General features: G+C 71.6%; 51 protein-coding genes and 5 tRNA genes (1 of these 56 only partly in view). 20 read left to right on the top strand and 36 right to left on the bottom strand.

What is annotated here, in order from left to right; all coding sequences use genetic code 11:
- From ffh to ACFYPJ_RS29450, 5 genes are all read right to left on the bottom strand, one after another.
- Positions 1–360, bottom strand: partial view of a signal recognition particle protein gene (gene ffh / locus ACFYPJ_RS29470; RefSeq protein WP_389023526.1) — the start only. 1,191 nt of this gene lie to the left of the window's left edge; only the first 360 of its 1,551 coding nucleotides appear in the window; it begins with the start codon at positions 358–360; its stop codon lies beyond the left edge, outside the window.
- 160 nt (positions 361–520) lie between these two features.
- Positions 521–3,022: a [protein-PII] uridylyltransferase gene (locus tag ACFYPJ_RS29465; RefSeq protein WP_389023523.1), complete on the bottom strand. Its 2,502-nt coding sequence runs from the start codon at positions 3,020–3,022 to the stop codon at positions 521–523.
- 40 nt (positions 3,023–3,062) lie between these two features.
- A complete protein-coding gene (locus ACFYPJ_RS29460; protein ID WP_389023520.1) occupies positions 3,063–3,401 on the bottom strand; it encodes a P-II family nitrogen regulator in 339 nt (112 codons plus the stop codon).
- Positions 3,398–4,735: an ammonium transporter gene (locus tag ACFYPJ_RS29455; RefSeq protein WP_389023518.1), complete on the bottom strand. Its 1,338-nt coding sequence runs from the start codon at positions 4,733–4,735 to the stop codon at positions 3,398–3,400. Before ACFYPJ_RS29455 ends, ACFYPJ_RS29460 begins: the two co-directional genes overlap by 4 nt.
- Before the next feature lie 322 nt (positions 4,736–5,057).
- Positions 5,058–6,530: a hypothetical protein gene (locus ACFYPJ_RS29450; protein ID WP_389023718.1), complete on the bottom strand. Its 1,473-nt coding sequence runs from the start codon at positions 6,528–6,530 to the stop codon at positions 5,058–5,060.
- Between the two features lie 458 nt (positions 6,531–6,988).
- Between ACFYPJ_RS29450 and ACFYPJ_RS29445 the strand changes: the two genes are divergently transcribed.
- On the top strand, positions 6,989–7,645 hold the full coding sequence (locus ACFYPJ_RS29445) for a bifunctional DNA primase/polymerase (protein ID WP_389023515.1): 657 nt from the start codon (positions 6,989–6,991) through the stop codon (positions 7,643–7,645).
- A 384-nt stretch (positions 7,646–8,029) separates the two neighbouring features.
- Here ACFYPJ_RS29445 and ftsY read toward each other — a convergent pair whose 3' ends face one another.
- Positions 8,030–9,241 (bottom strand): signal recognition particle-docking protein FtsY, encoded by a 1,212-nt coding sequence (gene ftsY / locus ACFYPJ_RS29440; protein WP_389023512.1) that lies wholly within the window; start codon positions 9,239–9,241, stop codon positions 8,030–8,032.
- A 108-nt stretch (positions 9,242–9,349) separates the two neighbouring features.
- Here ftsY and ACFYPJ_RS29435 point away from each other — a divergent pair, with 108 nt between their 5' ends.
- Positions 9,350–10,834 (top strand): cytosine permease, encoded by a 1,485-nt coding sequence (locus ACFYPJ_RS29435; protein ID WP_389023510.1) that lies wholly within the window; start codon positions 9,350–9,352, stop codon positions 10,832–10,834.
- A 61-nt stretch (positions 10,835–10,895) separates the two neighbouring features.
- The gene (locus ACFYPJ_RS29430; RefSeq protein ID WP_389023506.1) at positions 10,896–11,867 is read left to right on the top strand and encodes an LLM class flavin-dependent oxidoreductase; all 972 of its coding nucleotides are present in this window, start codon (positions 10,896–10,898) and stop codon (positions 11,865–11,867) included.
- Positions 11,868–11,915: 48 nt separating this feature from the next.
- Here ACFYPJ_RS29430 and smc read toward each other — a convergent pair whose 3' ends face one another.
- From smc to ACFYPJ_RS29415, 3 genes are all read right to left on the bottom strand, one after another.
- Positions 11,916–15,470, bottom strand: a complete 3,555-nt coding sequence (smc, locus tag ACFYPJ_RS29425; RefSeq protein ID WP_389023503.1) for a chromosome segregation protein SMC — start codon at positions 15,468–15,470, stop codon at positions 11,916–11,918.
- Positions 15,471–15,734: 264 nt separating this feature from the next.
- A complete protein-coding gene (locus ACFYPJ_RS29420) occupies positions 15,735–15,938 on the bottom strand; it encodes a hypothetical protein (protein WP_376533258.1) in 204 nt (67 codons plus the stop codon).
- Positions 15,939–16,321: 383 nt separating this feature from the next.
- On the bottom strand, positions 16,322–16,603 hold the full coding sequence (locus tag ACFYPJ_RS29415) for an acylphosphatase (RefSeq protein WP_389023500.1): 282 nt from the start codon (positions 16,601–16,603) through the stop codon (positions 16,322–16,324).
- Between the two features lie 170 nt (positions 16,604–16,773).
- Between ACFYPJ_RS29415 and ACFYPJ_RS29410 the strand changes: the two genes are divergently transcribed.
- Positions 16,774–18,078, top strand: coding sequence for a CAP domain-containing protein (locus ACFYPJ_RS29410; protein WP_389023498.1), 1,305 nt, complete (start codon positions 16,774–16,776; stop codon positions 18,076–18,078).
- Positions 18,079–18,155: 77 nt separating this feature from the next.
- Positions 18,156–18,554 (top strand): winged helix-turn-helix transcriptional regulator, encoded by a 399-nt coding sequence (locus ACFYPJ_RS29405; RefSeq protein ID WP_389023495.1) that lies wholly within the window; start codon positions 18,156–18,158, stop codon positions 18,552–18,554.
- On the opposite strand, the gene mutM is transcribed toward ACFYPJ_RS29405, so the two are convergent.
- The 9 genes from mutM to ACFYPJ_RS29360 all read right to left on the bottom strand — a co-directional run bounded on the left by mutM (position 18,544) and on the right by ACFYPJ_RS29360 (position 27,995).
- Positions 18,544–19,404, bottom strand: a complete 861-nt coding sequence (gene mutM / locus ACFYPJ_RS29400; protein ID WP_389023492.1) for a bifunctional DNA-formamidopyrimidine glycosylase/DNA-(apurinic or apyrimidinic site) lyase — start codon at positions 19,402–19,404, stop codon at positions 18,544–18,546. The two genes, ACFYPJ_RS29405 and mutM, sit on opposite strands and share 11 nt — an antisense overlap.
- Positions 19,405–19,482: 78 nt before the next feature.
- A complete protein-coding gene (rnc, locus tag ACFYPJ_RS29395) occupies positions 19,483–20,337 on the bottom strand; it encodes a ribonuclease III (RefSeq protein WP_389023489.1) in 855 nt (284 codons plus the stop codon).
- 7 nt (positions 20,338–20,344) lie between these two features.
- Complete coding sequence (rpmF, locus tag ACFYPJ_RS29390; protein WP_003951102.1) at positions 20,345–20,518, bottom strand: 50S ribosomal protein L32; 174 nt, start codon at positions 20,516–20,518, stop codon at positions 20,345–20,347.
- A gap of 2 nt (positions 20,519–20,520) precedes the next feature.
- Positions 20,521–21,165: a YceD family protein gene (locus ACFYPJ_RS29385; RefSeq protein ID WP_389023486.1), complete on the bottom strand. Its 645-nt coding sequence runs from the start codon at positions 21,163–21,165 to the stop codon at positions 20,521–20,523.
- Positions 21,166–21,297: 132 nt separating this feature from the next.
- Positions 21,298–22,455: a cell division initiation protein gene (locus ACFYPJ_RS29380; RefSeq protein WP_389023483.1), complete on the bottom strand. Its 1,158-nt coding sequence runs from the start codon at positions 22,453–22,455 to the stop codon at positions 21,298–21,300.
- A gap of 75 nt (positions 22,456–22,530) precedes the next feature.
- The gene (gene coaD / locus ACFYPJ_RS29375; protein ID WP_389023715.1) at positions 22,531–23,010 is read right to left on the bottom strand and encodes a pantetheine-phosphate adenylyltransferase; all 480 of its coding nucleotides are present in this window, start codon (positions 23,008–23,010) and stop codon (positions 22,531–22,533) included.
- A 26-nt stretch (positions 23,011–23,036) separates the two neighbouring features.
- The gene (gene rsmD / locus ACFYPJ_RS29370; protein ID WP_389023480.1) at positions 23,037–23,624 is read right to left on the bottom strand and encodes a 16S rRNA (guanine(966)-N(2))-methyltransferase RsmD; all 588 of its coding nucleotides are present in this window, start codon (positions 23,622–23,624) and stop codon (positions 23,037–23,039) included.
- Positions 23,625–23,684: 60 nt separating this feature from the next.
- Positions 23,685–25,970, bottom strand: coding sequence for an ATP-dependent DNA helicase RecG (gene recG / locus ACFYPJ_RS29365; protein WP_389023477.1), 2,286 nt, complete (start codon positions 25,968–25,970; stop codon positions 23,685–23,687).
- 168 nt (positions 25,971–26,138) lie between these two features.
- Entirely contained in the window at positions 26,139–27,995 is a 1,857-nt protein-coding gene (locus tag ACFYPJ_RS29360) for a DAK2 domain-containing protein (RefSeq protein WP_389023474.1), read from the bottom strand.
- Between the two features lie 257 nt (positions 27,996–28,252).
- On the opposite strand from ACFYPJ_RS29360, the gene rpmB reads away from it, so the two are divergent.
- Entirely contained in the window at positions 28,253–28,438 is a 186-nt protein-coding gene (rpmB, locus tag ACFYPJ_RS29355) for a 50S ribosomal protein L28 (RefSeq protein ID WP_389023471.1), read from the top strand.
- A gap of 220 nt (positions 28,439–28,658) precedes the next feature.
- Here the strand turns inward: rpmB and thiD are convergent, their stop codons facing one another.
- Positions 28,659–29,453, bottom strand: a complete 795-nt coding sequence (thiD, locus tag ACFYPJ_RS29350; RefSeq protein ID WP_389023468.1) for a bifunctional hydroxymethylpyrimidine kinase/phosphomethylpyrimidine kinase — start codon at positions 29,451–29,453, stop codon at positions 28,659–28,661.
- Positions 29,450–30,415, bottom strand: coding sequence for a thiamine-phosphate kinase (locus ACFYPJ_RS29345; protein WP_389023465.1), 966 nt, complete (start codon positions 30,413–30,415; stop codon positions 29,450–29,452). Before ACFYPJ_RS29345 ends, thiD begins: the two co-directional genes overlap by 4 nt.
- A gap of 251 nt (positions 30,416–30,666) precedes the next feature.
- Between ACFYPJ_RS29345 and ACFYPJ_RS29340 the strand changes: the two genes are divergently transcribed.
- Together ACFYPJ_RS29340 and ACFYPJ_RS29335 are read left to right on the top strand one after the other, a co-directional pair.
- Entirely contained in the window at positions 30,667–30,900 is a 234-nt protein-coding gene (locus ACFYPJ_RS29340; RefSeq protein ID WP_376533245.1) for an Lrp/AsnC family transcriptional regulator, read from the top strand.
- A 20-nt stretch (positions 30,901–30,920) separates the two neighbouring features.
- Positions 30,921–31,436 carry a DUF3515 domain-containing protein gene (locus tag ACFYPJ_RS29335; protein ID WP_389023462.1) on the top strand — a complete coding sequence of 172 codons (516 nt, stop codon included), beginning with the start codon at positions 30,921–30,923 and terminating at the stop codon, positions 31,434–31,436.
- 188 nt (positions 31,437–31,624) lie between these two features.
- Here the strand turns inward: ACFYPJ_RS29335 and ACFYPJ_RS29330 are convergent, their stop codons facing one another.
- The 3 genes from ACFYPJ_RS29330 to ACFYPJ_RS29320 form a co-directional block, all read right to left on the bottom strand.
- Positions 31,625–32,782, bottom strand: a complete 1,158-nt coding sequence (locus ACFYPJ_RS29330) for a D-alanine--D-alanine ligase family protein (RefSeq protein ID WP_389023459.1) — start codon at positions 32,780–32,782, stop codon at positions 31,625–31,627.
- Between the two features lie 188 nt (positions 32,783–32,970).
- Complete coding sequence (locus tag ACFYPJ_RS29325; RefSeq protein WP_389023456.1) at positions 32,971–33,981, bottom strand: NAD(P)H-dependent glycerol-3-phosphate dehydrogenase; 1,011 nt, start codon at positions 33,979–33,981, stop codon at positions 32,971–32,973.
- Positions 33,978–34,766, bottom strand: coding sequence for a lysophospholipid acyltransferase family protein (locus ACFYPJ_RS29320; RefSeq protein WP_389023454.1), 789 nt, complete (start codon positions 34,764–34,766; stop codon positions 33,978–33,980). The genes ACFYPJ_RS29325 and ACFYPJ_RS29320 overlap by 4 nt, the downstream gene beginning before the upstream one ends.
- 144 nt (positions 34,767–34,910) lie before the next feature.
- Between ACFYPJ_RS29320 and cofC the strand changes: the two genes are divergently transcribed.
- Both cofC and ACFYPJ_RS29310 read left to right on the top strand, forming a co-directional pair.
- Positions 34,911–35,549: a 2-phospho-L-lactate guanylyltransferase gene (cofC, locus tag ACFYPJ_RS29315; protein ID WP_389023451.1), complete on the top strand. Its 639-nt coding sequence runs from the start codon at positions 34,911–34,913 to the stop codon at positions 35,547–35,549.
- A 9-nt stretch (positions 35,550–35,558) separates the two neighbouring features.
- Complete coding sequence (locus tag ACFYPJ_RS29310; protein WP_389023447.1) at positions 35,559–35,771, top strand: hypothetical protein; 213 nt, start codon at positions 35,559–35,561, stop codon at positions 35,769–35,771.
- A gap of 461 nt (positions 35,772–36,232) precedes the next feature.
- Here ACFYPJ_RS29310 and ACFYPJ_RS29305 read toward each other — a convergent pair whose 3' ends face one another.
- The 4 genes from ACFYPJ_RS29305 to leuC all read right to left on the bottom strand — a co-directional run bounded on the left by ACFYPJ_RS29305 (position 36,233) and on the right by leuC (position 39,548).
- The gene (locus tag ACFYPJ_RS29305) at positions 36,233–36,874 is read right to left on the bottom strand and encodes an HU family DNA-binding protein (RefSeq protein WP_389023444.1); all 642 of its coding nucleotides are present in this window, start codon (positions 36,872–36,874) and stop codon (positions 36,233–36,235) included.
- 137 nt (positions 36,875–37,011) lie between these two features.
- Positions 37,012–37,242, bottom strand: a complete 231-nt coding sequence (locus ACFYPJ_RS29300) for a hypothetical protein (RefSeq protein ID WP_389023441.1) — start codon at positions 37,240–37,242, stop codon at positions 37,012–37,014.
- 266 nt (positions 37,243–37,508) lie between these two features.
- The gene (gene leuD / locus ACFYPJ_RS29295) at positions 37,509–38,102 is read right to left on the bottom strand and encodes a 3-isopropylmalate dehydratase small subunit (protein ID WP_389023438.1); all 594 of its coding nucleotides are present in this window, start codon (positions 38,100–38,102) and stop codon (positions 37,509–37,511) included.
- 15 nt (positions 38,103–38,117) lie between these two features.
- A complete protein-coding gene (gene leuC / locus ACFYPJ_RS29290) occupies positions 38,118–39,548 on the bottom strand; it encodes a 3-isopropylmalate dehydratase large subunit (RefSeq protein ID WP_389023435.1) in 1,431 nt (476 codons plus the stop codon).
- Between the two features lie 190 nt (positions 39,549–39,738).
- Here leuC and ndgR point away from each other — a divergent pair, with 190 nt between their 5' ends.
- Positions 39,739–40,455 (top strand): IclR family transcriptional regulator NdgR, encoded by a 717-nt coding sequence (ndgR, locus tag ACFYPJ_RS29285; RefSeq protein WP_389023432.1) that lies wholly within the window; start codon positions 39,739–39,741, stop codon positions 40,453–40,455.
- 305 nt (positions 40,456–40,760) lie between these two features.
- On the opposite strand, the gene ACFYPJ_RS29280 is transcribed toward ndgR, so the two are convergent.
- From ACFYPJ_RS29280 to ACFYPJ_RS29255, 6 genes are all read right to left on the bottom strand, one after another.
- Positions 40,761–40,833: transfer RNA gene (locus ACFYPJ_RS29280), tRNA-Glu, on the bottom strand.
- Positions 40,834–40,861: 28 nt separating this feature from the next.
- Positions 40,862–40,933: transfer RNA gene (locus ACFYPJ_RS29275), tRNA-Gln, on the bottom strand.
- Between the two features lie 21 nt (positions 40,934–40,954).
- Positions 40,955–41,027 (bottom strand) — tRNA-Glu (locus tag ACFYPJ_RS29270).
- Positions 41,028–41,054: 27 nt separating this feature from the next.
- A tRNA-Glu gene (locus tag ACFYPJ_RS29265) sits at positions 41,055–41,127 on the bottom strand.
- 40 nt (positions 41,128–41,167) lie between these two features.
- Positions 41,168–41,239 (bottom strand) — tRNA-Gln (locus ACFYPJ_RS29260).
- 90 nt (positions 41,240–41,329) lie between these two features.
- The gene (locus ACFYPJ_RS29255) at positions 41,330–42,061 is read right to left on the bottom strand and encodes an HAD family hydrolase (RefSeq protein WP_389023429.1); all 732 of its coding nucleotides are present in this window, start codon (positions 42,059–42,061) and stop codon (positions 41,330–41,332) included.
- 109 nt (positions 42,062–42,170) lie between these two features.
- Between ACFYPJ_RS29255 and ACFYPJ_RS29250 the strand changes: the two genes are divergently transcribed.
- Complete coding sequence (locus ACFYPJ_RS29250) at positions 42,171–42,455, top strand: type II toxin-antitoxin system RelE/ParE family toxin (protein ID WP_389023426.1); 285 nt, start codon at positions 42,171–42,173, stop codon at positions 42,453–42,455.
- A 59-nt stretch (positions 42,456–42,514) separates the two neighbouring features.
- Here the strand turns inward: ACFYPJ_RS29250 and gltX are convergent, their stop codons facing one another.
- From gltX to ACFYPJ_RS29235, 3 genes are all read right to left on the bottom strand, one after another.
- On the bottom strand, positions 42,515–44,002 hold the full coding sequence (gltX, locus tag ACFYPJ_RS29245) for a glutamate--tRNA ligase (RefSeq protein WP_389023423.1): 1,488 nt from the start codon (positions 44,000–44,002) through the stop codon (positions 42,515–42,517).
- Positions 43,995–44,780, bottom strand: a complete 786-nt coding sequence (locus ACFYPJ_RS29240; protein ID WP_389023421.1) for a fumarylacetoacetate hydrolase family protein — start codon at positions 44,778–44,780, stop codon at positions 43,995–43,997. The genes gltX and ACFYPJ_RS29240 overlap by 8 nt, the downstream gene beginning before the upstream one ends.
- A 357-nt stretch (positions 44,781–45,137) precedes the next feature.
- Positions 45,138–45,326: a hypothetical protein gene (locus ACFYPJ_RS29235; protein ID WP_389023418.1), complete on the bottom strand. Its 189-nt coding sequence runs from the start codon at positions 45,324–45,326 to the stop codon at positions 45,138–45,140.
- Between the two features lie 567 nt (positions 45,327–45,893).
- Here ACFYPJ_RS29235 and ACFYPJ_RS29230 point away from each other — a divergent pair.
- From ACFYPJ_RS29230 to ACFYPJ_RS29195, 8 genes are all read left to right on the top strand, one after another.
- Positions 45,894–49,847, top strand: coding sequence for a nitrate- and nitrite sensing domain-containing protein (locus tag ACFYPJ_RS29230; RefSeq protein ID WP_389023415.1), 3,954 nt, complete (start codon positions 45,894–45,896; stop codon positions 49,845–49,847).
- A 9-nt stretch (positions 49,848–49,856) separates the two neighbouring features.
- Positions 49,857–50,270 (top strand): roadblock/LC7 domain-containing protein, encoded by a 414-nt coding sequence (locus ACFYPJ_RS29225; RefSeq protein ID WP_037654657.1) that lies wholly within the window; start codon positions 49,857–49,859, stop codon positions 50,268–50,270.
- Between the two features lie 111 nt (positions 50,271–50,381).
- Complete coding sequence (locus ACFYPJ_RS29220; RefSeq protein ID WP_121890765.1) at positions 50,382–50,780, top strand: DUF742 domain-containing protein; 399 nt, start codon at positions 50,382–50,384, stop codon at positions 50,778–50,780.
- Positions 50,761–51,336, top strand: coding sequence for an ATP/GTP-binding protein (locus ACFYPJ_RS29215; protein ID WP_389023413.1), 576 nt, complete (start codon positions 50,761–50,763; stop codon positions 51,334–51,336). Before ACFYPJ_RS29220 ends, ACFYPJ_RS29215 begins: the two co-directional genes overlap by 20 nt.
- 431 nt (positions 51,337–51,767) lie before the next feature.
- Positions 51,768–55,013, top strand: a complete 3,246-nt coding sequence (locus ACFYPJ_RS29210) for a nitrate- and nitrite sensing domain-containing protein (protein ID WP_389023410.1) — start codon at positions 51,768–51,770, stop codon at positions 55,011–55,013.
- A 10-nt stretch (positions 55,014–55,023) separates the two neighbouring features.
- Entirely contained in the window at positions 55,024–55,437 is a 414-nt protein-coding gene (locus tag ACFYPJ_RS29205) for a roadblock/LC7 domain-containing protein (RefSeq protein WP_376533226.1), read from the top strand.
- Between the two features lie 93 nt (positions 55,438–55,530).
- Positions 55,531–56,100, top strand: a complete 570-nt coding sequence (locus tag ACFYPJ_RS29200) for a DUF742 domain-containing protein (protein WP_389023408.1) — start codon at positions 55,531–55,533, stop codon at positions 56,098–56,100.
- Entirely contained in the window at positions 56,081–56,662 is a 582-nt protein-coding gene (locus tag ACFYPJ_RS29195) for an ATP/GTP-binding protein (RefSeq protein WP_200262884.1), read from the top strand. Before ACFYPJ_RS29200 ends, ACFYPJ_RS29195 begins: the two co-directional genes overlap by 20 nt.
- Positions 56,663–56,898 lie beyond the last annotated feature (236 nt).

The raw sequence follows: 56,898 nt of genomic DNA, 5'->3' as shown, positions 1-56,898 counted from the left end.
GAGCTTGCCCGCGAGGGTGGTCTTACCGGCACCCTGAAGACCCGCCAGCATGATCACCGTGGGCGGCTGCTTGGCGAAGCGCAGGCGCCTGGTCTCGCCGCCGAGGATGGTGACGAGTTCGTCGTTGACGACCTTCAGGACCTGCTGGGCCGGGTTCAGCGCTTTGGAGACCTCGGCACCGAGGGCCCGCTCCTTGACGTTCTTGATGAACGTGCGGACGACAGGAAGGGCGACGTCCGCTTCGAGCAGCGCGATGCGGATCTCGCGCGCCGTGGCGTCGATGTCCGCTTCGCTCAGCCGGCCTTTTCCACGGAGGTTTTTGAAAGTGGCACTGAGGCGGTCGGAGAGAGTATCGAACACGGCGGCGTCGGTCCTCGGGGTTGGGGGCAGTACAGAGCGTCTTCCAGGGTATCCGGCCCCGCAAGCAGATCGTCCACGACCGCCGCATTCGGTGGGCGGGGCGGGGCCCCGCGGGCGCGGCGGTCAGCGTCCGGGCCGGCGCCCCGGCACGACCGCGAGGTCACGCCCGCAGCGTCTGCTCCAGCGCCCGGGCCGTCGCCGCCGCGTCCCCGGCCGACAGCGGCGCCCCCGTCCCCGTCGTCACGTAGAAGGCGTCCACGGCGTTGGCGCCCAGCGTGCTCACGTGCGCGCTCCGCACCCGGACGTCCGCGTCCTCCAGCGCCCGGCCGATCCGGAACAGCAGCCCCGGCGCGTCCTGGGCGCGCACCTCGATCACCGTGGCGTGCCGGGAGGCGGCCGGGGCGACCGTGACCCTCGGCGGCGGAGCGGGCCAGCCGCGGCGGCGCGGATAGGCCGCGTCGCGCTCCGCGAGCCGGCCCGCGATGTCCAGGCTGCCGTCCAGCGCCCGCACCAGGTCGGCGCGGAGCCGGACGGCCTGCGGCAGCGAGCCGTACTCCGCCGCGACCCGCCAGTCCAACAGCAGCAGCGAGCCGTCGTCGACGTCGTCCGGCAGCCGCAGGGTGCGCAGTTCCGCGGTGCGCACGGTGAGCCGGTGCACCGCGAGCACTCCGGCCACCGCGGGCAGCACCCCCGGCTGGTCGGGTACGGCGATGAGGAGTTCGACGCCCAGCGGCTCGGGATCGGCGGCGGGCTCCTCGTCCGTCGCCTGCCGCGGCTGTGCGCGCAGCGCCAGTACCGGGCCGCCGGTACGGAACGCCTCGATGGCGATGCGCTCCTGCTCGGCGGTGGGGGTGCCGGGCTCGGGCTCGGGCGGCGGGTCCCCGGCGAGGACGGCCGCGACCCGCTTCACCAGGTCGGCGACCAGGGCGCCGCGCCAGGACGACCACGCGGCCGGGCCGGTGGCCAGCGCGTCCGCCTCGGTCAGCGCGTGCAGCAGTTCCAGCGTGCCCGCGGTGCCGACCGTGTCGGCGACCGCGCGGACGGTGGCCGGATCCTCCAGGTCGCGCCGGGTGGCGGTCTCGACCAGCAGCAGGTGATGGCGTACGAGGGTGGCGAGCACGCCGACGTCGGCGCGGTCGAAGCCGATACGGACGGCCACGTCCCTGGCGATGATCTCGCCGGCCACGGAGTGGTCGCCCGGCCAGCCCTTGCCGATGTCGTGCAGCAGCGCGGCGACCAGCAGCAGGTCGGGGCGGCCGACCCGGCGGGTCAGTTCGGAGGCGCGGACCGCCGTCTCGATCAGATGCCGGTCGACGGTCCACACGTGGACGGCGTTGCGCTGCGGGCGGCAGCGCACCCGCTCCCAGTCCGGCAGCAGCCGGGTGACGAGGCCCTCCGCCTCCAGCGCCTCCCAGACGTCCACCGTCGGCCGGCCGGAGCCGAGCAGCGTGACCAGTTGCTCGCGGGCCTCCGCCGGCCAGGGCGCGGGCAGCGGGCCGGCGGTGGCCGCCAGGCGCCGTACGGCGTGCGGGGAGAGCGGGAGGCCGGCCTGAGCGGCGGCGGCCGCGGCGCGCAGCGGAAGCACCGGGTCGCGTTCGGGGCGCGCGGTGCGGGCGAGCACCACCTCGCCGTCCTGTTCCACGACCCCCTCGGCCAGCGGCGAGCGCTCGGCGACCGGATTGCCGCCCGGGGCCCGGCCGTCGCCCGACACCGCCCTCCGCAGGAGGTCGCTGCGCTCCCTCGCCAGTCTGCGCAGCGTGGGACGTACGGCGCGCGACCGCAGCACGCGCCCCACTTCGCGCCAGGTGACGTCGCTGGCGTACGAGATGACGCGGGCCGCTTCGTAGACCTGCCGCAGCAGTGTGTCGGCGTCGAGCAGGCCCAGCTCGGCGGCCACCTGGTCCTGTTCCTGGAGGGCGAGGCGGTCGGTGGCGCGGCCGGTGGTCAGGTGCAGGGCGTCCCGTACGTCGAGCAGGCTGCGACGGGCGTCGGCGAGGCCCTCACGGGGGGCGTCGGCCAGCCAGGACGCGGCGACCGCGCGCAGGGCGGTGGCGTCCCGCAGGCCGCCGCGGGCCTCCTTGAGGTCCGGTTCGAGGAGGTACTGCAGCTCGCCCTGGCGGGCCGCGCGTTCGGCGCACAGCTCCTGGAGCTCCGGGAGGCGTCCGGGCGCCTGGTTGCGCCAGTCGGCGAGCACCGTCGTGCGCAGCGCGGCGGTGAGACCGCGGTCGCCCGCGAGATGGCGGGCGTCGAGCAGCCCGAGCTGGGCCTTCAGGTCGCCGCCCGCCGTCTTGCGGGCCTGAGCGGGGGTGCGTACGGAGTGGTCGAGGGCGAGGCCGAGGTCCCAGACCGGGTACCAGATGCGGTCGGCCAGGGCGGCGACCGCCTCGGCGTCGGGGCCGTCGTGCAGCAGCAGGAGGTCGAGGTCGCTGCGCGGGGACAGCTCACCGCGGCCGTACCCGCCGACGGCGACCAGCGAGACGCCCGCGGGCCCCTCGGCCGCCGCGTCGAACAGCCCGGCCAGCCAGTCGTCGGTCAGCTCGGCGAGGGCCCCGCGGCGCGGCGGCCCGGACTGCTCCCCCTCGGTGAGGAGGCGCAGCCGGGCCGCCGCGTAGCCACTGGGTCCCGGGTCCTTCGCGTCGTTGTGCACTTCCGTACCCGTCACCCGGCGGCTCCTGTCGTCTGCTGTTCGCCTGCGCGTCCGGTCAGAGGGCGTCCGGGCCGCGCTCGCCGGTGCGGACCCGTACGGCCGTCTCGACCGGCACGGACCAGACCTTGCCGTCACCGATCTTTCCGGTCCGGGCGGCCTTGACGATGACGTCGATCAGCTGCTCGGCGTCGCCGTCCTCGGCCAGCACCTCGATACGGATCTTGGGTACCAGGTCGACGGTGTACTCGGCGCCGCGGTAGACCTCGGTGTGTCCCCGCTGACGACCGTAACCGCTCGCCTCGGTGACCGTCAGACCGTGCACCCCGAAGGCCTGCAGGGCCTCCTTGATCTCGTCGAGCCGGTGCGGCTTGACGACCGCGGTGATGAGCTTCATGCGTCCACCTTCTTGCTCTGCATGGCGGCCAGGGCGGGCGCGATGCTACCGATGACCCCGCCGCCGGCGCCGCTGAAGTCGTATGCGGTCTCGGCGTGCTCGGCCTGGTCGATGCCGGAGACCTCCTCGTCCTCGCTGACCCGCAGGCCCATGGTCTTGTCGAGGAGGAAGGCGAGGACGGCGGAGACGATCAGGGAGTAGGCGAGGACCGCGAAGACACCTGCGCACTGCTTCCAGAGCTGGTCGAGTCCGCCGCCGTAGAACAGGCCCTTGACGTCGGACTGGCCCTTGCCGCTGGCGAAGAATCCGATGAGCAGGGAGCCGAGGACACCGCCGACCATGTGGACGCCGACCACGTCGAGGGAGTCGTCGTAGCCGAACTTGTACTTCAGGCCCACCGCCATGGCGCACAGCACACCGGCGATGGCGCCGACGGCGATCGCGCCGAGCGGGGAGACCGCGCCGCCGGACGGGGTGATCGCGACCAGCCCCGCGACCGCGCCGGAGGCGGCGCCCAGCGTGGTGAAGGCGCCGTGCCGGATCTTCTCGTAGACGAGCCAGGCCAGCATGGCGGCCGCGGTGGCGATCTGCGTGTTGACGAACATCAGCGCGCCGACGCCGTCGTTGTTGCCGAGCCAGGAGCCGGCGTTGAAGCCGAACCAGCCGAACCACAGCAGACCGGCGCCGAGCATGACCAGCGGCAGGCTGTGCGGGCGCATCGGGTCCTTCTTGAAGCCGACGCGCCTGCCGATGACGAGGATCACGCCGAGGGCCGCGGCACCTGCGTTGATGTGGACGGCGGTACCGCCGGCGAAGTCGATCACGCCGAGTTCGTAGGCCCACCCGCCGGCGCCCCAGACCCAGTGCGCCACCGGGAAGTACACGATCGTGACCCACAGGACGAGGAAGACCGCCCAGGCCGAGAACTTCACCCGGTCCGCGAGGGCACCGCTTATCAGGGCGGGCGTGATGATCGCGAACATCAGCTGGAAGACGGCGAAGACGAAGACCGGGATGGTGTAGCCGGGCCAGAGGTCCATCTTGCCGATGCCACTGAATCCGACGAAGTCGGAGGTCCAGCCGACGAGGGAGCCCTTGTCGGTGCCGAAGGCCACGGAGAAGCCGTAGAGCACCCACAGGATGGTGACGATGCCCAGGCTGATGAAGCTCATCATCAGCATGTTCAGGGTGCTCTTGACCCGGACCATGCCTCCGTAGAAGAAGGCCAGGCCGGGGGTCATGAGCATCACCAGGGCGGAACAGATGAGCATGAAGCCTGTGTCCGCGGCGGACAGCTTGGGTGCCTCCGCGGCAAGCGTGATGGCTGGTGCCATCGGCGTCTCCTCGTCGATTGGTACGGCCCGTGCGGGCAGGGCCTGAAGAGTGGTACGGGCGGTGAGGGCGGGCCGGTTATGCGCCACGAGACTGGCGCAGCGCCGTTTCGGTCGAAGCCCCTCGTTGTTTCACCGGAGTGACGAAGGCGCCGTGTGTGTTACACGTGGATGAACTGCCGGATTCGCCGCATGGCGATCGTTATCGTGGCGCAACCATCTCCCGCGGAACGAAACCGGCCGCGGACGGCCCTCCGATGACCTGGCATGGGGGAGCCGAGTCGGGCTGTTCGGGAGGGCCGGCCGCGGCCGGGGTTCTGCGGGGTCAGACCGCCTCAGCGGTCTCCGGGAGGGCGGTCGCGAGCTGGTCGGTGAGGTCGATGACCTCGGCGAGGTCGCCGAAGTCGCGTACGGCCGTGTCGACGGTCTTGCGGATCCGCGTGTTCACCCGCTCGGACCGCACCTTCCCGGCGATGCCCAGCGCCCCGGTGACATAGGCGGCGCTCTGCTCGGGCTCGCGGCGCAGCAGGTGCACGGTGGCCATGCCGATCAGGTTCAGTGCGTACGACCGCTGGTGCTCCTGGTCCGCGGCGAACAGCTCGACGGACCGCCGCATCAGCGGTTCGGCCAGGGAGGCGTAGGCGGGGCTGCGGCCGGCGACGTAGGCGAGGTCCCGGTAGGAGTGGGAGTTCTCGCCGTACAGTTCCGCCTCGGAGAAGAAGCGGATCCAGTCGGGGTCCGGCTCGTCCCATTCGTCGGCCTCGGCGAAGGCGTCCTCGGCCATCCGCACCGCGCGTTTGCACTTGCCGGGCTGGCCCATGTTGGCGTAGGCGCGGGCCTCCATCGCATACAGCATGGACTGGGTGCGCGGGCCGGCGCAGTCGCGGCTGCCGTACTGGGCGAGGTGGATCAGTTCCAGGGCGTCCTCGGGCCGGCCGAGGTGGATCATCTGGCGGCTCATGCTGGAGAGGATGTAGGAGCCCAGGGGCTTGTCGCCGGCCTCCTTGGCGGCGTGCAGGGCGAGGACGAAGTATTTCTGCGCGGTGGGCTGGAGCCCCACGTCGTAGCTCATCCAGCCGGCCAGTTCGGCGAGTTCGGCGGCGACCTTGAACAGCTTCCTGGTGGTGGCCTCCGGCTGGGGTTCCTGAAGCAGGTCGGTGACCTCGTGCAGCTGGCCGACGACCGCCTTGCGGCGCAGACCGCCGCCGCACTGGGCGTCCCACTGGCGGAACATCACCGCGGTGGACTCCAGCAGGTCCAGCTCGGGCTTGGACAGGCGGCCGGGGCGGCGGGGCTCGACCGGCTCGGGCTCCGGGCGCGGGGAGGGCGGCGAGGGGACGAGCCAGCGCTGCATCGGCTCGATGAGGGACGGGCCCGCCGACAGGACGAGCGAGGTTCCGAGGAAGCCGCGGCGGGCCAGCATGAGGTCGCTGCGGGAGTACTCGCTCAGCAGGGCCACCGTCTGCGGGCCCGTCCAGGGCAGGTCGACGCCGGTTGCGGAGGGTGACGGGCGGGTGGCGCGCAGGCCCAGGTCCTCGACCGAGACGACGCAGCCGAACCGCTCGGAGAACAGCTCGGAGAGGATCCTCGGGATCGGCTCGCGGGGGTTCTCGCCGTCCAGCCAGCGGCGCACCCGGGAGGTGTCCGTGGAGATGTGGCCGGCGCCCAACTGGCGGGCGCGGCGGTTCACCTGGCGGGCCAGTTCGCCCTTGGACCAGCCGCTGCGCACGAACCACGAGCCCAGCAACTCGTTGGGGCGCTTGTCAGCGTTCGTCCCGCCACCGCCGTTGCCGCCCACTGGAACGCCCCCCAATTCCTGAGACTACTTGTCACCGAGTGCGCCAAGCCCTATCAGGATGCCGCCACCCGCCGTGGCCCGTCCGGCGGTTCTCACCCTTCGAACGGAAAGCCGACTTGCCTCCGGCATACCCATGAACGCAAGTGCCCCGGGACGCGTGTACTGAACGTAATCCTACGTTCACGGCCCGACCATGGCGATCCCGGAAACGCCACCATTCGCCACCCCTTCGAATGAACTCACGCATGCCCGGGCGCGATTCACTTGACATTGGACGGTCACAAGTGGATGCAACGGCGCACTCGGGGGCGCTCGTCTCCCGACGCACCACCGAAGACGCTTCAAAGCGCCGCTCGACCCCCGCGGGGGCGGGGTAGACGGAGCCGTATACGGTCACTTTCCGCTTCCGTCTCGCTCCGCGTCGTAACCACCGGCGCGCTGGACCCGTTGGAGGGGGCATGGGCTTCACGATCGGCGGCATTCGCGAGATCCGCTCCGGCACTCGCCGGCGCGGCCGCTCCTCGGAGTGCACCGCGGTAGCCGAGTTCACCGGTCTGTGGGGCTGGGACGTGGTGCCGGGCGCGCGGGCCGCGGGGGGCGCTTGTTCGTGCGGCCGGGCGGACTGCTGCGCGCCGGGCGCGCATCCGCTGGAGTTCGCACCCCACATCACCGCCGGCGCCACTCTCGACGAGGTCACCAAGACCTGGGGAGAATTCCCCGGCGCCGCGGTGATGCTGCCGGCCGGGCGCACGTTCGACGCGCTGGAGGTGGCCGAGCCCGCCGGGCGCCGGGCGCTGGTCCGCCTGGAGCGCATGGGCCTGCCCCTGGGCCCGGTCCTCGCGACCCCCGACGGCCGCGCCCAGTTCCTGGTCGCCCCCGGCGCCACCGCCGAACTCCCCGCCCTGCTCTACCGCCTCGGCTGGGACGACCCGGCCGCCCTCGACCTGCGCGGCCTCGGCCCGGGCGGGTATCTCACGGCGCCGCCCTCGGACCGCGGCGGCCTGGGCCCGACCCGCTGGCTGCGCGCGCCCTCCCTCGACTCCGCGACCAAGCCCCCGGCCGCCCGCCTGCTCCTGGGCACCCTGGCCTACGTGGCACACCGGTCGCGCGCGTAGAACGGCTCCCGAAAGCAGCGCCGCCCGCCCCCGGAGGGCGGGCCCGACGGCGTCCGGCGCGCGCGATCACAGGCCGGAGGGCCGTCCTCGTGCCGGGCGTACGGGGGTGAGCCCGACGGCGCGGTGAGGGCGCGGGCCTGGGGGCGCCGCCCCGCGGCGGGCCGGGGAAGCGGCGGGGCCGACGAGAGGTTCGAGGCGCTCCCCGGGTCCCTTGGACCCCGCCGAACTCCGCGCGCCCGCTCACTCCCGCAGACCTGCCTGCGCATCCGGCGCATACGGCGAAGCGCCCGTCCCCAGCCGCACGCTGGTGGGGACGGGCGCTTCCCGAACACCTCCGGATCTCCGGAGTCGGTGCCGTGGATCATGTGCTTCGGTGGGCCGCCATCACTCACCGATGAGCGCATCCACGAACGCCTCCGGTTCGAACGGCGCCAGGTCGTCGGCGCCCTCGCCGAGGCCGACGAGTTTGACCGGCACACCCAGTTCACGCTGGACGGCGACCACGATGCCGCCCTTGGCCGTGCCGTCGAGCTTGGTCAGCACGATGCCGGTGATGTCGACGACCTCGGCGAAGACCCGGGCCTGGACCAGGCCGTTCTGCCCGGTGGTGGCGTCCAGGACGAGCAGCACCTCGTCGAGCGGGGCGTGCTTCTCGACGACCCGCTTGACCTTCCCCAACTCGTCCATGAGCCCGGTCTTGGTGTGCAGCCGCCCCGCGGTGTCAATGAGCACCACGTCGACGCCCATCTCCTTGCCCTCCTTCACCGCGTCGAACGCGACGGAGGCGGGGTCACCGCCCTCGGGGCCGCGCACGGTGTAGGCGCCGACCCGCTCGCCCCAGGTCTGGAGCTGGTCGGCGGCGGCGGCCCGGAAGGTGTCGGCGGCGCCGAGGACGACGGTGCGCCCGTCGGCGACCAGGACGCGGGCGAGCTTGCCGGTGGTGGTGGTCTTGCCGGTGCCGTTGACGCCGACGACCATCACGATGCCCGGCCTGCGGCCCTCCGGCTCGGTCCGGACGGTGCGGTCCACATCGGTGCCGACCAGCTTGAGCAGCTCCTCGCGCAGCAGCCCGCGCAGTTCGTCGGGGGTGCGGGTGCCGAGCACCTTCACGCGCTCGCGCAGCCCCTCGACCAGCTCCTGGGTGGGCTGCACACCGACGTCGGCGGTCAGCAGTGTGTCCTCGACCTCCTCCCAGGTCTCCTCGTCGAGGTGCTCGCGCGCAAGCAGCGTGAGCAGCCCCTTGCCGAGGGCGTTCTGCGAGCGGGAGAGGCGGGCGCGCAGCCGCACCAGGCGGCCGGCCGTGGGCTCCGGGACCTCGATCTCGGGGGCCGGCAGCTCCTCGACGACGGGTGGCTCCTCGACGGCCGCCGGGGCGGAGCCGCCGGGGAGGTCCACCTCCTCGATCGTCCGGCGGGATTCGTCGTGCGGCGTCTCGGCCTCGTCGCCGACGTGCGGCTCGGCCGGAGGGGCGGTGATGTCGGGGGCGGCCGGCGGGGGCGGGGGCAGCGGCCTGCGGCGCCGGCTGCCGATGACGAGCCCGCCGATCGCGGCGATCACGACCACGGCGATGACTACAGCAAGGATGACGGTTTCCATAACCCGTCCAGTATCGGCCATGGGTCCCGGCCGGACCCAGCTTCCGGGATCCGCCAGGAGGCTCGGACCATTTCAGGAATTTTGTTCTATTACGTAACATGTCGTCCCATGGGTACCGCCGCTCCCCACCATCGCGTGCCCCGCCCGGAATCCGCGCGGGGCCACGGTCTGGAAACCCGCGGTATCGAACCGGTCCCCAGGAGTGAACGCACCGCGCGGACCCGCGGACTCGTTCCCACCTGGATCGCCGCCAACATCACCGTCCTGCTGCTGACCCTGGGCGCGGGCCTGTCCGTGACCTACGGGCTGAACCTCTGGCAGGTCCTGGTCGTCGGCCTCGCGGCGCCAGTCGTCTCGTACGGCCTCGTCGGCGCCCTCGGCATCGCCGGCAAGCGCGGCGGCGCACCCGGCATGGCGCTGTCCCGCGCGGTCTTCGGGCAGCGCGGCAACCTGCTGCCCGGCGCGCTGATCTGGATCGCCCGCTGGGGCTGGGAGACGATCAACGCGGTGACCGGCGCCTACGCGCTGCTCGCCGTTCTGGACCTCACCCTGGGCATCAGACGTACCGTCCCGCTGACCGTGGCCACCCTGCTGGCCTTCGTGCTCGCCACCTTCGCGATCTCGGGCCTGGGCATCCGCGCGGTGCTGCACTGCGCCAGATGGGCGCCCTGGCTGTTCGGCGCCTTCTCGCTGCTGGTCCTGGGGCGGCTGGTCGTGACGACGGACTGGAGCGGCGTCTTCGCGCGTGCGGCGGCGCCGCCCTCCGCGGTGATCGCGGGCATCGGGCTGATCGCCGCGGGCGGCATCAGCTGGGCACCGACGGCGGCGGACTTCACCCGCTATCTGCCGCGTACGGCCTCGTCGCGGGCCATCGTGCTGGGCACCGTGGGCGGGTCCACCGTCGTCATGCTGCCGATGCTCCTGATGGGATCCTTGCTCGCGGCCTCCGATCCGCGGTTCGCCACGGCGGCCGATCCCGTCTCGTTCCTGGGCCGGATGCTGCCGCTGTGGCTCGCGGTCCCCTATCTGCTCATCGCCCTGATCGGCATGCTGCTGATCAACGCGATGTCGATGTACTCGGCGGGCTTCACCGCGCAGACGCTCGGCCTGCGGGTCCCGCGCCCCTGGGCGGTCTCGGTCAACGCGGTGATCTCCCTGGTCCTCGGCGGCGTCCTGATGCTGGCGGCGGCGTCCTTCCTGAGTTCCTTCATCGCCTTCCTGTCACTGCTCGCGGTGGCCTTCTCGGCCTGGGCGGGGGTGTTCGGCACGGACATGCTGCGCCGCCGGAAGTACGACGCGCGGGCCCTGCTCGACACCACGCGCACCAGCGCGTACTGGTACCGCTGCGGTTTCTCGCCGGCGGCCGTCACCGCCTGGGCGCTGGGGCTCTCCACGGGTCTGCTGTTCACCGGGTCCGACTGGTTCACCGGCCCGCTCGCCGGGAACAACCCGGTCGGCGGGTACGGACTCGGCTGGGTGGCGACGATCGCCGTCTCGGGCACGGTGTACGCGATCCTGCCGAAGCCGGCGGCGGTGGCGGGGTCCCCGGACCCGTCGGCAGCCGCCGAGGGGTCCACGACCCTAGCCGTCTGACGTATCGTCAGCTAACGTCCCCCACGGCACCCATCCGACCCCGTGAACAGGGGGACTTCCCATGCCCGCTTCGGTCGTCCGGTTCAACCTCGTCGAGCCCGGCGCCACCCCCGCCTCCCTCGCCGCCCGTTACCGGGCCGCCCTGGAGATGGCGGCCTACGCCGACGAGCACGGCATCACCACGGTGCAGACCGAGGAGCACCACGGGGTCGCGAACAACTGGATGCCCTCGCCGTTCGTGTTCGCGGGCGCGGTGTTCGGGGCGACGCGGCGGATCGCCGTCACGGTCTCCGCGGTCATCGGGCCGCTGCACGATCCGCTGCGGCTGGCCGAGGACATCGCCGTACTCGACCTGCTCAGCGGGGGCCGGCTGGTCACCGTCGCCGGGATCGGGTACCGGCAGGAGGAGTACGCCCGCAGCGGCGTGGACTGGAAGCAGCGGGGCCGGCTCCAGGACGAGCTGCTGGAGACCCTGCTGAAGGCGTGGACCGGCGAGGAGTTCGACTACCGGGGCCGGACGGTCCGGGTCACCCCGCGCCCGTGCACCGAACCGCACCCGCTCCTGCTGGTCGGCGGCTCCTCCCGGGCCGCGGCCCGCCGGGCGGCCCGGCTCGGCCTGCCCCTCTTCCCCAGCGCGCACCTGCCGGAACTGGAGACCTACTACAAGGAGCGGCTGGCCGAGTACGGCACGGAGGGCTGGACCATGATGCCCGCCGCCGAGACACCGCTGCTGCACATCGCCGAGGACCCGGACCGGGCGTGGGCCGCGTACGGCAAGCACTTCCTGCACGAGGCGCGGACCTACGCCTCCTGGCAGTCCGCGGACATCCGCTCGGCGGTGCGCTCGGCGGCCACGACGGTGGACGAGCTGCGCGCGGAGGGCGTGTACCGGATCCTCACCCCCGAGGAGTGCGTGGCCCAGGGCCTGGACAACCTGGTCCTGCACCCGCTGGCGGGCGGGATGCCGGTTCAGGAGGGCTGGCGCAGCCTCAGGCTGCTGGCGGAACGGGTACTTCCGGCGCTGGCGGACTGATGCCGGAGCTGCCGGGTTCACCTGCTGGTTCACCTCTTGAAGCAGGGGTCAGCGCAGCCGCTGTGAGATGACCTTCGACACGCCGTCGCCCTGCATGGAGACGCCGTAGAGCGCGTCGGCGACCTCCATCGTGCGCTTCTGGTGGGTGATCACGATCAGCTGGGACGCCTCCTGCAATTCCTGCATGATGCGGATCAGCCGCTGGAGGTTGGTGTCGTCGAGGGCGGCCTCGACCTCGTCCATGACGTAGAAGGGGCTGGGCCGGGCCTTGAAGATGGACACCAGCAGCGCGACCGCGGTGAGCGACCGCTCCCCGCCGGACAGCAGCGACAGCCGCTTGACCTTCTTGCCCGGCGGACGCGCCTCGACGTCCACGCCCGTGGTGAGCATGTTGTCGGGATCGGTCAGCACCAGCCGGCCGTCACCGCCCGGGAAAAGCCGGCTGAAGACGCCCTCGAACTCCCGTGCCGTGTCCCGGTAGGCGTCCGTGAAGACCTGCTCGACCCGTTCGTCGACCTCCTTCACCACCTGAAGCAGGTCGGCGCGGGTCTTCTTCAGGTCCTCCAACTGCTCGCTGAGGAACTTGTGGCGTTCCTCCAGCGCGGCGAACTCCTCCAGGGCGAGCGGATTCACCTGGCCGAGCTGCTGGTACGCCCGCTCCGCGGCCTTCAGCCGCTTCTCCTGCTCGGCCCGCACGAACCGCCGCGGCTGGTTGCGGGGATGCTCCGGATCCTCCGGCAGTTCCTCCCCCTCGGCGGGCGGCGAGGGCGGTACGAGCTGGTGCGGGCCGTACTCGGCGACCAGCCCGGCCGGCTCCACGCCCAGCTCCTCCAGCGCCCTGGTCTCCAGCTGTTCGATCCGCAGCCGCTTCTCCGCGCCCAGCACCTCGCCCCGGTGCACCGAGTCGGTCAGCTTGTCGAGTTCGGCCTTGAGGTCGCGTCCCGTGTTCCGGGCGGTGGCCAGCTCCTGTTCCCGGCGGGCCTTGGCCGCCTCCGCGGCGGCCCGCTCCGCGTCGGCCCGGCCGAGCGACACCTCTACGTGCGCGAGCAGCTGCCGCGCGCCGGAGGCGACGGCCTCGGCCACGGACGCCTCGTAGCGCAGCCGGGCCCGCCGCTGTTCGGCACGCGCGCGTGCCTCGCGTTCCGCGCGGGCGCCCCGGTCGAGCGCGTCGGCCCGCCCGGCGAGCCCCTTGACCCGTTCCTCGTGGGTACGGACCTGGAGCCGGGCCTCCATCTCGGTCTGCCGGGCGTTGGCGCCGTCGGCGGCGAGCCGGTCCCGTACCGAGGTGTCCGGCTCCTCCTCGATCGGCATCTCCTCGGCGACGGCGAGCCGTTCGGCGAGTTCCTCGGCCTCCTGTACGGCCCGCTCCAGCGCCTCCTGCGCCCGGGCCGCCGCCGCGGCGGACCGCTCGGCCTCGCCGGCCGCGCCGCGCGCCTGCCCGGCGAGCCGGCCGAGCTGCTGGGCGACGGCCGACTTCTCCCGGTCGGCGGCCCGCCGCCGCTCCGCCAGTTCCTCCACCAGCCCGGCGCACTCCCGGCGCCGCTCCCCCGCCGCGGCCTGCGCCTCGGTCAGCTCGGCGCAGCGCACTTCCAGCTCGTCGAGCTGGGCGGCCGCCTCGTCGACGGACGCCTGCACTTCGAGCAGGCTCGGCGCCCCGGCGGACCCGCCGTGCGCCACATGGGCGCCGAGCAGATCACCGTCGGCGGTGACCGCGGTCAGCGCGGGGTGCGCGTAGACCAGGTCCTCGGCGTCTTCGAGGGTGCCGACCACGACGACGCCGCGCAGCAGCCGGCGCACGGCGGGCAGCAGCTCGGCAGGGCCCCGGACGAGGTCGGCGGCGTACGGCGGCCCGTCCGGGCGGGGCTGGGCCGGTGCGTCGTCCGGGGCACCGCCGAGCAGCAGCGCCGCACGGCCCGCGTCCTGTTTGCGCAGCAGCCGGATGGCGTCCGCGGCCGCGGCGGGCGTGGTCACCGCGACGGCGTCGGCCGCCGCGCCGAACGCCGCCGCCACCGCGGTCTCGTGGCCCGGCGCCACGGTGAGCAGTTCCGCCGCCGGGCCGAGCACTCCGGTGAGCCGGTCCTTGGCTGAGAGCAGCGCGCCGGTGCCGTCCTTGCGACGCAGGCCGAGCGCCAGCGCCTCGTGCCGGGCCTGGGTCGCGGCGCGTCGTCGTTCGGCCGTGGTGGCCGCCTCGCGGGCGGCGGCCAGCTCGGACTCCGCCTCGGCCAGCGCCGTCTTCGCCGCGTCGTGCCGCCCGCCGAGTTCGGTGTCGCCCGCGTCGAGGCCGTCGACCTCGGCCTTGAGCGACTCGTACTCCTCCTGCGCCCGCGCGGCCCGCTCCTGGGCCTCGTCCCGGGCCACCGCGAGCCGGTCGATCTCGGACTGGGCGGCGGCGGCCCGCGAACGGGCCGCGTTGACCTGCCCGTTCAGCCGGGCCAGGCCCTCACGACGGTCGGCGATGGCGCGTGCCGCGTCCTTCAGGCGCCGTTCCTCAAGGGCCAGCTCGCGCTCCAGTTCGGCGCGGTGGCCGACGGTGTCGTCGAGGGCCCGCTGAGCCGCTTCCAGGGCGGCTTCCAGCTCGGCCTCCTGCTCGCGGATCCGGCCGGCCTCCCGCTCCATGTCCTCCGGGTCCCGGCCGCGCCGTTCCTCGGGCGGCGCGGAGGTGGCGCTCTTGACCCGGGCGTCGGCCAGCGAGATCGTGCCGCGCACCCGTTCGGCCAGCTGGGACAGCTCGTACCAGGTCTGCTGGGCGCGCTGCAACCGGGGGGTGAGCCGGCGCACCTCGTCCTCCAGCAGCGCCTCCCGCTGGAGGGCCTTGCGCAGTTCCTGCTCGGCGGCCTCCTTGCGCTCCTTCAGCGCGGCCTCGTCGGCGATCTCGGTCCTGAGCGCCGCGCGCAGCCGTACCAGGTCGTCGGCGAGCAGCCGCAGCCGGGCGTCCCGCAGGTCCGCCTGGATGACAGCGGCCCGGCGCGCGACGGCCGCCTGCCGTCCCAGCGGCTTGAGCTGGCGGCGCAGTTCGTCGGTGAGGTCCTGCACGCGCGCGAGGTTGGCCTGCATCGCGTCCAGCTTCCGCAGCGCCTTCTCCTTGCGCTTGCGGTGCTTGAGGACGCCGGCGGCCTCCTCGATGAAGGCGCGGCGGCCCATGGGGTCGGCGTGCAGCACGGAGTCGAGCTGGCCCTGACCGACGATGACGTGCATCTCGCGGCCGATGCCGGAGTCGGACAGCAGTTCCTGGATGTCGAGGAGGCGGCAGGTGTCGCCGTTGATCTGGTACTCGCTGCCGCCGTTGCGGAACATGATCCGCGTGATGGTGACCTCGGCGTACTCGATGGGCAGGGCGCCGTCGGAGTTGTCGATGGTCAGGGACACCTCGGCGCGGCCGAGCGGGGGACGCCCCGTGGTGCCGGCGAAGATGACGTCCTCCATCTTGCCGCCGCGCAGCGACTTGGCGCCCTGCTCGCCCATGACCCAGCTGAGCGCGTCCACGACATTGGACTTGCCCGAGCCGTTGGGCCCGACGACGCACGTGATCCCCGGTTCGAACCGGAGCGTGGTCGCCGAGGCGAACGACTTGAACCCGCGCAGGGTCAGGGCCTTGAGGTGCACGCCGGTGGACTCTACCCGCCGCCGCTGTTCCACTCCATGAACCCTCGCAACCCCGCGGTTTCACGCCTGAACATGCAGGGCACACCAGACGTTAAAGAGGGTGAAAGGATGCGCGGCGGAGAGAATGACCGGGCATGTAAGAACCGGGTAAGGAACCGGGTAAGAAAGAAGGGACGCCGAAGCGTCCCTTGCAACTCTGACAACTTAGCGGTTGACACGGGCAGCCCGACCACTGCGTGTGCTGGTCGTGGAGCGGTGCAGTGATCAGGTGAGCGCAGGCTCCGCCTGGTGTGCGTCGATGCTCTCCATGACCCTGTCGTGAGAAGCGGCAGCCGTCAGCGCCTCGTTCTCCGCCTGGATCCGTACGAGCTCGGATTCCAGGTCCTGGACGCGCTGCTGGAGCCGTCGCATCTCGGCAAGGAGTCGAGGGTCGGAGCCGCCGACGTAACCGAGAAGCGCCTTTGCCATGATGGATGGTCCTCCACACTGAGTGACCGACCGAATCGGTGTGGGTCGTGAGGGATTCGCACCCGCGGTGCTTGGCACTGCCGAGTGTTGCTCTGCTGTTCCTACATGCCAAACAGCTAAGGTGCGCGGGGCTTTCAGCGTCTCACCAAAAAGTTTGACGGTCAACACGATCACGCCCCGTGTCGGCGGACATCCCGGGGACGCCCGGCCGTCGGAGGGGCCGCGCCACGTCCGCCACGGGGCCCTCAGGGCATGGCGATCACTCGTACCGGGGGAGCCTGCCACGGCTGCCGGTCCTTGGCAACCACCAGGGCGTTTCCACTTCCAGCAGGTGCCGCGGGCACGTGCCGCCGCTACCGGCCGCGGCCGTCCGCCGGCCGGGCTCAGCGCATGGCGAACCCCTCGTAACCCCCGCGGGGTGTGTCCCAGATCTCCGTGACGCCGTCCACCCGCCCGGGCGTGTCGGCGCCCTGGAGCCAGTCGAGAAGCCCCTCGCAGTGCTCCCGGGTCCCTTCGGCGACCACCTGCACGCGACCGTCCCCCAGGTTGAGGGCAAATCCGCTCAGACCTCCGATCTCCAGTGCCTTGGCCCGGGTGAACCAGCGGAAACCCACACCCTGGACGCGTCCGCGCACCCAGGCGACCAGCCGTACGTCGTCGCTCATGGCTGCAACCTAGCGGGCCGATCTCTCCAGGGGCACTTCCCGTCCGGGCCCCATGCGGTACCGTCCCGACCCAATGAATCTCATATGAATCTCACTCGTTCGAGTGAGATGGGTTGACCCACGGGTTCGCATGGGGGGGGTCGCCCGCGAGACCGAGGGAAGGCCAGGACATGGGACGCCACCGACGCTCCGCCGCCGGCCGCGCCACCGGAGTCATACCGCCGCGCGGCTCGGCCCCGCAGGGTCCCGACCCGCGGCACCCGTACCCGGACGACCGCGCCTCCACGGGCACCGCCCCCTGTCCGAACCCGCAGAATCCGTACCCGCGGACGTACTCCGCTCCCGACGCGCAGAGCGCGGCGAGCACGGCGTACCTGTACGCGACGACGGACGCCCCCTACGGACCTCGACCGGACGACGCGCACGGACGGCAGCCCCGCGGCGGCTACGGGCGGCAGCCGGACGGCGAGTACGGACGGCAGCCCGGCGACGGGTACGGGCGCCGACCGCACGGCGGGTACGAGCAGCGCCCGGGAGACGGGTACGGGCGGCTGCCGGACCAGGGGTACGGGCCGCGCCCCGAGCAGACGGGCGCCCGGGGCCCGGGCGGCGGCGGGTTCTCCCCGCCGGAGTTCGCCCCCTTCGACGAGGACGGGCCGCGCGAGCGGGGGCACCGGCGGAAGAAGAAGGGCGCCGCGACCGTGCGCACGGGCCTGCTCGGCGTCTCCGCCGCCGTCGCCCTCGGTACCGTCGCGGTGGCCACGGGCGTCCTGCCCGGTCTGGACGGCTACCGGACCGGCGGCACGAGCGACGGCGACCAGGTGCGGGCCGACGGGGAGCCGGGCAACACGCCGACGGAGCAGGGCGGCACCGCCGGCAGCACCGAACCCGGCCACGACGGCACGCCCGGCGGCCGTGCCACTCCCCGGCCGTCCTCGTCCGCGTCGTCCACCCCGGCCTCCTCCGCGCCCGCCCCGGCCAGGACGCCGTCGAAGCACCCGACGGCCACCCCCTCGAAGCAGCCGACCCGGAAGCCGACCACGCCCGCGGCGCCCGCGCCGACCCAGCGGACGTCGGCGCCCGCGACGGTGTCCGCGGCGACCGCCGCCGAGGCGCAGGTGCTGAAGCTGGTCAACGAGGAGCGGGCGAAGGCCGGGTGCGGCGCGCTGACGGCGAGCGGCCCGCTGACCCGGCTGGCCGAGGCGTTCAGCGCCGACATGGCTGCGCGGGACTTCTTCGACCACACCGACCCGGACGGGAGAACCCCGTGGGACCGGGCGTCCGCGGCCGGCGTCTCCGGTCTCGGCGGCGAGAACATAGCCCGGGGCCAGGCCGACGCGGCCGCCGTGATGGAAGCGTGGATGAACAGCCCGGGGCACCGGGCCAACATCCTGAACTGCGACTTCACGACCCTCGGCGTCGGTGTGCACTTCGGTTCCGGCGGCCCGTGGTGGACCCAGGACTTCGGCCGCTGACCCGCCCGCACCGGCACCGCCGGCTCCTGGGCGGCACGACCTGGCGGTCGGCACCGCGGCTCACCTACGCTGACGCCATGGCCACGACCGAGGAGCGAACCGAGGAGCAGCGCCTGTACGACGTGTTCGCCAAGGTGTGTCCGTCGCGCGGCACACTGGAGCACGTCACGGGCCGTTGGGGCGCGCTCACCCTGGGTGCCCTGTACGAAGGCTCGTACCGCTTCAACGAACTGCGCCGCCGCGTCGACGGGGTGAGCGAGAAGATGCTGTCCCAGACGCTGCACGCGCTGGAACGCGACGGCCTGGTGCACCGCGAGGCCCGGTCGGCGAACCCGCCCCGGGTGGACTACGAGCTGACGCCGCTGGGCCACAAGGTCGCCGGGCGGCTGCTGGCCCTCATCCAGTGCGTGGAGGGCGCCATGGACGACGTCCTGAGGGCCCGCGCGGCGTACGACGCCCGGACCGCTACGGTGTGACGCGCGGCGGGCGCTGGCACTTCGGGCAGAAGTAGCTGGACCGGTTCATCCAGGGGCGACGGCGTATCGGTGTCCCGCAGCGCCGGCAGGGCAACCCCTCGCGCCCGTAGGCGTCGAGGGACCGGTCGAAGTATCCGGATTCGCCGTTGACGTTGACATACAGGCTGTCGAAGCTGGTGCCGCCGACGGCGAGGGCCGCGTTCATCACGTCCCGCACATGGCCCAGCAGTCCGGCCGTGTGCGGCCGGGTGAAGTGCGCGGTCGGACGCTCGTAGTGGATCCGGGCCCGCCAGAGCGCCTCGTCCGCGTAGATGTTGCCGACGCCGCTGATCAGCGACTGGTCCAGCAGCGCCCGTTTGATGGTGGTCCGCTTGCGGCGCAGCGCCTGGTGGAACGCCTCGTCGTCGAAAAGCGGGTCGAGGGGGTCGCGGGCGATGTGGGCGATGACGTCGGGCAGCCCGTCCGCAGTGGTGGGGTGCAGGGAGAGGCCGCCGAAGGTGCGCTGGTCGACGAAGCGCAGTTCGGTGCCCAGGTCGTCGGCGAACCGCACCCGGATCCTGAGGTGCTTCTCGTCCGGCGCCTCCCGCGGCTGGACCAGCAGTTGACCGCTCATCCCCAGGTGCGCCAGGACCGACAGGTCCGTGTCCGCGAGCGGCAGCCACAGGTATTTGCCGCGGCGCACGGCAACGCCGACGCGGTGGCCCTTGAGGCGGTGCACGAAGTCGTCGGCGCCGGCCACATGACGGCGTACGGCGCGCGGGTGCAGCACCTCGGCGTCGGCGACAGTGCGGTGGGCGACCCACCGCTCCAGGCCCCGGCGTACGACCTCGACCTCGGGCAGTTCAGGCATGGGACCCCCGTGACGGACGGTGCGGAAAGACGACCGCCCGCCCCTCGCAGGGGACGGGCGGTCCGGATGTGCTGATGGTCAGGCGGAGGCGGCGGCCTCGTCCGGATCGCCGCCGGTGGACGCCTCGGCCGCCTCGACGACGGCCTCCTCGGCCGGTTGCCCGGTCTTGGCGCGCTCGTCCGCGGCGGCCCGGATGGACCGCCAGGCGGACTCGGCGGCCTGCTGCTCCGCCTCCTTCTTGCTGCGGCCGGTGCCGGTGCCGTACGAGACGCCTCCGACGCGGGCAGCAGCAGTGAAGGTCTTCTCGTGGTCGGGTCCGGTCTCCGTGACCAGGTACTCGGGCACGCCGAGCCCCTCCATCGCGGTCAGTTCCTGGAGGCTGGTCTTCCAGTCCAGGCCGGCTCCGAGGTTCGAGGACTTCTCGATCAGCGGGTCGAACAGCCGGTGCACCAGCTCGGACGCCGCGTCGAGGCCCTGATCGAGATAGACCGCGCCGATCACCGCTTCCAGCGTGTCGGCGAGGATGGATGCCTTGTCCCGGCCGCCCGTGCCCTCTTCACCGCGGCCGAGCCGGATGAAGGAGCCCAGTTCGAGGCCGCGGCCCACCTCCGCGAGCGCCCGCGAGTTCACCACCGCGGCCCGGAGCTTGGCCAGCTGGCCCTCGGGCAGGTCGGGGTGGGTGCGGTACAGCGTGTCGGTGACGACGAGGCCGAGCACGGAGTCCCCGAGGAACTCCAGCCGCTCGTTCGTCGGCAGACCGCCGTTCTCGTACGCGTAGGAACGGTGGGTCAGTGCACGCACCAGAAGGGCGGACTCAAGCTGGTAGCCGAGCCGCCCTTCCAGAAGCGTGTGGGACGAGGCCGTGTTGTCCGCTGGTCCGTTTCCGCTCACGCGGGAAGAGTTCTTCTTCGGTGTGGACACAGTGCCTCTCACCAGCCGCTCAGACCTCTAGAACCTGGCGCTTGTTGTAGGTGCCGCACGACGGGCACGCAATGTGCTGCTGCTTGGGCTCGTGGCAGCGCTCGCACGCAACCAGGGTGGGGACCGCAGCCTTCCACTGCGACCGGCGGTGGCGCGTGTTGCTGCGCGACATCTTCCGCTTCGGAACAGCCACGGCTACTTCTCCTGCTTCTCGTCGACGCCTGCTCCGGCGCCGCCCATGTCGTCCTTCTCGCCGTCCCTCATGGTGTCGGCGAGTCCCTGCAAAGCCGCCCAACGGATGTCGGCGGCGTTGTGATGGTGGTCCGGTTCGTCCGCGAGCCGCGCTCCGCATTCGGAGCACAGACCCGGACAGTCGTCCCGGCACACCGGCTGCATCGGCAGTGCGAGCACCACCGCATCACGCAGCGGGGGTTCGAGGTCGAAGAGTCCGTCCTCGATGAAGTACCTGTCCTCGTCGTCCTCGGCGTCGTCGCCCGGTTCCGCGATCACGCGGCCCCGGTCGTCGGCGTCAGGGTACGAGAACAGTTCCTGGAAGTCCGCTTCGAGCTCCAGCCCGACCGGCTCCAGACACCTTACGCACTCCCCCTCGGCCCGTGCACGGGCGGTGCCTGTGACGAGCACACCTTCCATGACGGACTCCAGCCGGAGGTCGAGCTGCACCGGGGTGCCTTGCGGCACTTCGACGACCCCCCGGACACCGAAGTCCTTGGGGGCGTCGACTGCGCGGGCCAGCCGCTGCAGCGCGCCGGGACGCCGCCCCAGCTCATGCGTGTCGAACACGAGAGGGGCACGATGGTCGAGGCGAGCGTTGGCGGTCATTCCTGCTTTCGGTCTTCCGAGCTCAGGGGGTCGTCGCCCGGAGTGTTCCGGGGCAGCGCTGATCACGGACGTACCCGTGACCGAACAGCCAGAGTACTGGACCATCCGCTGTCGGCCCAATCCGGTGTCCGGTCACAGGCCCCGGCGCTGTTCGTACGCCCGCAGCTGTTCCGCGCTGATCATGCTGGTGTCGAAGAGGCTGGTCTCGTCGAGGGCGTAGCCCTGCTGGTGCTGCTGCCGGTCCTGACCCTGGTCGTAGCCGGTCTGCTGGACGTCGTAGCCCTGGAAGGCGGCGTCCGCGGTCTGGGCGTAGCCGGGCGCGACGGCGTAGGGGTCGGCCTGCTGGACACCGCCCGGTGCGTAGCCGGCGGTGGCGGCATACGGGTCCTGCTGTGCGTAGCCCTCGTGGCCCTGCTGCTGCGGGAAGGCCCCGTACGGGTCCTGCTGCTGGACGGGGACGCCGCCGGTCGCGTAGTCGGCGGCGTACGCGGGCTGCGGCTCGTAGGGCACGCCGGGCTGCTGTTCGTACGGTGCGGCCGGCTGCTGGTGCGCAGCGGGCTCGGCCGACGGGTCCGACGGCTCCGCGAGGCCGGCCAGGTAGTCGGCGTCGCTGGAGTGCCGGAACGTCGTCTGGTCGTCGGCGAGAGCGCCGAGGTCGTCGGTGGCGATGCGGCCGTGCAGCGTCTGCCGGCCGCGGCCGACGGCCTCCAGGGTCTTGGCCAGGACCGCTTCGAAGGCGCCCAGCTTGAGGTCCACGTACTCGTCGGCGGTGCGCCGCAGGGTCTCCGGGTCGTGGCTGCGCTCGGGGGCGTCCTCGTCCTCGTAGCCGGCCTCGTCGAGGCCGGGGCCGGTGCCCAGCAGCTTTTCGCGGCCGCGGCCGACGGAGCCGAGGGTCTTGGTGAGGACGACCTCGAAGTTGGCGAGCTTGGAGTCCACGTAGTCGTCGGCCTCGGCCCGGATCTCCTCGGACTCCTTGCGGGCCACGGCGAGGATCCGCTCCGACTCGTCCTGGGAACGGCGGGCGATCTCGGTGTCGGAGATCAGCGAGCCGCGCTCGGCGTGCGCGTGCTGGATGATCTGCTCGGCCTCCTGGCGGGCCTGCTCGACCATCTGCTCACGGCCGCCGATCAGCTCCTGGGCCTGGGCGAGGGAGCCGGGCAGGGCCTGACGCACCTCTTCGAGCATCGCGAGCAGGTCGGCGCGGTTGACCACGCACGACGCCGACATGGGCATCGCCCGTGCGCTGGAGACCGCGGTCACGATCTCGTCGAGCTTCTTCTGCACGTCCACCTGTGCTCGCCACTCTCTACAGCCGGGTTGGAGACGGACGGAACGACTGTAGTCCCATCAGTCCATCGAGTCCGTTCAGTCCTTGCGCAGACGCTCGTTGAGGGCGTCGAGGACCACCGGGGGCACCAGATGGGAGACGTCACCGCCCCACGCCGCGACCTCCTTGACCAACGAGGAGGAGAGGAAGCTGTAGGTGGGGTTGGTGGGGACGAAGAGGGTCTCGACGCCCGAGAGGCCGTTGTTCATCTGGGCCATCTGCAGTTCGTAGTCGAAGTCGCTGACGGCGCGCAGGCCCTTGACGATGGCCGGGATGTCACGCTGCTTGCAGAAGTCGACGAGAAGGCCGTGGAACGCCTCGATGCGTACGTTTCCGTATTCGGCGGTGACCTGGCGGATCAGGTCGATCCGCTCGTCGATCTCGAACAGGCCCTTCTTGGACTTGTTGATCATCACCGCGACATAGACCTCGTCGTACAGACGGGAGGCGCGGGAGATGATGTCGAGGTGTCCGTTGGTGATGGGGTCGAACGACCCGGGACAGACGGCACGGCGCACTTGTGGTCCCTCGCTCTCCGGTCCGGTCATCGTGCGTCTTCGTACGGGGAAGCGGCGCGACCGTACCAAAACGTTCCCTCGCCGTAGCGCCGGGTCCGGATCGCTTCGAAGCCGTCCGGCCAGTGGAAATCCCCGCCTCTGGTGCTGCGTTCCACGGTGACGAGGGCTTCGGTCGCGAGCCAGCCCTCCGCGCGGAGTGTGAGCAGAATCTCCCGAAGATCGCCGTCCGACACGGCGTACGGGGGATCGAGGAAGACGAGGTCGTACGGCTCGGCCGGCGCCGGGGTCCGGATGATCTGCTCCGCCTTGCCCGACCTGACCTCGGCGCCCGGCAGGCCCAGTTGCCGGACGTTCTCGCGGATCGTGCGGGCGGCCCGGGCGTCGGCCTCGACGAGCAGGGTGTGACCGGCGCCGCGGGACAGCGCCTCCAGGCCGACGGCGCCCGAGCCCGCGTAGAGGTCGAGGACGCGCTCGCCGTCCAGGGGGCCGCCGAGCAGGGACTGCCAGGTGGAGAAGAGTGCCTCGCGGGCCCGGTCGGAGGTGGGCCGGGTTCCGTTGCCCGGCGGAACGGCCAGACGGCGTCCGCCGGCCCGGCCGGCGATCACGCGGGTCATCTTCGGTCCTTGTCGGGTGCTGGGCACGGGGTGCGTTCGGATGGTGGCGGTCCCAGTGTCTCAGCCCTTCTCCAGGTACTGCTCCCGTTCGTCGTCCACCAGGGCGTCCAGCGCCGTCCGCAGCCCCGGCATGCGGTCCAGGCCGGGATCGGCGGCGACCACCGCGACCGCCTCCTCGCGCGCCTCGGCGATGATCTCCTCGTCCTCGATGACGGCGAGCACCCGCAGGCTGGTGCGGGCACCGGACTGGGCCTGGCCGAGGACGTCGCCCTCCCGGCGCTGTTCCAGGTCGATACGGGACAGCTCGAAGCCGTCGAGGGTGGCGGCGACGGCGTTCAGCCGCTGGCGGGCCGCGCTCGCCTCGGGCATCTCGGTGACCAGCAGGCACAGTCCAGGGGCCGAGCCACGGCCGACACGGCCGCGCAACTGGTGCAGCTGGGAGACGCCGAAGCGGTCCGCGTCCATGATCACCATCGCCGTGGCGTTCGGGACGTTGACGCCGACCTCGATGACCGTCGTGGCCACCAGGACGTCGGTCTCGCCGGCCGCGAAACGGCGCATGACCGCGTCCTTGTCGTCGGGCGGCATCCGGCCGTGCAGGATCTCGACCTTCAGGCCGCGCAGCGGGCCCCTGCCGAGTCGGTCCGCGATGTCCAGGACGGCGAGCGGGGGCCGCTTCTCGGCCTCGTCCTCGGGCGACTTCGCGGCACTCGCCTTCTTCGGGTTCTCCGGGTTCTCCGGGTTCTCCGGGTTCTCCGGGTTCTTCGGGTCGTCGTCCTCGTCGCCGATCCGCGGGCAGACGACGTACGCCTGGTGCCCGCCCTCGACCTCCTCGCGCACCCGCTCCCAGGCGCGGGCCAGGAAGTGCGGCTTGTCGGCCGCCGGCACGACATGGCTGGCGATCGGCGAGCGCCCGGCGGGCAGTTGGTCGAGGACGGAGGTCTCCAGGTCGCCGAAGACCGTCATGGCGACGGTCCGCGGGATCGGCGTGGCGGTCATGACCAGCAGGTGCGGGGGCTGCTTCCCCTTGCCGCGCAGGGCGTCGCGCTGCTCCACGCCGAAGCGGTGCTGCTCGTCCACGACGACCAGCCCGAGGTCGTGGAACTGCACCTTGTCCTCGATCAGCGCGTGCGTGCCGATCACGATCCCGGCCTCCCCGGTCACCAGGTCGAGCAGCGCCTGCCGGCGGGCGGCGGCCCCCATGGAACCGGTGAGCAGCACCACCTTGGTGGCGTCGTCGGCACCGCCGAGCATCCCGCCCTCGGCCAGCTCGCCCATCATCTCCACGATGGAGCGGTGGTGCTGCTGGGCCAGCACCTCGGTCGGCGCGAGCATGGCGGCCTGGCCGCCCGCGTCGACGACGGCGAGCATGGCGCGCAGGGCGACCAACGTCTTGCCGCTGCCGACCTCGCCCTGGAGCAGCCGGTGCATGGGGTGTTCGGTGGCCAGGTCGTCGAAGATCTCCTTCGAGACCTTGCGCTGGCCGTCGGTGAGGGTGAAGGGCAGCCGCTCGTCGAAGACGGCCAGCAGGCCGTCGGGGGCGGGCCTGCGCGGGACGGCGGGCAGCAGGCTCTCGGCGTGCCGGCGGCGGGCCAGGGCGACCTGGAGGACGAACGCCTCGTCCCACTTGAGGCGGGCGCGGGCGTCGGCGATGTCCGCCTTGGTGTGCGGGCGGTGGATCTTGAGCAGGGCCTCGGGCAGCGGGACCAGACCGCGGCCCGCGCGCAGCGGCCCGGGCAGCGGGTCCACCGCGTCCTGGGCGCTGGGGAGCACCGTCTGCAGCGCCTTGCCGATCTTCCAGGACTCCAGCTTGGCGGTGGCCGGATAGATCGGGATCAGGGCGCCGGCCCAGGTCTCCACCGTCTCCGCGGCGTCGTCGTCGGCGCCGTGGAGCAGTTCGTACGCCGGATGGGCCAGCTGGAGCCGCCGGTTGAAGACGGAGACCTTGCCCGCGAACATCGCACGGGTGCCCGGCAGGAGTTCCTTGTGCGGCTTGTGCACGCCGTGGCCGAAGAAGACCAGCTGGAGCCGTCCGCTGCCGTCGGTGATGGTCACTTCGAGCCGCTGGCCCTTGCCGCGGGGGGCCTTGGCGGAGGCGAACGAGTGCAGGCGGGCGTCGGCGACCTGGGCGACCACCGTGACGTGCTCGTCCATCGGGAGATCGGCGAGGTGGGTGAGCTGCCCGCGCTCCTCGTATCTGCGGGGGTAGTGGTGCAGGAGGTCCCCGACGGAGTGCAGGCCGAGGTGCTCGGCCATCACCTTGGCGGTGGCGGGGCCGAGCACCGACTTCAGCGGTTGGTCCAGCGTTCGATTCGGTGGTTCTTCCAGTGCGGGCACGAGATCCATTGCACACCACGGCACTGACAAAGCGGCATACGTCCCGGGAAACCCCTGGCCGGGTGGCGGCACGGCGCGGAGGCAGGGGCGGCACGACGCCGGCCCCGGAGACCGGGGAGGCAGGGCCGGAAAGGCGGCTGGAAGTCCGGCCGCTGCCGGGCGGGGGGCCGCCCCGTCTCACTCCACGCCGATGAGGAGCAGCGCTCCCTGCCGTCCCCCGCGGTACACCACCGTGTCGACGGCGAGGTAGGACTCGCGCACGTGTGTCTCCAGCCGGTCGGCGACCGCGGCGGGCGCGTCGTCGCCGAGGACGATGGTGACCAGTTCCCCGCCGGCCTGGAGCATGCGGTCCAGGACGGCGACGGCGGTGCCGGTGACCTCCGAGCCGATCACCGCGACGTCGCCCTCGACGAGGCCGAGGACGTCACCGGCCTGGCAGATGCCGGCCATGGTCCAGGACTGCCGTTCGGCGACGGCGACCTCCGCGTAGCGGGTGGCGCCCGCGGCCGAGGTCATCTGGACCACGTCCTCGTCGAAGCGGCGCCGCGGCTCGTGCACGGCGAGCGCGGCGATCCCCTGCACGGCGGAGCGGGTCGGGATGAGTGCGACGCGGACGCCCTCGGCGCGGGCCTGCTCGGCCGCCGCGGCCGCGGTGTGCCGCAGTTCGCCGTCGTTCGGGAGCAGCACGACCTCACGCGCGTGGGCCCGCCGTACCGCCTCGACCAGTTCGCCGCTCGCCGGCGGCTCTCCCGGGCGGGCGAGCACGGTGGTGGCCCCGGCCTCGGTATACAGCCCGGCCAGGCCCTCGCCGGGCACGACGGCGACGAGGGCCCGCTGCACCCGTTCCCGGGGCGGCAGCTCACCCCCGTGGGCACGGACGTCGCCCTGGCCGAAGTGGGTGATCCGGATCCGGTACGGCCGCCCCGCCTCGACGCCCGCCTCCACGGCGGCGCCCGCGTCGTCGACGTGCACATGGACGTTCCACAGCCCGTCGCCGCCGACCACCACGAGGGAGTCACCGAGGCGGTCGAGCCTGGCCCGCAGCCGGTCCACGGCGGTGTCTGCGGCTTCCAGGAGATAGATCACCTCGTAGGCGGGCCCGCTCCGTTCCGCCCCGTCGCCGTGTCCGGTGTCCTCCCCGGCACCGGCCGGCAGGCACGCGTACGCGGGTGCGGGTGCGGGTGCGGGTGCGGCGGGAGGCTCGGCGCCGCTTTCGGGTGCCACACGCGCGTGCGGCCCGCGTATCGGGACGGCGGCGCCGGGCGCCTCCCCCGTGAACGTCTCCACCAGTGCCGCGAGGACGGCCACCAGACCGCTCCCTCCGGCGTCGACCACCCCGGCCCGCTCCAGGACGGCCAGCTGGCCCGGAGTGGCCGCCAGCGCCGCGCACGCGGCCGTATAGGCGGCCCGGGCCACCGCCTCGCAGTCGCCCTCGGCCGCATCGGCCGCCTCCGCCGCCGCCGAGGCGACCGAGAGCACGGTGCCCTCGACCGGGTGGGCCACGGCCAGGCGGGCGGAGTCGGCGGCCTGCCGCAGCGCGCGCCCGAGCCCCGCTCCGTCGGCACCGTCCGCCCCTGACCCGTCCGCCCGCGCGGACGGGTCGCCCGGGTCGCCCGGATCCACCGCCTGAGCCGCGGGAGTGGCAGCAGTGGCGGCACTCCTGGCGGGCACCGCACCGGTGGGCGCCCCGGCCGCGAGCACCTGTGCCATGCCGCGCAGCAGTTGCGCGAGGATCGTCCCGGAGTTGCCGCGCGCCCCGATGAGGGCCCCGTGCGCCATGGCGTGCACGGCCTCGGCGAGCGACGGCACCGCGCCCTCCCCCGCGCCCGCCTCGTACCCGGCGAACACCGCCTCGACGGCGGCCGCGGCCGATTCCACGGTCAGGTACAGGTTGGTCCCCGTGTCGCCGTCCGGCACCGGGTACACGTTGATCGCGTCGATCTCCTCGCGGGCCCGTCCCAGCGCCCGGAGCGCGTGACCGCACCAGCTGCGCACCGCGAGAGCATCGAGGAATGTCTGCGGCACCTGCGCCACCTGCGCCTCCCTGAGCCGGCCGGACGTGGACGCAGCGTAGACCCCGGAGCGTCGCCGGCCGGAGCAGGGCCGCAGGGGCCCTTGAGCTGCCATGGTAGTTTCGCCCCACGGACGCAGCCGTTGTATGCTGCTCCGGTTGCCCGATCCTGATCGGGCCATTCCCCTGGCAACGCCACTCAAGATCTTCGATCCATGGATCTCGATCTCCGGCAAGCCGGGATCAACCGTAAGTGCATCTGAAGTCTTTGGAGTGACCCGTGGCTGCCAACTGCGACGTCTGCGGCAAGGGGCCGGGCTTCGGCAACAAAATCTCGCACTCGCACCGCCGTACGCCCCGTCGCTGGAACCCGAACATCCAGCGTGTGCGTACCGTGGTCGGCGGGACGCCGAAGCGCGTGAACGCCTGCACCTCGTGCATCAAGGCCGGCAAGGTCTCGCGCTGACGCACCTCCCCCGCGCTCTGAACGGGCCGGGGGACCTCGTAGTGCGCGGCCATCGCCGGTTCGCCGCATCGAGCCGGTCCACCCGAGGGTGGACCGGCTTTTTGCCGTGCCCGCATGGTGGTGCGCCGTTGGACCGCCCGGCAGGCGCGTAGCGCCGTACGCCCGTTCCCCGGCGCCATACGCCCGTTCCCCGGCCCGGATCCCTGCCCGTACGACGAGGTCAGCCCGTCCGGAAGCGCCAGCCGTGGTCCACGGGCCCGATTCCCCGGCCCAGGGCGAACCCGGCCGCGATGGCCCCGGTGACGTACTCCTTGGCCTCGGTCACCGCCTCGGGCACGGGCAGCCCCTTCGCCAGCCCCGCCGCGATGGCGGACGCCAGCGTGCAGCCGGTGCCGTGCGTGTGCCGGTTGTCGTGCCGGGGCGCCCGCAGCCAGTGCTCACGCGTGCCGTCCGTGAGCAGGTCCACGGCGTCCCCGGCCAGGTGCCCGCCCTTGATCAGCACCCAGTCCGGTCCGTACGCCAGCACCGCCGCGGCGGCCTCGCGCATCCCGGACTCCGATGCGACGCGTACGCCGGTGAGTTGGGTCACCTCGTCGAGGTTCGGGGTGGCCACGGTCGCCAGCGGCAGCAGGGCCGTGCGCACCGAGTCCAGCGCCGAGGCGGCCAGCAGCGGATCGCCGTGCTTGGAGACCCCCACCGGGTCGACGACCAGGGGCGCGTCCGTGGCGCCGAGCAAGTCTGCGACCGTCTCGACGAGTTCGGCGGAGGCCAGCATCCCGGTCTTCACCGCCTGCACGCCGATGTCGTCGACGACGCTGCGGTACTGGGCCCGTACCGCCTCCGCCGGCAGTTCCCAGGCGGCCTGCACCCCGAGTGAGTTCTGCGCGGTGACCGCGGTGATCACGCTCATGCCGTGCACGCCCAGCGCCAGCATCGTCTTCAGGTCGGCCTGGATGCCCGCGCCCCCGCCGGAGTCGGAGCCGGCGACCGTCAGCACCCTGGGTGGCGCGCTCATGACTCGATGTCCCCGAAGTGGTCCCAGCCGCCCTTGCTGGTCCACGGCGCACCGTCGACCGTCACCCGGGGCAGCGCCGAGGGGTTGAGGACCTCGCCGATCACCTTCCAGCGGGCCGGGAGCTTCACGTCCGGCGGGAAGGTCGCCACGATCGCGTGGTCCTCTCCCCCGGTCAGCACCCACTGGAGCGGGTCGACGCCGACGGCCTGCCCGATGTCGTTCATCTGGGACGGTACGTCCATGGCGCCGGAGCGGACGTCGATGCGGACCTTGCTGGCCTCCGCGATGTGCCCGAGGTCGGCGATCAGCCCGTCGCTCACGTCGCACATCGCGGTCGCGCCCAGCGCGGCGGCGGCCGGACCCGCGTGGTAGGGCGGCTCGGGCCGCCGGTGGGCCTCGACGAAGGCGCGCGGCGAGCGGAAGCCGCGGGAGAGCACCGCGTACCCGGCGGCGGACCAGCCGAGCCAGCCGGCGACCGCGACCAGGTCGCCGGGCTGTGCGCCGGCCCGGGTCACCGGTTCCTGGTTGCGCAGATCACCGAGCGCGGTGATCGACACCGTGATCGTCTCGCCGCGCACCACGTCGCCGCCGACCACCGAGGCGCCGGCGACCTGGCACTCGTCGCGCAGTCCGTCCATCAGCTCGCTGGGCCAGGTGACCGGGAGTTCGGCGGGTACGACCAGGCCGAGCAGCAGGGCGGTGGGTACGGCGCCCATGGCCGCGATGTCGGCGAGGTTCTGCGCGGCGGCCTTGCGCCCCACGTCGTACGCGGTGGACCAGTCGCGCCGGAAGTGCCTCCCCTCCAGAAGGATGTCGGTGCTCGCCACCACCCGGCGGTCGGGGGCGGCGACCACCGCGGCGTCGTCACCGGGACCCACCCGGACCGCCGGTGTGGTCGTCAGGCGGGAGGTGAGCTCTCTGATGAGCCCGAATTCCCCCAGTTCACCGACAGTGCCCTTCATTGCCCTTTCGCCCCTTCTATACCTTTACGACCCGCTCGCACAGTATCTGCCCCCGCCCACCGGCGATCCGTCCGTGCCCACGCGCGCTCCGCCGCCGGCCTCGGTACCTCTGGTGCGGCCGTCAACCTCCGTCGCGCCTGCACCCCGGCGCGCGGGCCCTGGTCTGCGCGGGTCTCCCCGCGGCGAGCGGCGACGCGATACCGTGGCGTTCCTTTTCCCCACATGATCCTCGTCGCCGCCCTGGAGGTTCCGTGGTACAGGCGTACATCCTGATCCAGACAGAGGTCGGCAAAGCGTCGACCGTCGCCGAAACGATCAGCAAGCTCCCTGGAGTCATCCAGGCCGAGGACGTGACGGGACCCTATGACGTCATCGTGCGCGCGCAAGCCGACACCGTGGACGAACTGGGCCGCATGGTGGTCGCGAAAGTCCAGCAAGTGGACGGCATCACGCGCACGCTGACCTGCCCGATCGTGCATCTGTAGCCCCCGTCTACCCTTGGCCGGTGAACTTCTTCCGGCACCGGCCGCTCGGCCTGCCCGCGCTGGCCCTGCTGATCTCCGTCGCGAGCTGCTCCTCGGCAGACGACAGCGGCACCGTCGCGGTTCCCGGCCCGGACGCGAGGACGGCCGGACTGTGTCGGAACCTGGACAAGGCGCTGCCGCGGACGCTGGACGGGCGCAGCCGCAACGACCCCGAGCCCCGGTCCGCCTACACGGCGGGCTGGGGAAGCCCGGCGATCATACTGCGCTGCGGTGTCACCCGGCCGCCCAAGATGATCGACCCCAAGGTCGCCAAGGGCGACGACCCCGATGCGATCGGGGGCGGGGTGGACGGCGTGGACTGGCTGATGGAGCAGCAGTCCGACGGAACCTGGCGGTTCACCACGGCCAACCGCGAGGCGTATGTGCAGGTGACCCTGCCCAAGGGGAAGGACGGCCGGCAGAGTTCGCCGGTGCTCGTCGGCCTCGCGCCCGCCGTGAAGAAGGCGATCCCCGAGGGGATCGCCTCCATGACCTGAGGCCCCTCGCCCCCACAGGAGCGCCGGGAACCGCACGACCGGCCACGGCGCACCGCGGACAGCCGGCCACAGCGCACCGTGCACGGCCGGCGAGCCGCCACGGCCGCCTCGCCGGAGCCCTCCTGCCGCCGCATTTCTCCCGCGAAGGCCACCCGCGAAACCGTCCCGCCAGGACCTCCGGTGCCGCGTCAGCGCAGTCCCGTGCTGCGCCGCAGCGCCGCCTGCACCAGCAGCTCCACCAGTTCGGGGTAACTGACGCCGGACGCCTGCCACATCTGCGGGTACATCGAGATCGGCGTGAAGCCGGGCATGGTGTTGATCTCGTTGATCACGAACTCGCCGTCCTCGGTGACGAAGAAGTCCGCGCGGACCAGGCCCTCGCAGGAGGCCGCCTCGAACGCCGCCACCGCGAGCCGCTGCACCTCGGCGGTCTCCTCGGCGGTCAGCGGGGCGGGCACGATGCCGGGCGTGGAATCGATGTACTTCGCCTCGAAGTCGTAGTACGCATGCGCGTCCGGCGGCGGGATCTCGGCCGGCACGGAGGCCCGCGGCCCGTCCTCGAACTCCAGCACCCCGCACTCGATCTCGCGGCCCCGCAGCGCAGCCTCGACCAGGATCTTCGGGTCGTGCGCCCGGGCCTCTTCGATCGCCTCGTCGAGACCGGACAGCTCGTCGACCTTGGTGATGCCGATCGACGAACCCGCGCGCGCGGGCTTCACGAACAGCGGCCAGCCGTGCTCACCGGCGAAGTCGACGATCCGCTTGCGGGCGGCGGACTCCTCGCGCTCCCACTCCCGCGGCCGGATCACCAGGTAGGGGCCGACCTTCAGACCGAAGGAGGTGAAGACCCGCTTCATGTACTCCTTGTCCTGGCCGACGGCCGAGGCGAGCACGCCCGAACCCACGTAGGGAACACCGGACAGCTCCAGCAGCCCCTGCAGGGTGCCGTCCTCCCCGTACGGGCCGTGCAGCACCGGGAAGACCACGTCGACCTCGCCCAGCGCCTTGGGCACGGAGCCGGGCTCGCTGTAGACGACCTCGCGGCTGGCGGGATCGACGGGGAGCACCACCCCGCCCTCGCCCGACTCGGCAAGTTCCTCGACCTCGGGCGTACGGCGTTCGGCGATGGCCATGCGGTCCGGGTCGTCCGCGGTGAGCACCCAACGCCCCTCCCGCGTGATGCCGATCGGCAGCACGTCGTACTTCGTGCGGTCGATGGCCCGCAGCACCGCGCCCGCGGTGACCATGGAGATCCCGTGTTCGGAGCTGCGTCCGCCGAACACGACGGCCACACGCGGCTTGCGAGGCTGCTGCTCAGGGCTCTGGGGGAGGTTCTCGGTGCTCATATCGCGATGAGAGTACCGGTTGGTAGCGGCCGGAGACAGCGTCACCCCCGTACACAAACGGATCAAAAACCGGTTGGTCCGGTCATTTCCGTTCAGTGCCGTTCAACGCTGTTCAGTACTGTTCGGCCGTTCAGTGCTGTTCCGTGCGGTTCGGCACTGTTCGGCACTGTTCGGCCGTTCAGCGCTGTTCAGCGCCGCTCGGGCTTCGCGCTGCGCGACATCAGCTCCTTGAGCGCCACCGCCGGCGGCTTGCCCTCGTGCACGATGCCGACGACCGTCTCCGTGATGGGCATGTCGACGCCGTGCCGGCGGGCCAGATCCAGCACGGACTCGCAGGACTTGACCCCCTCGGCGGTCTGCTTGGTGACCGCGACGGTCTCCGCCAGCGTCATGCCCCTGCCCAGGTTGGTGCCGAAGGTGTGGTTGCGGGAGAGCGGCGAGGAGCACGTCGCCACCAGGTCGCCCAGACCGGCGAGTCCGGAGAAGGTCAGCGGATCGGCGCCGAGCGCCGCGCCGAGCCGGGTGGTCTCGGCGAGCCCACGCGTGATCAGCGAACCCTTGGCGTTGTCGCCGAGCCCCATGCCGTCGGCGATGCCCACGGCGAGGCCGATGACGTTCTTCACCGCACCGCCCAGCTCGCAGCCCACCACGTCGGTGTTGGTGTACGGGCGGAAGTACGGCGTGTGGCAGTGGGTCTGCAGCCGCCGGGCCACCGCCTCGTCGGTACAGGCGACGACGGCCGCCGCGGGCATCCGGGTGGCGATCTCACGCGCGAGGTTGGGGCCCGTGACCACGGCGATCCGGTCCCGGCCGACCTTGGCCACGTCCTCGATGACCTCGCTCATCCGCATCGTGGAGCCGAGTTCCACGCCCTTCATGAGCGAGACGAGGACGGTGCGGGGGGCCAGCAGCGGGGCCCAGTCGGCGAGGTTCTCGCGCAGCGTCTGCGCGGGCAGCGACAGCACCGTGAAGTCGGCACCGGCGGCGGCCTCGGCGGGATCGGTGGTGGCCCGCAGGTTTCTCGGCAGCTCGACGCCGGGATGGTAGTCGGGGTTGGTCCGTGCGGAGTTGATCGCCTCCGCGACCTCGGGGCGCCGGGCCCACAGGGTGACGTCGCACCCCGCGTCGGCCAGTACCACCCCGAACGCCGTACCCCACGAACCGGCGGTGAAGACCGCCGCCTTGACCGGCTCGCTCACTTGCCGCCGTCCCCTTCCCGAACTGTCTGCGGCTGCTTCTCCCCGACGGCCTGCGCCTGTGTCCTGCGCCGCTGCTCGATCCGCTCCCGGCGCGGATCGTACGGCGCCCCGGGCGCCTTCTCCCCGCGGATCTCCTCCAGCAGGCCGGTGACGGCAGCCATGATGACCTCGGTGGCCTCCTTGAGGACCTCCGCGGTCATCTCCTGGCCGTAGAAGCGCGACAGGTCCACCGGCGGGCCCGCGAGCACGTGGTGCGTCTTGCGCGGCAGCAGGTCGGGCTTCTTGGCGTACGGCGGCAGCAGTTCGTTGCAGCCCCACTGGGCGACGGGGACGACCGGGCACCTGGTCTGCAGGGCCACCCGCGCGGCGCCGGTCTTGCCGGTCATGGGCCAGCCGTCCGGGTCGCGGGTGAGGGTGCCCTCGGGGTAGAAGGCGACGCACTCACCGCGCTCCACCGCGTCGATCGCCGCCCGGAAGGCACTGAGCGCGTCGGTGCTCTCGCGGTACACGGGGATCTGCCCGGTACCGCGCATCATGGACCCGACGAAGCCCTTCTTGAACAGGCCACTCTTCGCCAGGAATCGCGGCACCCGTCCGGTGTTGTACTGATAGTGCGCGTAAGCGAAGGGATCGACGTGGGAATTATGATTCACCGCGGTGATAAATCCGCCCTCGGCCGGAATGTGTTCCATTCCGCGCCAGTCCCGCTTGATCAGAACCACCAGCGGTGGTTTGCAGATCACCGCGGCCAAGCGATACCAGAAGCCGATTCTGCGGCGGGACACACGGACACCTTCCTCTAGGGCCTGGGGAGCCGCACAAGTGTCGCTCCGGGCGGCCTGTCTGTCGAGGACACCGTACGCCCCGCTTCCCCGGCCTTCGGCCGACGCGGTTGACAATGGCCGCGACGAGAGAGGAACGATACGTCAGTGCAGTGGACCTTGGTCATCCCCGTGAAGTCCTTGGCACTGGCCAAGAGCAGGCTCGCGGACACCGCCGCGGACGGGCTGCGCCCGGGGCTGGCCCTCGCGTTCGCGCAGGACACGGTGGCGGCCGCGCTGGCCTGCGAGGCGGTACGGGATGTGGCGGTCGTCACGGACGACGCGCTGGCCGGCCGGGAACTCGCGGCGCTCGGCGCCCGGATCGTCCCGGACGAACCCGGCGGCGGATTGAACGCCGCCCTGGCGCATGCGGCCGGGGTGGTACGGGCCTCGGACGCGGGGTCCGCGGTGGCGGCGCTGAACGCCGATCTGCCCGCCCTGCGCACGCCGGAATTGTCCCGGGTACTGGAGGCCGCAACGGAATTCCCGCGCGCTTTTCTCCCGGATGCGGCCGGAGTCGGCACGACTCTGCTGACGGCGGCCCCGGGCCTGGAATTGCTCCCGGCTTTCGGCGTCGATTCCCGCGCCCGGCACCGTGCCTCGGGCGCGGTGGAACTCCAGCTGGACGCGGTGGACTCGGTACGGCAGGACGTGGACACCGGCGACGACCTGCGCGCGGCGCTGGCGCTGGGGGTGGGCCCGCGCACCTCGGCCGCGACCGCGCGGCTGCTGATCCCCGGGCAGTAGGCTGCCGCCATGCAGGCGACCGCGTACACCTACGACCCCGGGACCCGCAGCGGGCAGGTACTGCTGGACGACGGCACCCCGGTGCCCTTCGACGCGCCGGCGTTCGACGCGGGCGGGCTGCGGCTGCTGCGTCCCGGACAGCGGGTACGGATCGAGACGGAACCGGCGGACGGCACCGGGCCCGGCCTGCGGATCACCCTGGTGACCCTCCAGACCCTCTGAGCGGCGAAAAAGCCCGTCCAAGGGCCCACAGCCGCCCCAGAGGCGTACCGGCGCACACCTGCCCCACGGACATCCGGGTGGCTCACACCTGCCCCAGGCACACGGGCTCACACCTGTCCCGGCTGGTGTTCACACCTGCCCCAGGGTTCCCGCGGGCCCCACCGCCCGCCAGAGCCCCGTAAGTCCCCCGAGCCGCTCAGGCATCCCGCCCGCACGGAATCGCAGAGCCCTCGGCCATCCCGGCCTCACAGACGCGTCATGGCACTCCGCCCCCGCCTCCGACCCCTCCGACCACGCCAGACCCGAGGCCCCTCCCGTCTCCCGGCGCCAGATTCCCCAGGCCACGCCCCGGCCCCAGCCCCGACCCCAGCCCCGGCAAGACGCCCGGACCACGGAACACACCGCGGGCCGGGCTCCCGAGGGAGTCCGGCCCGGCGTGTGAGTGCCCCGTGCGCCTGCGCCTAGCGGGCGGTGGCCTTCTTGGCGGTGGTCTTGCGGCCCGTCGACTTCTTGGCCGGGGCCTTCTTGGCCGTGACCTTCTTCGCGGGGGCCTTCTTCGCCACCGTCTTCTTGGCCGTGGCCTTCTTCGCCGTGGCCTTCTTGGCGGCCGCGGTCGTCTTCTTGGCCGTCGCCTTCTTGGCGGCCGCGGTCGTCTTCTTGGCGGTGACCTTCTTGGCGGTGACCTTCTTCGCGGGGGCCTTCTTCGCCGCCGCCTTCTTGGCCGTGGCCTTCTTGGCCGCTGCCTTCTTGACCGTCGCGGAAGCACCGCCGGTCAGGCTGCCCTTGGGCGCCTTCTTGACGGAGACCTCACCGCTGCGCGGGAGCTTCTTCGAGCCGCTCACCAGGTCTTTGAAGCCCTGACCGGCACGGAAACGCGGTACCGAGGTCTTCCTGACCCGAACCCGCTCGCCCGTCTGGGGGTTGCGGGCGTAACGGGCCGGACGGTCCACCTTCTCGAAGGACCCGAATCCGGTGACCGAGATCCGGTCGCCCGCGACCACGGCGCGGACGACGGCGTCCAGGACCGCGTCGACAGCATCGGCGGCCTGCTGGCGGCCACCCATCTTGTCGGCAATCGCTTCTACGAGCTGCGCCTTGTTCACGTCTTCCCCTTCGGAGACATCGCCAGAACGAAAGTGTTCAAGCTTTTTCGCACGTTAGGCAGATATATACCGCAAATCAAACACGAAACGGGCTAATCACCCTTGTGCCGCAACGGACTCGGCCCTCTCGGGCCGGTTCAGCGTTCCCCTTCGGGGATTCGCCCCGCGTCGAGGTCCTCGGTGAACCGGTCGAGCCGCCTTGCCGCGTCGGCGAGATCGTGCTTGGCCGCGGCCGTAATGACCAGCAGCTTCCGGGTCAGCGCCATCCGTACGCCCTCCGGGACTTGCAGTGCGCGCACCTTTGCGTGCGCTTCCTTCAGTTGGTCCGCGACCGCCGCATAGAGCTGGAGTTGGCCGTCGTGTTCCATGCACAGATTGTGCCATCTGGGGCGAGTTGTCGCCTGCCCAGGGGGCAACTGGCGCCGCCCGCGGCGCTCCGCGGGCCCCTTGGGAGGAGCTGCCCGGATGCCCGCCTACCCCAGTAATCACCCACCTAACGTGGGGAGTTGGCACGACTTCCGGAAGCGGCCGGGGCCGTTCGGGTGCAGACATGGCTGTACCCCCAATCGTGGCGATCGGGGGTACAGAGGGGGTGTTGCGGTGGCCGAAACTCGACCTCTTGGGGGCCGGAGGGTCAGACCTTCAGCGTCCGCGGCTTGTGGGCGGGCCGCTTCGTCTCGTACGCGGCGATGTCGGCCTCGTTCCGGAGGGTGATCGAGATGTCGTCCAGGCCGTTCAGCAGCCGCCAGCGGGAGTTCTCGTCCAGCTCGAAGGCGGCCGTGACGCCCTCGGCGCGCACCTCGCGGCGCTCCAGGTCGACAGTGATCCCGGCCTCGGGGTCCCGCTCGGTCAGCTCCCACAGCGCGTCCACGGTCGACTGCTCCAGCACCACGGTGAGCAGGCCGTTCTTCAGTGAGTTGCCACGGAAGATGTCGGCGAACCGGGCGGAGATCACGGCCTTGAAGCCGTAGTTCTGCAACGCCCAGACGGCGTGCTCACGGGACGAGCCGGTGCCGAAGTCGGGGCCGGCGACCAGGACGGTGGCGCCCTGCCGCTCAGGACGGTTGAGCACGAACTCCGGGTCCTTGCGCCAGGCCTCGAACAGCCCGTCCTCGAATCCGTCCCGGGTGACCTTCTTGAGCCAGTGAGCAGGGATGATCTGGTCGGTGTCGACGTTGCCGCGGCGCAGCGGGACGGCCCGGCCGGTGTGCGTGGTGAATGCTTCCATGATCCTCAGCGACTCTCAGACTTCGGCGGGCGTACGGGTGTCGGTGCCGGACAGGTCGGCGGGGGACGCCAGGTGGCCCAGGACCGCCGTCGCGGCCGCGACCTGCGGCGATACCAGATGGGTACGGCCGCCCTTGCCCTGCCGGCCCTCGAAGTTGCGGTTGGAGGTGGACGCGGAGCGCTCACCCGGGGCCAGCTGGTCGGGGTTCATGCCCAGGCACATCGAGCAGCCCGCGTGCCGCCATTCGGCCCCGGCCTCCTTGAAGACCACGTCCAGACCTTCGGAGACGGCCTGCAGACCCACCCGCGCGGAGCCCGGGACGACCAGCATCCGTACGCCGTCGGCGACTTTGCGGTCCTTGAGGATGCCCGCGGCGGCGCGCAGGTCCTCGATGCGCCCATTGGTGCAGGAGCCTACGAAGACGGTGTCCACCTGGATGGAGCGCAGCGTCTGTCCGGCCTCCAACCCCATGTATTCCAGGGCCTTTTCGGCGGCCAGCCGCTCCGAAGCGTCTTCGTACGAAGCCGGGTCGGGGACGGACGCCGAAAGCGGGGCGCCCTGGCCCGGGTTGGTGCCCCAGGTGACGAACGGTGCCAGTTCGTCCGCGTGGATGACGACCTCGGCGTCGAAGACCGCGTCCTCGTCGGTGTGCAGCGTCTTCCAGTACGCCACCGCGGCGTCCCAGTCGGCGCCCTCGGGGGCGTGCGGGCGGTCCCTGAGGTAGGCGAAGGTGGTCTCGTCGGGAGCGATCATGCCCGCGCGGGCGCCGGCCTCGATCGACATGTTGCAGATGGTCATCCGGGCCTCCATCGAGAGCTTCTCGATAGCGCTGCCGCGGTACTCCAGGATGTAGCCCTGGCCGCCGCCGGTGCCGATCTTCGCGATGATCGCCAGGATCAGGTCCTTGGCGGCCACGCCCTCGGGCAGCTCGCCGTCGACCGTGATCGCCATGGTCTTCGGGCGGGCCAGGGGCAGCGTCTGGGTGGCCAGCACGTGCTCCACCTGGGAGGTGCCGATGCCGAACGCCAGCGCGCCGAAGGCGCCGTGCGTGGAGGTGTGGGAGTCGCCGCAGACGACCGTCGTACCGGGCTGGGTCAGGCCCAGCTGCGGGCCGACGACGTGCACCACGCCCTGCTCGACGTCGCCCAGCGGGTGCAGCCGCACCCCGAAGTCGGCGCAGTTCTTGCGCAGCGTCTCCAGCTGGGCGCGGGAGACCGGGTCCGCGATGGGTTTGTCGATGTCGAGGGTCGGAGTGTTGTGGTCCTCGGTCGCGATGGTGAGGTCGAGGCGGCGCACCGTGCGCCCGCTCTGCCTGAGGCCGTCGAACGCCTGCGGACTGGTGACCTCGTGCAGCAGGTGCAGATCGATGAAGAGGAGGTCGGGCTCGCCCTCTGCGCGCCGGACGACGTGATCGTCCCAGACCTTCTCCGCGAGTGTCCTACCCATCGCTTTCCCTCCGGCCGGCAGTGCTGCACCGGCCCAACTAGAGATTCCTGTGGAAACCGCGCCCGCGCCCCTGTCCTTCGGGCGTCCGTCGCCGGGCCCGCCGGACCGCAGGCCGCTGTGTATTCCAGAGTCGCGCGTTCCACCGGAAATTGAACTTGCGTTTCACAGAGTGAGACGCAAGTATCGTTGCATGGACAACAGTAGCGGCGTCGGCGTTCTGGACAAGGCGGCCCTCGTCCTGAGCGCTCTGGAGTCCGGTCCGGCCACCCTCGCGGGTCTGGTCGGCGCCACCGGACTGGCACGACCCACGGCCCACCGGCTGGCCGTAGCGCTGGAACACCACCGCATGGTGGCACGCGACATGCAGGGCCGCTTCATCCTCGGCCCGCGGCTGGCGGAGCTGGCCGCGGCGGCGGGCGAGGACCGCCTGCTGGCGACGGCCGGCCCGGTGCTCACGCATCTGCGGGACCTCACCGGCGAGAGCGCGCAGCTCTACCGGCGCCAGGGTGACATGCGCATCTGTGTGGCCGCCGCGGAGCGCCTGTCCGGACTGCGGGACACCGTCCCGGTCGGTTCCACGCTCACGATGAAGGCGGGCTCGTCCGCACAGATCCTGCTGGCCTGGGAGGAACCGGAGCGCCTGCACCGCGGACTCCAGGGCGCCCGTTTCACGGCGACGGCTCTGTCGGGGGTGCGGCGCCGCGGCTGGGCCCAGTCCATCGGCGAGCGCGAGCCGGGCGTGGCGTCCGTCTCCGCGCCCGTGCGCGGCCCCTCGAACCGTGTGGTGGCCGCCGTGTCCGTCTCCGGCCCCATCGAGCGCCTCAGCCGGCACCCGGGCCGGATGCACGCCCAGGCGGTCATCGACGCCGCCGCGCGCCTGTCCGAGGCCCTGCGCCGCTCCGGCTGAGCCCGCCGACCAGGCCGTACGGATACGCGCGGGAACGTACGGGTGTGTTCCAGGAGGGGCGGCCGCAACGCCACGGCAGCCCCTCCCCCGCCCCGCGGAGCACCTGCTCCGCCGGCTGACGGAACGTCGAACTGCCCGTGTCCGACGCCCGGTTGACGTACGAGCCGACGGGCACGGACGGAGCGGAACCGGCGCCCGCGGCGGTACGGCTCAGCAGGCTCCGGCCGGACGCCGCGACCCGGGTGACACCCCCGCAAGACATGACGAAGGGCCCGCCACCGAGGTGACGGGCCTTTCGTACCGAGTACCCCCGACCGGATTCGAACCGGCGCTACCGCCTTGAGAGGGCGGCGTGCTAGGCCGCTACACAACGGGGGCGAGGATCTTGCGTTTCCGCAGATCCGAGCTGGTCTACCTGGACTCGAACCAAGACTAACTGAACCAGAATCAGTCGTGCTGCCAATTACACCATAGACCAATGATGGTTTAGACCAATCAGTACCCCCGACCGGATTCGAACCGGCGCTACCGCCTTGAGAGGGCGGCGTGCTAGGCCGCTACACAACGGGGGCCCTAGCGTCCCAGAATGATCAGGACAGTACCCCCGACCGGATTCGAACCGGCGCTACTGCCTTGAGAGGGCAGCGTGCTAGGCCGCTACACAACGGGGGCTCTGCGGATGAGATCCGCACCTGCAGATGAGCTCTGCGAGCTGGCCTACCTGGACTCGAACCAAGACTAACTGAACCAGAATCAGTCGTGCTGCCAATTACACCATAGGCCACTGGAACGCAAGCCCCTGAGGGGATCTTGTTCTAGTTATGCGCCCGGATCCTTGGCCTTCCGGCCCGCTCTCCGCGGCGCAGGAAGAACATTACCCGAAGCTGGACGGGGCTCCAAAACGAGTATCGGCGCGCAGGATCGGGGGGAGTTCGGCCAGAGAGGAGATCCGACGGGCCGCGGCGACGGCGGTGTCACCGGCCGGCTCCCCGACGCGGTCGATCCACACGGACAGCAAACCGGCCTCGGCCGCGCCCCGTCCGTCGATCTCCGGATGGTCGCCGACGTACGCCACCTCGTGGGGCGGCAGTTCCAGGGCCGCGCAGGCCGCCAGGAACGCCGCGCCCGCGGGTTTGGAGACGCCGAGTTCCGCCGCGCACAGCACCGCCTCGAACCGGTCGCGGACACCGAGCGCGCGCAGTTTCGGGTCCTGGACCCGGAGGCTCGAATTGGACAGCACCGCGTGCCGGTGGCTCGCGGCGAGGGCGTCGAGGACGGGCAGCACGTCCGGGAACAGGCTCCAGGCGGCTTCGTAGTGCCGGACATAGCGCAGGAACCAGGACTCGGCCTCGTCGTCGGTCAGCTCCGCGCCCAGGAACATCCGCACCCGGTCCCGGCGCTGTTCCTCGAAGCCGACCTCGCCGGAGCCGAACCGCGCCCACTGCAGGTCGGTGATCTCCCGCCAGTGCACGAGGGCCTGCTCCGCGCTGTCGTACCTGTGGAGCAGGCCCTCGGCGGCCAGGTGCGCGTGCATTCCGGCCCGGTCGGCAGACGTGTAGTCGAACAGCGTGTCGTCCACGTCCCAGACCACGGCTCGGATGCTCATGGGGCGACGGTAACGCGGGGGCCGTGCCCGCGTCTGCACTTCCGGCGTCCGGGGGATCGCGGATGCCGTAGCTTGGACGGACCGACGAGCGAAAGACCGAGCCACAGCCATGACCGAGTACCGCGTCCAGTTCACCGTCGAGGCCCGAGCCGCGTACGACGGACTGCCTGCCGAACGCCGGGCCCAGTTGGACAGGGCCGTGCGCATACTCGCCCGTGATCCTTTCCGCAAGACGTCGACGGCCCAGCTGGGACCGGACGAGCACCTGCGCAAGGCGTACGTGGCCCCCGGCGTGCTGCTGGAGTACATGGTGGCCGGCGCGATCATGGTCGTCGTGGTGCTGGAGATCTTCGACGAGAGCCACTATCTGATCGACGAGACCGACGCGCAGTGACCGGCGCCGAGGGGCGGCACCCGATGCCCGGGTGCCGCCCCTCGCGCATGGTCCGGTGGCTACGCCGCCAGCTTCGCCAGGGCCGCGTCGATCCGGGCCAGCGTCGGCTCCTTGCCCAGCACCTGAAGGGACTCGAAGAGGGGCAGGCCGACCGTGCGGCCGGTGATCGCCACCCGCACCGGGGCCTGGGCCTTGCCCAGCTTGAGGCCGTGCGCCTCGCCGGCCGCCAGGACGGCCTCCTTCAGGGACTCGGCCGAGGTCCAGTCGGCCTGCTCCAGCCGCTCGCGGGCCGTGCGCAGCAGGGCGTCCGAGCCCTCCTTCATCGCCTTCGTCCAGCTCGCCTCGTCGAAGACCGGCTCCGGCAGGAACAGGAAGTCGACGTTGTCGGTGATCTCCGACAGGACCTTGAGGCGGGTCTGCGCGTGCGGGGCGATCGCCTGCCACTTGGTCTCGTCGAACGCCTCGGGCGCCCAGGGCGCGAACGGAGCCCGGAGCCACGGGCGGCAACGCTCGGTGAACTCCTTCACGTCCAGCAGCCGGATGTGGTCGGCGTTGATCGCCTCGCACTTCTTCAGGTCGAAGCGGGCCGGGTTGGGGTTCACGTCGGCGATGTCGAAGGCCGCGACCATCTCGTCGATCGTGAAGATGTCCTGGTCGGCGGAGAGCGACCAGCCCAGCAGCGAGAGATAGTTGAGCAGGCCCTCGGGCAGGAAGCCGCGCTCCCGGTAGAGGTTCAGGCTGGACTGCGGGTCGCGCTTCGACAGCTTCTTGTTGCCCTCGCCCATCACGTACGGCAGATGGCCGAACGCGGGCACCTCCTTGGCGACGCCCAGCTCGATCAGTGCCTTGTAGAGGGCGATCTGCCGCGGGGTGGAGGAGAGCAGGTCCTCGCCGCGCAGAACGTGGGTGATCTCCATCAGGGCGTCGTCGACCGGGTTGACCAGCGTGTACAGCGGGGCGCCGTTGGCCCGGACGATGCCGTAGTCGGGCACGTTCTCCGGGGTGAAGGTCAGCTCGCCGCGGACCAGGTCGGTGAAGGTGATCGTCTCGTCGGGCATCCGGAAGCGGACGATCGGGGCGCGGCCCTGGGCCTCGTACTCCGCGATCTGCCCGGCGGTCAGGTCGCGGCAGTGGCCGTCGTAGCCGGACGGCTCGCCGGCGGCGCGGGCCGCCTCGCGGCGGGAGTCCAGCTCCTCCTGGGAGCAGTAGCAGCGGTAGGCGTGGCCCGCCGCCAGGAGCCTGGCCGCGACGTCCTGGTAGATGTCCATCCGCTGCGACTGGCGGTACGGCGCGTGCGGACCGCCGACCTCGGGGCCCTCGTCCCAGTCGAAGCCCAGCCAGCGCATCGCGTCGAGCAGTTGGCCGTAGGACTCCTCGGAGTCGCGGGCCGCGTCGGTGTCCTCGATGCGGAAGACCAGGGTGCCCTGGTGGTGCCGGGCGAACGCCCAGTTGAACAGGGCGGTGCGGACCAGGCCCACGTGGGGGTTACCGGTGGGCGAGGGGCAGAAACGGACGCGGGGGGAGGTGGAGCCTGCTGCGCTAGCCACGCTTGACAACCTTGTTGGTGAGAGTGCCGATGCCTTCGATGGTGACGGCGACCTCGTCGCCGACGTTGAGGGGGCCGACCCCGGCCGGGGTGCCGGTGAGGATCACGTCGCCGGGAAGCAGCGTCATGGCCTCGGTGATGTTGACGATCAGGTCCTCGATGGGGTGGATCATCTCGCTCGTACGGCCCAGCTGGCGCTGTTCGCCGTTGACGGTGAGCTGGACCGTGAGGTCGTTCGCGCGCTCCAGGTCCAGGTCCGTCTCCACCCAGGGGCCGAGCGGGCAGGAGGTGTCGAAGCCCTTGGCCCTGGCCCACTGCTTCTCGCGCTTCTGGACGTCACGGGCGGTGATGTCATTGGCGCAGGTGTAGCCGAAGACCACGTCCTTGACGCGCTCGCGCGGGACCTCGCGGCACAGTCGGCCGATGACCACCGCCAGCTCCGCTTCGTGGTGGAGTTCGGTGGAGAACGACGGGTACTGGATCTCGTCCCGGGAGCCGATCACCGAGGTGGACGGCTTGAAGAAGGCGAACGGGGCGTCGGGCACCTCGTTGCCCAGTTCCTTCGCGTGCTCCGCGTAGTTGCGCCCGAAGGCCACGACCTTGTTGGGGAGTACCGGCGGAAGCAGCCTGACCTTGCTCAGCGGGACCTTGGTGCCGGACAGCTCGAAGTCCGTGAACGGGATGCCCTTGATGACGTCGAGGACGAGTTCGTCCTGCCTGTCGCCCTCGACCGCGCCGAAGGCGACGGTCCCGTCGATGGAGAACCTGGCGATGCGCACGGGTTGCTTGCGCCCCTTAACTGAAGACGACCGCGTCGGCTGGGGACCGGCTGGATGTCGGCTGGAGTCTGACGCTCCAGGCTAACGCGACGGAAGGCCGCGGCCTCGCGTATCAGCGGGGTGCGGTCTTCCGGGGCATGCCTTGTCCGCGGCACGGCCGGAGAGTCCGCGGGGGCCGCCTTGGAGGGTCCGCGACCGGAGGGTCCGCGACCGCCGTTGTGCGGCGGCGGGCACGATCCCTCGTGCGGCGGCGGTCACGAACCTCCGTTCGACGGCGGTTGCGAACCGTCATACGGCGGCAGTCGTGAACTGCCGTACGGCGGTTGGCGCGTGCCCCCGGCAGCGGTCCGTGCGCGCCTACTCCGCGGCGACGGCCGCGGCCGGAAGCTCGTCGAGAACCGTGCGCCGCGGATTGGCGGTGTGCGCGGGAAGGTCGAGGGAGTGCTCCGGATGTTCCGTCGCCTGCAACTCGTCGGCGTCGCCGAGGTGGGCGAGAGTCGTGCGACGCGGGTTGGCTATGGTGCGGAACATCATCGTGGTCTTCACGGCTGTAGGAACCCTGTCCTGTGTGGGTTGGCAGATACTTCCCTCTTGTAAAGCGTCAGGCTAAACATCCGATTCCCGGGCACCGTCGCGAAGTGCGCATGATCGCCGTGTGAGTTTGCTCACGAATCCGAACACAATCCGGTCAATTCCGGCCCGCAACTCACATTAGCGAAACGGACATTGCGGCTCCGACCCTGCCATTCCGCTCCTGATCATGGCGACTGGGACACCTGTCCGTCGCTGGCAACTCGCAGGAGTTAGTCCGATATGGGCGAGATCATTTTCCACGCCTCGTAATACTTCCCTCACACGCCGTCACAGGTTTCACCGGCTCGCCCATGGGCCTTGTTGGAGATCCGGCACTGTGCTGGAATTCCACGGACCGCCGCGGGATCGAGCCGGCGCTCAGGGGGCGCAAAGCAGCGCCGAGCGGCGGTGAGACGGGGGGAGCCAGCGCCGGTCACTCACGACCACCCGGGGGGCGTATTCAGGGCGCTCCCCGACAACGCCGAAACCGTGTCCCACCGCTCACGCGGAGGGGCGCCTGGTCCAGAGGTTGCGACGCTAGTGCAGGGACGTTTCAAGAGGGATGGCAGTGCTCCGGCCGAGCCGGGGCCGCACGGCGGGACCGACCGCGGTTCCTCCCCCCAGCACGCCCAGAACCCAGGCCCGACCCCGGCCGGCGACGGCGGAGAGCGCCCCGGGCGTCCCGGTGTCACGCCGCCGCCGTCGAACCCCACGCCCGCGGCCAAGCCGGCCAAGGCCCCGACCGGTCCCGGTTCACGAATAGCCCTGCGCAACTGGCGCATCTCCACCCGACTGGTGTCGCTGCTCGCGCTCCCCGTGGTCGCGGCCACCACGCTGGGCGGGCTGCGCATCAACCAGTCCATGGACGACATCCAGCAGCTCGACAACATGAAGCTGCTGACGGACATGACGAAGCAGGCGACCGAACTGGCCGCGGCGCTCCAGGAGGAGCGCGACCAGTCGGCCGGACCGCTGGCGAACGGCCAGAGCGCGAACAACTACACGGTCAAGGGCTACGAGCAGCGGACCGACCGTGCCCTGGCCAACTTCCTCAACGCCTCCGAGCAGATCGACTCCGCGAGCAAGGACGGCAACCTCACGGGTGTCCGTGACAGCCTCGTGGGCCTGGCCGGGCAGCTGGACAGCCTGGCCAAGATCCGCCGTACCGCGTACCAGCAGAAGAACAACTCGACCCAGACCGTCGAGGCGTACCACCGGCTGATCGCCCAGCTGGTCGACCTCTCGCAGGACATGGCGGAGGCGTCCAGCAACTCGGAGATGATCCAGCGCACCCGCGCCCTGGCGGCGTTCTCCACCGCCAAGGAGTACGCGTCCGTGCAGCGCGCCGTCATCGCCGCGGCGCTGCCCGACACCAACAAGACCGTCGGCAAGCTCTCCGACAACGACCGGCTCTACGGCGAGTCCGCGTTGGAGAGCGAGTCCTCCGAGCTGAACATCTTCCGCAGCCTCTACTCCGGGCAGGGCGCCGAGGAACTCCTCAAGCCCATCGACGAGGGCAACCCGACCATCGAGTCCGCGGACACCTACGCCAAGCGCGCACTCGGCGGCGAGGACGGCCTCAGCGTCCAGAAGCGCTCCTACCGCGACTGGGTGGACGACAGCTCGACCAAGATCGAGCAGATGCAGAAGATCGAGCACACGCTGCTCGAAGAGATGGAGCAGAAGGCCCGCGAGCTGCGCAGCGCCACCGAGCGCGACGCGATCATCTCCGGTGCACTGATCCTGCTCGTCCTCGGTGTCTCCCTGGTCGGCGCCTTCGTCGTCGCCCGGTCCATGATCCGCTCGCTGCGCCGGCTCCAGGAGACCGCCACCAAGGTCGCCCAGGACCGGCTGCCCGAGCTGGTCAAGCAGCTGTCCGAGTCCGACCCGCAGGACGTCGACACGTCCGTGGAGTCGGTCGGTGTGCACTCCCGGGACGAGATCGGCAAGGTCGCCACGGCCTTCGACGACGTGCACCGCGAGGCGGTCCGGCTCGCCGCCGAGCAGGCCCTGCTGCGGGGCAACGTCAACGCGATGTTCACCAACCTCTCGCGCCGCTCCCAGGGCCTCATCCAGCGTCAGCTGTCCCTCATCTCCGAACTTGAGTCCCGCGAGGCCGACCCGGACCAGCTGTCCTCGCTGTTCAAGCTCGACCACCTCGCGACGCGCATGCGCCGTAACGGTGAGAACCTCCTCGTCCTCGCCGGTGAGGAACCCGGCCGCCGCTGGACCCGCCCGGTCCCGCTGGTCGACGTGTTGCGCGCCGCGGCCTCCGAGGTGGAGCAGTACGAGCGCATCGAGCTGGCCTCGGTGCCGACCACCGAGGTCGCGGGACGCGTCGTCAACGACCTCGTGCACCTGCTCGCCGAGCTGCTGGAGAACGCGACATCGTTCTCCTCGCCGCAGACCAAGGTCAAGGTCACCGGGCACGCCCTGCCCGACGGCCGGGTGCTGATCGAGATCCACGACACCGGTATCGGCCTGTCCCCCGAGGATCTCGCGGCGATCAACGAGCGGCTCGCCTCGCCGCCCACCGTGGACGTCTCCGTCTCCCGGCGCATGGGTCTGTTCGTGGTCGGCCGGCTCTCGCAGCGCCACGGCATCCGCATCCAGCTCCGCCCGTCCGACTCCGGTGGCACGACGGCGCTCGTCATGCTGCCCGTCGATGTCGCCCAGGGCGGCAAGGTGCCCGCCGGCAAGCCGGGCGTGCCCGCCGCGGGCGGTCCGGCCGCCGCGCAGGCCGCCGCCGGTGCGGCGGCGGCCCGGCGCAACGCCGCCCAGGGCGGCGGCGGTGCCCTCGGGGCCGGCGCACCCGCCGCTGCGCTCGGTCCGGGTGCCGCGGGCGCCGGTGGACGGCTCGGCGCCGGCTCCGGGCCGCGCGGCCAGGTCGGTGCGGGCCAGGGTCCGCGGGCCGCGCTGCCCGGCACGGGCCAGGGCGCGCTGCCGGGCGGGCCCGGCGGCGTGGGCGGACCGCAGCAGGACCGGCCGGCTCCGGCCGGGGCAGGCGCCGGAGCCTTCGGCGGTCAGGCGCCAGGGGCCCCGCAGGGGCTGCAGGCCGCGGGCACGGGCGGGCCGCAGCAGGACGTCTTCGGCGGCCGTGGTGCCGCCCCGCGGCGCGACGGCACCGACCAGGGCCGCCAGCCGCAGCTGCCGCCGCGCGGCGGGCCGCGTGCCGAGCTGCCGGGCGGCAACCCGCAGCCGCGCACGTCCGGTTGGAGCGACGAGGGTGCACCGCCGCTGTCCCGGGCCTCGATGGACACCCCGCGCGGCCACGACGAGCAGGACCCGGCGCAGACCTCGCGCATGCCGCGCATCGACGACCGCCAGGGCCCCGGCGCGACGGCGGAGATGCCGGCCATCCCGGCGGCCGACGCCCACCAGGGTCCGGCGGCCACCGGCGAGTTCCCCCGTCCGGACTTCAGCGGCGCAGGCGGCGCCCAGAACACCGGCCAGTTCAGCCACGCGGGTTACGACGCCCCGCAGCACACCGGCCAGGCCCCGCGGCCCGGCGGCCCCGGTCAGCAGGGCGCGGGCCAGTTCGTCCGCTCCGACGTCTTCGGCGGGCCGATCGGACAGCAGAGCGGGTCCACCACGGGCCAGTTCGCCGCCCCGCAGACCTACGAGGGCGGCTCGACCGGTCAGTACCCCTCGCAGGGCTACGACAACGGCTCGACCGGCCAGTTCCCGGCCCCCGGCCACGACAACAGCTCCACGGGCCAGTTCCCCGCGCCCGGCTACGACAACGGCTCGACCGGTCAGTACCCCTCGCAGGGCTACGACAACAGCTCGACCGGCCAGTTCCCCGCGCCCGGCTACGACAACGGCGCCACGGGCCAGTACCCGGCCCCCGGCCACGACAGCGGTCCCACCGGTCGGCACTCCCTGCCCACCCGGCCGGGCCAGCAGCACACGGGCCAGTACGAGCAGCCGCAGCCGAACGGCCGGGGCACCGACTTCGGCACGCCCCGCCCGCCGGTCCCGGCACAACGCGGACCGCGGCAGCAGCCGGACGCACTGCCCCCGGTGGCCGGTCCCGGTGACGGCCGTACCCCGCTGTACGACACGCTGGAGACCAACTGGTTCCGCGGCGGCCAGCAGGGGCCGCCGCAGAGCGCGGGCCCGGCGGAACCGGCCCCGCAGCAGGCGCAGCAGCCCGGGCCGGCCGGCCCGGGGGGCCCGCAGCAACGTCCCGTCACGAGTTCCTGGCGCAGCTCGCCGAACGACGAGCTCGTCCGGCAGGCCCAGCGGGTGCGGCAGCCCGCCGCGGGCGGCGTCACCACCTCCGGTCTGCCGCGTCGCGTGCCCCGGGCGAACCTCGTCGCGGGCACGGCTCAGGAACAACAACAGCACCACAGCGGTCCGCAGGTCTCGCGTGCGCCCGACGACGTACGCGGCCGGCTGACCAATCTCCGTCGGGGTATCGCGCAGGGTCGCCAGGCCAACAACGGCCAGACCGGCAGCTTCCCGAGCCCCACTCACCAGCAGGAGCGTTAGTTGAGCCAGATGAGCCAGGCGGCACAGAACCTCAACTGGTTGATCACCAACTTCGTGGACAACACCCCCGGGGTGTCCCACACCGTCGTAGTGTCCGCCGACGGACTCCTTCTGGCCATGTCGGAAGGCTTCCCCCGGGACCGCGCCGACCAGCTCGCGGCCGTCGCCTCCGGGCTCACCTCGCTGACAGCCGGGGCTTCCCGGATCTTCGAGGGGGGCACGGTGGCGCAGACGGTCGTGGAGATGGAACGCGGGTTCCTCTTCCTCATGTCCATCTCGGACGGCTCGTCCCTCGCCGTCCTGGCCCACCCCGAGTGCGACATCGGCCTCGTCGGCTACGAGATGGCACTCCTCGTCGACCGCGCGGGCGCCGTCCTCACGCCCGACCTGCGCGCCGAACTACAGGGCAGTCTGCTCCACTGACCGGCCCCGGATCCACCCAGCTCACCAAATCACCGTCCGGCCGCCACAATCCCCCCACCGGCCCCGTCAGACGGCACGACTGTCCGACCTGCTGTCCCGCCCGGAGGATTCATGACCCCGCCCACCGCCTCTCATGATCCGTACGCGGAGCCGTACGGGGACGAGGGCGACCAGCCGCTGGTACGTCCGTATGCGATGACCGGCGGCCGGACCCGGCCGCGCTACCAGCTCGCCATCGAGGCACTGATCAGCACCACGGCCGACCCGGCAGCGCTCATGGGGCTGCTCCCGGAACACCAGCGGATCTGCCACCTGTGCCGCGAGGTGAAGTCGGTGGCCGAGGTGTCCGCGCTGCTGACCATGCCGCTCGGCGTGGCCCGGATCCTGGTCGCCGACCTCGCCGAGGCCGGCCTGGTCGCCATCCACCAGCCGGGCGGCGACGAGAACAACGGCGGCGCACCGGACGTGACGCTGCTGGAAAGGGTGCTCAGTGGACTTCGCAAGCTCTGACGGGGGCCGGGCCACCACCTCCGCGAAGATCGTGGTGGCGGGCGGCTTCGGCGTCGGCAAGACGACGTTCGTCGGTGCCGTCTCGGAGATCAACCCGCTGCGCACGGAGGCCGTGATGACGTCCGCGAGCGCGGGCATCGACGACCTCACCCACACCGGGGACAAGACGACCACGACGGTCGCCATGGACTTCGGCCGCATCACGCTCGACCAGGACCTGATCCTGTACCTGTTCGGCACGCCCGGCCAGGACCGGTTCTGGTTCATGTGGGACGACCTGGTCCGCGGTGCCATCGGCGCGGTCGTCCTGGTGGACACCCGGCGGCTGTCCGACTGCTTCCCCGCCGTCGACTACTTCGAGAACTCGGGTCTCCCCTTCGTCATCGCGCTCAACGGTTTTGACGGCCACCAGCCGTACACCCCGGACGAGGTGCGCGAGGCCCTGCAGATCGGCCCGGACACCCCGATCATCACGACGGACGCCCGCCACCGGGCCGACGCCAAGAGCGCACTCATCACGCTCGTCGAGCACGCGCTCATGGCGCGGCTGCGGTAATCGGGAAGAGATGCGACCCGAGTGGCTGCGCCGAAGGGGTAGGTCCTAAGTCGAAAGCCGCATACGGCAGTTGCCGTACCGGCGAGGGAGCCGGCTGTTGGCTTTGACACGGTCGGCTCCCCTGTTCATAACGTTTCGGCAGAGGAATCGGTTCAGATCGACACGCGTCGCGGTCGAATGAACCCGCTGCGCTCACAATAGCCCCGCCTTTTGGCGGGGCTTGTTCTTTATGACCGGTTTATCTGCGGCGCGCGTCACGGGGAATTCACTGGCTCCGCTGTTTGGAAGTGCGCTGGTCGTCGTGCTGGAATGCGGGAACTGCCCAGTGGTCAAAGACGCACGGAGTAACCGAGTGGTAGCCCGTCGGCATACCGGGCTCTGAGAGACTGCGGCACGACGTAGGTGCCCGCCGCCGAGAGGTTGTTGGTCGAGTGAGGCGAAGCAAGAACGGCTCCGAGCCGTCGGCCCGGGGCAACTTCACCCCGCCGCCGCGCGCCGCGGCGCCCAGCCCCGTGCCCGGTCCGGAGCGGACGGCCGCTCCCGTGCCGCGCGGCGGCCGCCTCTCCCCACGCAACTGGCGGGTACCGACCCGGCTGAACGCGATCCTGCTCATACCCGTGGTGGTCGGCCTGGTCATGGGCGGCTTCCAGGTGAACAGTTCGATCGCCACCTGGCAGCAGGCCCGCGACGCGGAGAGCACCGCACGCCTGGTCCGTACCGCCCTCACCTACGCCGACGCCCTCTATGTCGAGCGCGACGTCGCCGTGGCGCCCCTGCTGCTGAACACCGACAAGGCGCCCGTCGAGGACGCCCGCAAGAAGACCGACCAGGCCGCCGCCGCCTTCGACCGGGCCGCACGGACCATGCCGCAGAAGGCCGGCCTCGAACGCCGTCTGAAGCTGTTCCGCAAGGAGGAGCCCAAGCTCCAGGACCTGCGCAAGGCCGCCTTTACCACCAGGCTCACCGGTGTGCGGACCGAAGAGGGCTACGTCGGGATCGCCCACCCCCTGATGGAGTTCGCCAACGAACTCGGACTGGGCACCGGCAACATCACCTCCTACGGCCGTACCGTCTACGCCATCTCGCTGACCAAGGCCGCGCTGTCCCTCGAACGGTCCATCGGCATGCACCTGCTGGTCAAGCCCGGTCCGGACGCCCCCAACCTGGCCACCCAGCGGGTGGCCCTGTCGTCGTACGCCTATCTGGAGCGGATAGCCGTCGAGGAGTACCTGGGCGGCGGCACCGAGGCGGACGCGCAGAAGCTCGCCGACGCCGAGCAGAAGATCAAGACCGAGGGCGCCGCGCTGGCCCAGCAGGCCAAGGCCAAGGACCCGAAGTACGTCGCCCCGCCGGCCAACCCGACCACGATGACCTCGGCCGTGGCGACGCTGCCCGACACCGGCACCGCCGCCCGCGGGACACTGGCCGGCAAGGGCATCACCGCGCAGAACTGGTGGGCGGTCAACACCCTCAAGTACAACGCCTACCACGAGATCGAGTCGGACCTGGCCGACAAGGCGGTGAGCGAGGCCGCCGGCATCGCCGGCGACGCCCGGACCTCCGCGTTCGTCACCGGCGGCGCGATCCTGGTCGCCCTGTTCGTGGCGTTCCTCCTGGCCGGTGCCGTCGCCCGGCAGATGAGCCGCTCGATGCGCCGGCTGCGCAACGCCGCCTTCGGTATCGCCGAGCAGCGCCTGCCGATGCTGGTCGACCAGCTCTCCCGCACCGACCCCGGCCGGGTCGACACCCGGGTGGCGCCGATCCCGATCGCCTCGACCGACGAGATCGGCGAGGTCGCCCGCGCCTTCGACCAGGTCCACCGCGAGGCCGTCCGGCTCGCCTCCGAGCAGGCCCTGCTGCGCGGCAACATCAACGCGATCTTCACCAACCTCTCGCGCCGCAACCAGTCGCTGATCGAGGGCCAGCTGACCCTGATCACCGACCTGGAGAACAACGAGGCCGACCCGGATCAGTTGGAGAGCCTCTTCCGCCTGGACCACCTGGCGACCCGGATGCGCCGCAACGGCGAGAACCTGCTCGTCCTCTCGGGCGAGGAGCCCGGCCGCCGCTGGGACCAGCCGGTCCCGCTGGTCGACGTGCTGCGCGCCGCCTCCTCCGAGGTGGAGCAATACGAGCGCATCGAGCTGGCCGGCGTGCCGGAGGCCGAGATACACGGCCGCGCGGTCACCGACCTCGTCCATCTGCTGGCCGAGCTGCTGGAGAACGCCACCACGTTCTCCTCGCCGCAGACCAAGGTGCGGGTGACCGCGACCCGGCTGCCCGACGGCCGGATCATGATCGAGATCCACGACAAGGGCATCGGCCTGACCGCCGAGGACTTCGCGGACATCAACCACAGGCTGGCCAACCCGCCGACCGTGGACGCCGCGATCTCCCAGCGCATGGGACTGTTCGTGGTCGGCCGGCTGTCCGACCGGCACGGCATCCGGGTGCAGCTGCGGCCCTCCGGCGAACAGGCCGGCACCACCTCGCTGGTCATGCTCCCCGACGCGATCACCCACGGCGGTGGCGGCCAGCAGCCGCTGGACCGCGAGTTCACGGTCTCGCAGATCATCCCGGCACAGCAGTACCCGGGCGAGAACCCCGGTCAGCAGCTGCCGATGCGCACCGCGGCGGAACTCGGCTTCGACGACAGCCGGTACGCCGACGGATCCGACGGCGTCCGGGAACTGGACCCGGTCGGCCGCTCCCTGAAACGCGAGGAGCGCCGCGCGGCCCTGGGCGTCCAGGCGCCGGAGCCGGGCGCACTGCCCCAGGGCGGGCAGGAGCCGCCCGCGGCATCCCCCTACCCCGAGGGGTTCGAGGCACAGGCGTACGACGGCGGCCGTACGGGCTACTCCGAGCAGCCCGCGCCGTACGACCCGCAACCGGCGTACGAGCAGCAGGGCCCGCAGGCGTACGACGAGCAGTACTACGCAGCGGACGGCGCCTTCCCGGCGAACGGCGGCCTGCCGCAGGGCGACCCGTTCGCCCCGCACGGCGGCTACCCGCAACAGGCGTATGCGGAGCCCGCCCAGGAGCAGCAGGCGGGCCCGCAGGGCGGAGCGGCCGGCTCCTTCCCCGGTTTTGGTGAGCAGCCCCACCAGGATGACTGGTCGCAGCGGGACGCTTACCAGAACGGGTATCCAGGTCAGTACGCTCCCGAAGCGGAATCTTCGCAGGCCGGTGACGTGACGGAGCCGGACCGCGTAGGCTTCGACCGTCCGGGACCGGCTTCCTCCGCCGTCCACGAGCTGACCGACGCCGGGCTGCCCCGCCGCGGAACCATCGCGAGCGGGCCGAACGGCAACGGCCCGCACGACGCGGCGGGCGGGCACCAGGAGACGCCGGAGCCCGCACCGGAGAACAACGGGGACGGTGACTGGCGTTCGGCGAACGACGAGCGCTGGCAGCATGCCTCGCAGCTGCGCAAGCCCAAGGCAGGCGGGGTCACCCCCTCGGGCCTGCCGCGGCGGGTGCCCAAGGCCAACCTGGTCGAGGGCGCCGCGGAAGCCGCCCCGCTGGGAGGCCCACAGGTCTCCCGAGCCCCGGAGGACATCCGGGGCAGGCTGAGCAACCTGCGTCGGGGCGTCCAGCGCGGACGCAACGTCGGCGCAGGCGGTGAAACGAACGGCCAGGGCCTCGGTCCTGACAGCACCTACGACCAGGAGCGTTAGTGTGAGCCCGATGAGCCAGGCGGCACAGAACCTGAACTGGTTGATCACCAACTTCGTGGACAACACCCCGGGGGTGTCCCACACGGTGGTGGTCTCCGCCGACGGACTCCTTCTGGCGATGTCCGAAGGCTTCCCCCGCGACCGCGCCGACCAGCTCGCGGCCGTCGCCTCCGGTCTGACGTCACTGACGGCAGGCGCCTCCCGGATCTTCGAGGGGGGCACGGTGAACCAGACAGTTGTGGAGATGGAGAGGGGATTCCTCTTCATCATGTCCATCTCCGACGGCTCGTCGCTCGCAGTCCTGGCACACCCGGAGGCGGACATCGGCCTCATCGGGTACGAGATGGCACTTTTGGTGGACCGCGCGGGCACGGTTCTCACCCCGGATCTCCGTGCGGAACTCCAGGGGAGCCTTCTCAACTAACAGACAGACGGTGCGTTTTCGTCTTCCGGAGCCGTAAGGTTTCGGGACGCGGCTCCCAGGGACGGGTGCCCGGCACGGTCGGAGGAGGAGAAAGTGGCAACACCCCCAAGCGGTTCGTCGGCAGGCAACTGGTCGCACGGTCCTGCCCACGGCCAGGGTGACGGTTCGACGAACCGGTACAACTTCCCCTCCACCCCGAGCCACCGGCAGCCGTACGCACCGCAGGGCCCCGGCCCTTCGCCGTACGACCAGCCGCCGGCTCCGCGCATCCAGCCGGTACAGCCGCCGCGCCGCCCCGAGCCGGCGCCCGCCGTGGCGGCGAACAACCCCTTGGTGCGTCCGTACGCCATGACCGGCGGCCGGACCCGCCCGCGCTACCAGCTCGCCATCGAGGCACTGGTGCACACCACCGCGCAGCCGCACCAGATGCAGGGCCAGTTGCCCGAGCATCAGCGGATCTGCCACCTGTGCCGAGAGATCAAGTCGGTGGCCGAGATCTCGGCGCTGCTGACCATTCCCCTCGGCGTGGCCAGGATCCTCGTCGCCGACTTGGCGGAGGCGGGCCTGGTCGCCATCCATCAGCCCGGCGGCGACGAGAACGCCGGTGGCCAGCCAGACGTGACATTGCTCGAAAGGGTGCTCAGTGGACTTCGCAAGCTCTAGCGGCGGTCCTTCCCGCTCCACCACCTCAGCGAAGATTGTGGTGGCGGGCGGCTTCGGCGTGGGTAAGACCACGTTCGTCGGCGCTGTCTCGGAGATCAACCCGCTGCGCACAGAGGCCGTGATGACGTCCGCTTCGGCCGGCATCGACGACCTCACCCACACCGGGGACAAGACGACCACGACGGTCGCCATGGACTTCGGCCGCATCACGCTCGACCAGGACCTGATCCTGTACCTGTTCGGCACGCCCGGCCAGGACCGGTTCTGGTTCATGTGGGACGACCTGGTCCGCGGCGCCATCGGCGCGGTCGTCCTGGTGGACACCCGACGACTGGCCGACTGCTTCCCCGCCGTCGACTACTTCGAGAACTCGGGTCTCCCCTTCGTCATCGCCCTGAACGGCTTCGACGGAAACCAGCCGTACACCCCGGACGAGGTGCGCGAGGCCCTGCAGATCGGCCCGGACACCCCGATCATCACGACGGACGCCCGCCACCGGGCCGACGCCAAGAGCGCACTCATCACGCTCGTCGAGCACGCGCTCATGGCCCGCCTGCGCTAGCGCGAGGGCGGCCCCGGCACCGGGGCCGCCCTCGCGGGTCGTACGCCGGCCACGGGTTCCGTGGCCGGCCACGCGGCTCCGCGCCTCCCTGACGGGTGCGCACCCGTCCCTGGTACATGCCGAGAAGGGGCCCCGCCCGCCGGACGCTGTTGGTTAATTCGGCCCTTGCTGTGCCCCGTCGAGCGTCAGCTCGACGGGGCACAGTGCTGCGAAGTGGCTGGTGCGGGTGCGGGCTC

The organism is Streptomyces sp. NPDC006012 (assembly GCF_042871185.1).
Lineage (GTDB): Bacteria > Actinomycetota > Actinomycetes > Streptomycetales > Streptomycetaceae > Streptomyces.
The sequence above is the reverse complement of the archived record's forward strand: the minus strand, read 5'-3'. Positions and strand labels throughout refer to the sequence as shown.

Excerpts from the sequence above, each read along its gene's own strand:
- ACFYPJ_RS29460 (WP_389023520.1), bottom strand. The coding sequence starts at position 3,401 with ATGAAGCTCATCACCGCGGTCGTCAAGCCGCACCGGCTCGACGAGATC.
- ACFYPJ_RS29455 (WP_389023518.1), bottom strand. The coding sequence starts at position 4,735 with ATGGCACCAGCCATCACGCTTGCCGCGGAGGCACCCAAGCTGTCCGCC.
- ACFYPJ_RS29445 (WP_389023515.1), top strand. The coding sequence starts at position 6,989 with ATGGGCTTCACGATCGGCGGCATTCGCGAGATCCGCTCCGGCACTCGC.
- ftsY (WP_389023512.1), bottom strand. The coding sequence starts at position 9,241 with ATGGAAACCGTCATCCTTGCTGTAGTCATCGCCGTGGTCGTGATCGCC.
- ACFYPJ_RS29435 (WP_389023510.1), top strand. The coding sequence starts at position 9,350 with ATGGGTACCGCCGCTCCCCACCATCGCGTGCCCCGCCCGGAATCCGCG.
- ACFYPJ_RS29430 (WP_389023506.1), top strand. The coding sequence starts at position 10,896 with ATGCCCGCTTCGGTCGTCCGGTTCAACCTCGTCGAGCCCGGCGCCACC.
- ACFYPJ_RS29420 (WP_376533258.1), bottom strand. The coding sequence starts at position 15,938 with ATGGCAAAGGCGCTTCTCGGTTACGTCGGCGGCTCCGACCCTCGACTC.
- ACFYPJ_RS29415 (WP_389023500.1), bottom strand. The coding sequence starts at position 16,603 with ATGAGCGACGACGTACGGCTGGTCGCCTGGGTGCGCGGACGCGTCCAG.
- ACFYPJ_RS29410 (WP_389023498.1), top strand. The coding sequence starts at position 16,774 with ATGGGACGCCACCGACGCTCCGCCGCCGGCCGCGCCACCGGAGTCATA.
- ACFYPJ_RS29405 (WP_389023495.1), top strand. The coding sequence starts at position 18,156 with ATGGCCACGACCGAGGAGCGAACCGAGGAGCAGCGCCTGTACGACGTG.
- mutM (WP_389023492.1), bottom strand. The coding sequence starts at position 19,404 with ATGCCTGAACTGCCCGAGGTCGAGGTCGTACGCCGGGGCCTGGAGCGG.
- ACFYPJ_RS29385 (WP_389023486.1), bottom strand. The coding sequence starts at position 21,165 with ATGACCGCCAACGCTCGCCTCGACCATCGTGCCCCTCTCGTGTTCGAC.
- rsmD (WP_389023480.1), bottom strand. The coding sequence starts at position 23,624 with ATGACCCGCGTGATCGCCGGCCGGGCCGGCGGACGCCGTCTGGCCGTT.
- recG (WP_389023477.1), bottom strand. The coding sequence starts at position 25,970 with ATGGATCTCGTGCCCGCACTGGAAGAACCACCGAATCGAACGCTGGAC.
- thiD (WP_389023468.1), bottom strand. The coding sequence starts at position 29,453 with ATGAGCGCGCCACCCAGGGTGCTGACGGTCGCCGGCTCCGACTCCGGC.
- ACFYPJ_RS29345 (WP_389023465.1), bottom strand. The coding sequence starts at position 30,415 with ATGAAGGGCACTGTCGGTGAACTGGGGGAATTCGGGCTCATCAGAGAG.
- ACFYPJ_RS29330 (WP_389023459.1), bottom strand. The coding sequence starts at position 32,782 with ATGAGCACCGAGAACCTCCCCCAGAGCCCTGAGCAGCAGCCTCGCAAG.
- ACFYPJ_RS29310 (WP_389023447.1), top strand. The coding sequence starts at position 35,559 with ATGCAGGCGACCGCGTACACCTACGACCCCGGGACCCGCAGCGGGCAG.
- ACFYPJ_RS29300 (WP_389023441.1), bottom strand. The coding sequence starts at position 37,242 with ATGGAACACGACGGCCAACTCCAGCTCTATGCGGCGGTCGCGGACCAA.
- leuD (WP_389023438.1), bottom strand. The coding sequence starts at position 38,102 with ATGGAAGCATTCACCACGCACACCGGCCGGGCCGTCCCGCTGCGCCGC.
- leuC (WP_389023435.1), bottom strand. The coding sequence starts at position 39,548 with ATGGGTAGGACACTCGCGGAGAAGGTCTGGGACGATCACGTCGTCCGG.
- ndgR (WP_389023432.1), top strand. The coding sequence starts at position 39,739 with ATGGACAACAGTAGCGGCGTCGGCGTTCTGGACAAGGCGGCCCTCGTC.
- ACFYPJ_RS29255 (WP_389023429.1), bottom strand. The coding sequence starts at position 42,061 with ATGAGCATCCGAGCCGTGGTCTGGGACGTGGACGACACGCTGTTCGAC.
- ACFYPJ_RS29250 (WP_389023426.1), top strand. The coding sequence starts at position 42,171 with ATGACCGAGTACCGCGTCCAGTTCACCGTCGAGGCCCGAGCCGCGTAC.
- ACFYPJ_RS29225 (WP_037654657.1), top strand. The coding sequence starts at position 49,857 with ATGAGCCAGGCGGCACAGAACCTCAACTGGTTGATCACCAACTTCGTG.
- ACFYPJ_RS29220 (WP_121890765.1), top strand. The coding sequence starts at position 50,382 with ATGACCCCGCCCACCGCCTCTCATGATCCGTACGCGGAGCCGTACGGG.
- ACFYPJ_RS29205 (WP_376533226.1), top strand. The coding sequence starts at position 55,024 with ATGAGCCAGGCGGCACAGAACCTGAACTGGTTGATCACCAACTTCGTG.